Consider the following 54,977-nt stretch of genomic DNA (forward strand, 5'->3'; position numbering starts at 1 on the left):
GGATGCTCGTGCATATCGTGGGCGAGGCGCGGGACCGCGGGCTGGAGAGGCTCAGCCTCGAAACCGGGTCGAGCCCGGCGTTCGAACCCGCGCTGGCGCTTTACCGCAACCACGGCTTTGAAGACTGTGAACCCTTCGCCGATTATCGGCCCGACTCCTTCAGTCGCTTCATGACGCGACAGCTTTAGAAAATTTTCACGCGAAGACGCGAAGGGATCGCGTTCGCCGCGAAGCGGCTTTCTCCTGACATCTTGGCGGCTGACGCGATGATGGAGTGGAAATCGGGCCTGTCGGCCCGCGCCAATCCCTTCGCGCCTTCGCGTGAAATAAAATGAAGCGGGGCCCGAAAGTAGCTCCGGACCCCGCATTGTCGATCAAGCCAGGCGGGCGCTTACGCCGCCTTCTTGCTCTCGATCACCGGCTGGGTGCCGCCGCCGATCGCGATCTTGTGCGGCTTCATCGCCTCGGGCACTTCGCGCACAAGGTCGATGGTCAGCAGCCCGTCGGCGAGGTCGGCGCTGTCCACCCGCACGAAATCGGCGAGCTGGAAGCGGCGTTCGAACGCGCGCGTTGCGATGCCGCTGTACAGCAGCTTGCGTTCCTCGCCCTCGGCGGCGGGAGCCTTGCGGCCGCTGACGTTCAGCATGTTCTGCTGCGCGGTGATGTCGATTTCATCGGGCTTGAAACCGGCGACGGCGACGGTGATGCGGAAATGATCGTCGGCGATCTTCTCGATATCGAACGGCGGATAGTTTTCGGCGCCCGAACCGCCCGTTTCGAGGAAATCGAACAACCGGTCGAAACCGACGGTCGAACGGCGATAGGGGGTCCAGTCGAAGCTGTTACGCATGGTCTTTCTTCCTTTTCAAAGCGAAGTCAGAGGACCGCGGCAGACCGCCGCGATCGCCACCCGGCCCCGTGTCGGCGGCCGGATGAAGCGAATCTGGTAAGCGCTGAAACCATTTCAAGAGGGGCGTTGGCCTTATGGAAAAACCCGCGCTAAAGGGCGGCGACTCTCCTCGATCCGAAGGACATGAAATGCCGCAACTCATCCTCATCCGTCACGGCCAGTCGCAGTGGAACCTCGAAAACCGTTTCACCGGCTGGTGGGACGTCGACGTCACCGAAAAGGGTGCGGCCGAGGCATGGGCGGCGGGCGAGCTGATGAAGGAAAAGGGCATCGCCCCCGACCTCGCCTTCACCTCGGTCCAGACGCGGGCGATCAAGACGCTGAACCTCGCGCTCGAAGCGATGGGCCGTTTGTGGCTGCCGGTGACCAAGGACTGGCGGCTCAACGAGCGCCACTATGGTGGGCTGACCGGGCTCGACAAGGCCGAGACGGCGGCGAAGCATGGCGACGAGCAGGTGAAGATCTGGCGCCGCAGCTTCGACATTCCGCCGCCGCCGCTCGACGCGGGCTCGCCCTATGAACTCGCCAGCGATCCGCGCTACGCCGGCATCGCCATTCCCGCGACCGAAAGCCTGAAGGACACGATCGCGCGCGTGCTGCCCTATTATGAGGCGGCGATCGTGCCGCAGCTCGCCGCGGGCAAGACGGTGCTGATTTCGGCGCACGGCAACAGCCTGCGCGCGCTGGTCAAGCATTTGTCGGGCATTTCGGACGCCGATATCACCGGGCTGGAAATCCCGACCGGCCAGCCGATCATCTATGACCTCGCGGACGATCTGAGCGCGAAAGAACGTTATTACCTCAGCGAGCGTTGAGGCTTTTTTCCGCTAACGTGGAAGGCGGCACCAGCCCACGCCGCCACCCGACCTCCCATAGGTTACTATGTTTAGGGAGGCCGGGTGGCGGCGTGGGCTGGTGCCGCCTCGTTTCGGCTATACCGAAACGAAAGCTAAAGCGCCCCGCTCACCGTGAGCTGAAGCGCCTGGCCGAACTTGCGGCGGCGGCTTTCGACGAAGGCGACCGGGCCGTCGCGGCGGCCGGTGAACACGGTGCGGTCGACGGCGTCGATCTGGCCCGCGAGGTTGCGGAATGACGCGCGCACGGTGAAGCCCGCGACATTCTTGTGCTCGACATAGGCGGACACGAAATGGTTGCGCCGATATTCATTCTCGATCGAATCGAGCCGCAGGTTCGGGCTGTATTTTTCGTTGAAATAGCCGGCGCCCCACGCGAGGTCGGTGCCGGGAACGTCGTGGCGCAGGCTGAGGTCGATCACATGTTCCTGCCCCGAACTCTGCTCGCGCCACGCGCCGGTCAGCGGATCGCGCACGCGGTTGCGCCGCCAGGTGATGTCGCTGTTGATCCGCGCGCCCTGGAGCCCGAGCCGGTCGAGCAGCAAGGTCGCCTTCGAACTGATGCGATAGAGGTGCGCCGGCGGCAGGTTGCCGCGGCCCTCGGTGGTCGGCGACAGCGGGACCTGATCGACGATATCCTCGGCATAGGCGTAGGCGACGGCGAGTGAGGCATTGCCCCACGCCCCCATGTCCTGCACCACCTCCAATTCGGTGCGGTTGAGGATCGGCGGCACGAGGCGGCCGTTGCCGCCATTGCCCTGCCCGTTCGCGACATCGACCGAGCTCGCGAAATCGAAGAAGTCGAGCTGGTCGACGCGGCGCTGGGCATGCCAGTTGACCGTCGTTTTCGGCGCGACCTTCCATGCGAGCGCGACCTTGCCCTTGGGCCGGACGAACCGGCGGGTGAGTCCATCGGGGCCCGATGAGGTCAACTCGCTATATTCGGCGCCGAGATTGATCTGCGCGGTCAGATTGGGGGCGAGCGCGCGGCCCCAGGTCAGCGATGCCTCACCGCGCTTTTCCTCGACCCTGGTTTTCTCGCCGCCGAAGATCACGGGCTGGAACCTGCCGCCCTCCCGCAGCGTCGCATATTCGGCATCGACGTCGAGCGTGTTGTACGCGCCTTCGAGCGCGACTTGCCAGTCGGTGCCGCCCGCGGTGTGCCAGCCATATTCGCCGCGCAGGATCGATTCGCCTTCGTCGGCGGTCTGCTTGAAGCGTTCGCCGCTGCGTGCGCCGAGTTCGCGGTCGACGATGAAGGTGTCGACGAAAGGGCTATGCTCGAACCGGTAGAGGCCAATGAGTTTGAGCCGGCCCTTGCCGAGCCCCAGTTCATAATCGCCGCCGATGTCGAAATTATGCTCGTCTTCGCTGAACCGGAAATCCTCGCGCACCAAGCCGATGCCCGGCTGAACCGACGCGCCGCGTACCGCATCGTTCAGGATCAGCAGCTGGCCGCCAAGGTTGATATTCCACTTGTTGCCGTTGGCGGTGGTGCGGGCCAGCGCCGCCGACAGCCGCGGGCTGTCATAATAGCTGTGCATATGTTCGTCGCGCGTGAATAGCAGGACGCCGTCCCCGTCATAAACGCGCTCGGGCCCCCAGCCGCCGGTGCGGGTCGCTTCATTCTTCAAGCTGAGCGTCAGGTCGGTCCCGCCGAGCTTGCCGTTGGTCGAAATCTCTCCGTTCAGCCAATTGTCGTGAATGCGCGGGCGCAGTTCGGGCTGCCAGCGGACCGTCGTCTTGAAACCGCCGGCGCGCGCTCCCGCGACAAACACGACATTGGCGACCTGTCCGGTCAGCCCGGGGACGCTTAGGCTCGCGCCGTCGACGATATCGATATAAGCGATCTGGTCCGCGGCGATCCGCGACAGGGCGGTTCGCGCGCCGGTCGACTTATTGGCGATCCGCTCGCCCCCGATCAGGACATTTTCGGTCGCCGCGCCCAGCCCGCGGTCGCCGCCGTTGGTTCCGGTGACGATCAGGAAGCCCGGTATCTTTTCGACCATGTCGAGCGCGGTGCGCGGCGCGAAGCGGGCGAAGTCGGCTGGGGTGTAGCGTTCGGCGCCGTTGACCGGCACGGGAATCGCGGGCGGCGCGTCGCCCGTCACCTCTTGCGCGGCGGCGGTGGCGGCCGAGAGCAAGCCCCATATGGCAAAGGACGACCTGGTAAATGCGGCTGACATATTCCCCCCTCGCGGCCGCGATCGAAACAGATGGCCTCGCTAATCGCGAATAGTTCGCAATAAGCAGATTGGGTCAGATTGTCTACCAACGCCCGGCGCGGTTCGACGAGCGCTGGTGATGCGGCCAGTTTGGGACTGAACGGCGGGTTGCGGACGCTAGCCAAATAGCCGTCGCCCCCCGAAGGCGGGGGCCGCTATCAGCCTAGCGCAAGGTTGCCAGCGGCCCCTGCCTTCGCGGGGGCGACGGCTATGATTCACGCCGGAACGTCCGCTCCCACCCAAAATCAGCCACCCGCTCGCCGCTTGCAGGAACGGCGCCGGGCCGCCGGTTCAGTCGCGCAGCAGTTCGTTGATTCCGGTCTTGGCGCGCGTCTTGGCGTCGACGCGTTTCACGATCACCGCGCAGTAAAGCGACGGGCCGGGGCTGCCGTCGGGCAGCGGCTTGCCGGGCAGCGCGCCCGGAACGACGACCGAATAGGCCGGGACTTCGCCGATGAAGATTTCGCCCGTCGCGCGATCGACGATCTTGGTCGAGGCGCCAAGATAGACGCCCATCGACAGCACCGCGCCTTCGCGCACGATCACGCCTTCGGCCACTTCGGCGCGGGCGCCGATAAAGGCACCGTCCTCGATGACCACGGGCCCCGCCTGCAGCGGTTCGAGCACGCCGCCGATTCCGGCGCCGCCCGACAAATGGACGTTCGCGCCGATCTGCGCGCAACTGCCGACGGTGGCCCAGGCGTCGACCATCGACCCCTCACCCACATAAGCGCCGATATTGACGAAGCTCGGCATCAGCACCGCGCCCTTGCTGATATGCGCGCCGCGGCGGACGATCGAACCGGGGACGGCGCGGAAACCGGCAGCGCGGAAACGGTTCTCGCCCCAGCCGGCGAATTTCGACGGCACCTTGTCCCACCAGGGCGCGCTGCCCGGCCCGCCCTCGATCAGTTCCATGTCGTTGAGGCGGAACGACAGCAGCACCGCTTTCTTCAGCCACTGGTTGACCTGCCACGTCCCCGAAGCGTCGCGCTCCGCGACCCGCAAGCTGCCATCGTCGAGCCCGGCGAGCGTGGTTTCGACCGCGTCGCGCACCGCGCCGGTCGTCGTCAGGCCCAGCGTGTCGCGTGCATCCCACGCGGCTTCGATCGTCGATGTGAGGTCGGTGGTCATGAAATTCCCCAAGGTGAAGGCAGATTGTCAAGCCAGTCGGCGATGTCGGTCGCGTGGAAATCGACATGATCCGGCAGGTGGTCCCGATGGCCGCTTTCGCTGCCGTTGTCCAGCCACACAGTGGTCATTCCCAGCGCCTTTGCCGGGGTCAGGTTGCGGGCCATATCCTCGACGAACAGGCTGCGAGCCGGGTCGATGCCGAGATGGTCGATCATCAGCGAATAGGCGGCGGGATCGGGCTTGGGCGTGTAGCGAAGAATGCGGATGTCGCAGATGCCGTCGAACAGGTCGGCGATTCCCCGCGCATCGAGCACGCGCGCGGCATAATCGGCGTCGGCGTTGGTGAAGATCAGCTTGCGGCCCGGCAAGCGTTCGAGCCCGGCGCGAAGACGGGCATCGGGCGCGATCCGGTCGAGAGCGATGGCGTGGACGTCGACGAGAAACTCCTCGGGGTTGACGCCATGGTGGCGCATCAGCCCGGCCATCGTCGTGCCATGATCATGGAAATATTGTTTCTGGACCCGCCGCGCCTCGACCGCATCGACGCCCAGCAGGCGCATGATGAAGGCACCCATGCGTTCGTCGATCAGGTCGAACAGCTTCGCCGACGGCGGATACAGCGTGTTGTCGAGATCGAAGATCCAGCTGTCGATATGGTCGATGGGCGCGGACATGGCGCGCGCTTACCGGCTCGGTCCGATGGCGGCAAGCGCGTCGCGAAGGCACAGCCACCGCGCACGTTTCGCCGCGAAGCCGATCGTGTGCGCGGCGCTGCTCGATGGCAGGTCGACGACGGCGATCTTCTCCAGCGCCGGCAGTTGCTTACGGCCGATCGCCGCCGCCTTGCCGCCGTTGAAGGCGATCATGCGAAGGTCGGGGAGGCCCGCGACCAGTGCCCCCAGATCGTGCGCCTCGACTTCGCGAATAAGGGAATCGCTGCTCGTTTTCCGTTCGGCGCTGCGGATCACGTCCCAGAGGCCGACATGGGCCTTGCGGAGCTGGACCAGCCGCTCTTCATAGGGCATCGACGCGAGCGGCCGTTCGATGACGTCGCCGAGCAGCCGCCAGAACTGGTTCGTCGGATGCGCATAATATTGGCGCTCGGCGAGCGAGCGGGCACCGGGCAGACTGCCGAGGATCAGCAGCCGCGTGTCGGCGGCGACGTGCGGGGCGAAGCTGGCGTGGCGAACGGTCGGCATGGGCGAGCGATAGCGCGGCCGGCGCGGCGCAACAATATTGCCGGTTTTTCGCCCCTGCCCCCGCCCTTTGCCCCTGACCTTGGTCTTGACCCTGCCGGGAATCACCGCTAGGGGGCCGCTCGACCGGAAAGGGCGGTTTGCTGCCTCTTTCAGTTACAACAGCGCTTGAACATTGCTGGCGCGGATGGAGCCTCCGGAAGATCATGTCGATCCGCCGGGGTCTTTTGCTGTTATCAGGTCGGCCGTTTTTCGTCCTTTTTGGCGGATTATCGGCCGGAGCTTCATCCACCGCGGTACAGTAACCGTTCGCTTTGATGGGCGGACACATAAAGGTGAAGCATTCATGCCCACGATCAATCAGCTCGTCCGCAAGGGCCGGACTCCGCAGAAAGTGAAGTCCAAGGTTCCAGCGATGGACGCGAACCCGCAGAAGCGCGGCGTTTGCACCCGTGTCTATACGACGACACCGAAAAAGCCGAACTCGGCGCTCCGCAAGGTTGCGAAGGTCCGCCTGACCAACCAGCGCGAAGTCATCACCTACATCCCCGGCGAAGGCCACAACCTCCAGGAACACAGCGTCGTGCTGATCCGTGGCGGCCGTGTCCGCGATCTTCCCGGTGTGCGTTACCACGTCCTGCGCGGCGTGCTCGATACGCAGGGCGTGAAGGACCGCAAGCAGAGCCGTTCGAAATACGGTGCGAAGCGTCCGAAGTAAGGACCGCTTTTTCGGCTATTTGATCATCCCGCGAGCGCTTGGCGCCGGGATGCTGTTGTAAAGGAATACCCCATGGCTCGTCGTCGTCGTCCTGAACGCCGCGAAATCCTGCCCGATCCCCGTTTCGGTGATACGGTGCTGTCGAAATTCATGAACAGCGTCATGCTGGACGGGAAGAAGTCGGTCGCTGAAAGCATCGTTTACGGTGCGCTCGAATCGGTCGAAGCCCGCGCCAAGAAGGAACCGATCGGTGTCTTCCACGAAGCGCTGGCGAACATCCGCCCGAACATCGAAGTCCGCAGCCGCCGCGTCGGCGGTGCGACCTATCAGGTTCCGGTCGAAGTCCGCCCGGAACGTGCGCAGGCGCTCGCGATCCGCTGGCTGATCACCGCCGCGCGCAACCGCAGCGAAACCACGATGGCTGCGCGCTTGTCGGGCGAACTGCTCGATGCGTCGAACAACCGTGGCAATGCCGTGAAGAAGCGTGAAGACACGCATCGCATGGCCGAAGCCAACCGCGCCTTCAGCCACTACCGCTGGTAATTGCACGGACGCCCCTGCACCTCGCGGGGCGCGTCTCGCAATCGTAACAATCATTCCTATATCGGGGGTGGCCCCAAAGGCCTCCCCCCAAATCCAAGGAAAAGACCATGGCACGCAGCCATCCGCTCGAACATTATCGCAACTTTGGGATCATGGCGCACATCGACGCCGGCAAGACCACGACGACCGAGCGCATCCTTTACTACACCGGCAAGTCCTACAAGATCGGCGAAGTCCATGACGGCGCCGCGACGATGGACTGGATGGAGCAGGAGCAGGAACGCGGCATCACGATCACGTCGGCCGCCACCACCTGCCTGTGGAAAGCCGCCGAGGGCCAGGGTCCCGAGCATCGCCTGAACATCATCGACACCCCCGGCCACGTCGACTTCACGATCGAAGTCGAGCGCAGCTTGCGCGTGCTCGACGGTGCGATCACCGCGTTCGACGGCGTTGCCGGCGTCGAGCCGCAGTCGGAAACCGTGTGGCGCCAGGCCGACAAGTATAAAGTGCCGCGGATGTGCTTCGTCAACAAGCTCGACCGCACCGGCGCCGACTTCTATTATTGCGTCCAGACGATCATCGATCGTCTCGGTGCGACCCCGGCCGTGCTCTATCTGCCCATCGGCGCCGAAGGCGACTTCAAGGGCCTGGTCGATCTGGTCAACGAGCGCGCTATCATCTGGAAGGATGAAAGCCTCGGCGCCGAATTCTTCTATGAGGAAATTCCCGCCGACCTCGCCGACAAGGCCGCCGAATATCGCGAAAAGCTCGTCGAACTCGCCGTCGAACAGGACGACGATGCGATGGAGGCCTATCTCGAAGGCACGCTTCCCGACGTCGCGGCGTTGAAGGCGCTGATCCGCAAGGGTACGCTGGCGCAGGCATTCGTTCCGGTCCTTTGCGGCTCGGCGTTCAAGAACAAGGGTGTGCAGACGCTGCTCGACGCGGTCGTCGACTATCTGCCTTCGCCGCTCGACATTCCGGACGTCCAGGGCATCAACCCGGACAATGACCAGCCCGATTCGCGCGAGACGTCGGACGCCGCGCCGTTGTCGCTGCTCGCCTTCAAGATCATGAACGACCCGTTCGTCGGCTCGCTCACCTTCGCGCGCATCTATTCGGGAACCCTGAACAAGGGCACCTACCTGAACTCGGTGAAGGACAAGAAGGAAAAGGTCGGCCGCATGCTGCTGATGCATGCGAACAGCCGCGAAGACATCGACGAAGCCTATGCGGGCGACATCGTTGCGCTTGCCGGGCTCAAGGAAACCACCACCGGGGACACGCTCTGCGCCACCAACGCGCCGATCATCCTCGAGCGGATGGAATTCCCCGAGCCGGTCATCGAGCTGTCGGTGGAACCGAAGACCAAGGCCGACCAGGAACGCATGGGCATCGCGCTCAACCGCCTGGCCGCCGAGGATCCGTCGTTCCGTGTGTCGACCGACCATGAATCGGGACAGACGATCATCAAGGGCATGGGCGAGCTTCACCTCGATATCCTCGTCGATCGCATGAAGCGCGAGTTCAAGGTCGAAGCGAATGTCGGTGCGCCGCAGGTGGCGTACCGCGAATCGCTCGCGAAGGCCGTCGACGTCGACTATACCCACAAGAAGCAGTCGGGCGGCTCGGGCCAGTTCGGCCGCGTCAAGGTCACCGTCGCTCCCGGCGAACGCGGCGCGGGCATCACCTTCATCGACGAGATCAAGGGCGGCAACATTCCGCGCGAATATATCCCGTCGGTCGAAAAGGGCATGCGCGAATCGGCCGAAAACGGTCACATGATCGGCTTCCCGATCATCGACTTCGAAATCAAGCTCACGGACGGCGCGTACCACGACGTCGACTCGTCGGCGCTGGCGTTCGAAATCGCGGGCCGTGCGGCGATGCGCGAAGTGGCGGCGAAGGCCGGCATCAAGCTGCTCGAGCCGGTGATGAAGGTCGAGGTGGTTACCCCTGAGGAATTCATGGGCGACGTGATCGGCGATCTCAACAGCCGTCGCGGGCAGATCCAGGGCACCGACAGCCGGGGCATCGCCCAGGTCGTCGAGGCGATCGTGCCGCTGGCGAATATGTTCGGCTATGTGAATCAGCTGCGCAGCTTCAGCCAGGGTCGCGCCAGCTACTCGATGCAATTCTCGCATTATGAAGAAGTGCCGACGAACGTCGCCGAAGAAGTGAAGGCCAAGATGGCCTGACGGTAAGGCCGCGCGGACTTGCGCCGCGCGGCAAGACCCTCTAAGGGCGGCGCCTGATTCAGCGGGCTCGTCCAGGACTGATCAACGCAAACACATGAACAAGAAGGTTGTTAAACATGGCCAAGGCTAAATTTGAGCGGACGAAGCCGCACTGCAACATCGGCACCATCGGTCACGTCGACCATGGCAAGACCTCGCTGACCGCCGCGATCACCAAGGTGCTCGCCGAAAACGTCGCGGGCAACGCTGCCGTCGACTTCGCGAACATCGACAAGGCGCCCGAAGAGCGTGAGCGCGGCATCACCATTTCGACCGCGCACGTCGAATATGAAACCAACGGCCGCCACTATGCGCATGTCGATTGCCCGGGTCACGCCGACTATGTGAAGAACATGATCACCGGTGCCGCCCAGATGGACGGCGCGATTCTCGTCGTGTCGGCTGCTGACGGCCCGATGCCGCAGACCAAGGAGCACATCCTGCTTGCGAAGCAGGTCGGCGTTCCGACCATGGTCGTCTTCCTCAACAAGGTCGACCAGCTCGACGACCCCGAGCTGCTCGAGCTCGTCGAACTCGAAATCCGCGAAGAACTTTCGAAGCGCGACTTCGACGGCGACAATATTCCGATCATCGCCGGTTCGGCGCTCGCCGCGCTGGAAAGCCGCGACGACAACATCGGCAAGGACGCGATCCTGAAGCTGATGGAAGCCGTCGATGCGTGGATCCCGCAGCCGGAACGTCCGCTCGACAAGCCCTTTCTGATGCCGATCGAAGACGTGTTCTCGATCTCGGGCCGTGGTACCGTCGTCACCGGCCGCGTCGAAACCGGCATCGTCAAGGTGGGTGAAGAAGTCGAAATCGTCGGCATCAAGGACACCAAGAAGACCGTCGTCACCGGCGTCGAAATGTTCCGCAAGCTGCTCGACCAGGGCCAGGCCGGCGACAACATCGGTGCACTGATCCGCGGCGTCGGCCGTGAAGAAGTCGAGCGTGGCCAGGTTCTCTGTAAGCCTGGCACGATCAAGCCGCACACCGAGTTCACCTCGGAAGTCTACGTCCTGTCGAAGGACGAAGGCGGCCGTCACACGCCGTTCTTTGCGAACTATCGTCCGCAGTTCTATTTCCGCACCACCGACGTCACCGGCGAGGTCATCCTTCCCGAGGGCACCGAGATGGTCATGCCGGGCGACAACGTCCAGCTGTCGGTCAAGCTGATCGCCCCGATCGCCATGGACCCGGGTCTGCGCTTCGCGATTCGCGAAGGTGGCCGCACGGTCGGCGCAGGGGTTGTGGCGACGATCACAAAGTAATATAGGGCCGCGAGCCGCGCGATTCGGAAGCGATTCGCGCGGCTCGTAGCTTAAAGATTTTTGATGGCCGGGCCGGCTTCCGTCAGGGGGCCGGAACAGGCCATTTCGGCTCTTTCGCATCGTCAGACGGGATTCGACTGGAACAGTCATGGAAACGCAGAATATTCGCATTCGCCTGAAGGCCTTTGATCACCGCGTGCTCGATCAGGCCACCACCGACATTGCCGATACGGCACGTCGTACCGGAGCGCTTATTCGCGGCCCGATCCCGCTGCCGACGCGCATTGAGAAATTCACCGTGAACCGCGGTCCGCATGTCGACAAAAAGTCGCGCGAGCAGTTCGAGGTGCGTACCCACAAGCGGCTGCTCGACATCGTGCAGCCCACGCCGCAGACGGTCGATGCGCTGATGAAGCTCGACCTCGCCGCGGGCGTGAACGTAGAAATCAAGCTGGCTTAAGGCCAGCGAAGCCCCGGTGAAAACCGGGGTCTCTATCGGCGGCTTCCCCGGAAGCCGCATTGTCCGGAGCGATCCGGACCGACGATAGGGTGGATACCGCCGGACCGCTTCTTCGGAAGCATCATGGTCCGGGCTGCGTCCCCCGTCTCGCCGCCAACCCGAGGGAAGGCGGCACCTCAGCCCGGACGGGGCGATGCATCGAAATTCGGGCTGGGAGGGTTCTCGTCGAGGTTCGCCTTGGCGGGGTCCCGCAAGCCGTGCGGAATGGTCCGCCCGGCCTCTGTTGAGGAGTTTGATCATGCGGACTGGCGTGATCGCGAAGAAAATGGGGATGACCCGCCTGTTTCAGGACGACGGCCGCCACGTGCCCGTCACCGTCCTGAGCCTCGAAGGCTGTCAGGTTATCTCCGTGCGCGAACAAGAACGTGACGGCTATGTGGCTGTCCAGCTCGGTGCCGGCTCGGCGAAGGCGAAGAATGTTGCGAAGCCGCAGCGTGGCGCTTTCGGCAAGGCCGAAGTCGAGCCCAAGGCGAAGGTCGTCGAATTCCGCGTCGCTGACGACGCGACGCTCGACGTCGGCGCCGAACTGTCGGCCGACCATTTCGTCGCCGGCCAGATCGTCGACATCCAGGGCGTGACCCAGGGTAAGGGCTTTGCCGGTGCGATGAAGCGCTGGGGTTTCGGCGGTATGCGCGCGACCCACGGTGTTTCGATCAGCCACCGTGCGCATGGTTCGACCGGTAACCGCCAGGATCCGGGCCGCGTCTTCAAGAACAAGAAGATGGCCGGCCATATGGGCGCGCGCAACCGCACCCAGCAGAATCTCGAAATCGTCCGCACCGACGTCGAGCGCGGCCTTCTCTTCGTCAAGGGCTCGGTCCCTGGCTCGAAGGGCGGCTGGCTGATGGTCCGCGATGCGGTCAAGCTGCCGCGCCATCCCGAGGCCCCCTATCCTGCGGGCATCAAGAGCGCGGCGAACGCCAATCAAGAAGCCCCGGCTGATGCGCCCGTGGAAACCCCGGTTGAAGAAACCGTGGTCGACACTGCCACCACCGACGGCGCACAGGAGTCCTGATCATGAAGGTCAAGGTTCAAACCCTCGACGGCAAGGCCGGCACCGACATCGATCTCAATGACGATGTGTTCGGCGTCGACGCCCGCGCCGACATCTTGCATCGCGTCGTTGCATGGCAGCTTGAAAAGCGCCGCGGCCCGGCTCGTGCGGCCCGCGAACGCAGCGATGTTTCGCGCACCGGCAAGAAGTTCGGTCGCCAGAAGGGCGGCGGTACCGCACGTCACGGCGATCGCGCGGCCCCGATCTTCATCGGCGGCGGCAAGGCGCATGGCCCGCGTGCCCGCACCTTCGGCCACTCGCTGAACAAGAAGATCCGCACTCTCGGCCTGAAAATGGCGCTCAGCGACAAGGCGAAGGGCGGCAAGCTCGTCGTCATCGACACGCTCGAGCTCAAGGACGCCAAGACCAAGGCGCTCGCCGGCAAGCTCGGCAAGCTCGAACTTGGCAATCGCGCCCTCTTCATCGACGGTGATGCGGTGCACGAAAGCTTCGCAATGGCGTCGGCCAACCTCATCGGCATCAACGCGATGCCGGCCGCGGGCGCCAACGTCTATGACATTTTGCGCGCCGATACGCTGGTCCTGACCCGCGCCGGCCTCGAAAAGCTGGAGGCACGCTTCAATGGCTAAGGCAAAAACAGTCGACGCGCGTCACTATGACGTGATCCTCGCTCCGGTGATCACCGAAAAGTCGACGCTGCTCAGCGAAAATGACGCAGTGGTGTTCAAGGTTGCGGGCGACGCAACCAAGCCCGCGATCAAGGCCGCCGTCGAGGCGCTGTTCGATGTCAAGGTTCTCAGCGTCAACACGCTGATCACCAAGGGCAAGACCAAGCGCTGGAAGGGCAAGCCCTACACCCGCAGCGACGTGAAGAAGGCGATCGTTCGCCTGGCCGAAGGCCAGTCGATCGACGTCACCACCGGCGTCTGATTGTAGGAAGAGGCAGAGAAAATGGCACTTAAATCCTATAATCCGACCAGTCCCGCGCAGCGCGGCCTGATCCTCGTCGACAAATCGTCGCTGTGGAAGGGCAAGCCCGTCAAGGCGCTGACCGAAGGCAAGCGCAAGACCGGTGGCCGCAACAACAAGGGTCATGTGACCTCGCGCGGCATCGCCGGCGGCCACAAGCAGAAGTACCGCTTCATCGACTTCAAGCGTCGCAAGTGGGACATGCCGGCCACCGTCGAGCGTCTGGAATATGACCCGAATCGCACGGCCTTCATCGCGCTCATCAAATATGAGGACGGCGAGCAGACCTATATCCTGGCGCCGCAGCGTCTGGCGGTCGGCGATACGGTTATCGCGGGCAAGAAGACCGACGTGAAGCCGGGCAATGCGATGGAATTGTCGCAGATGCCGGTCGGCACGATCGTCCACAACATCGAGATGAAGCCGGCCAAGGGCGGCCAGATCGCCCGTTCGGCCGGCACCTATGCACAGGTCGTCGGTCGTGACCGCGGTCTGGTGATCGTGCGTCTCGGTTCGGGCGAGCAGCGTTACATCCGCGGCGAGTGCATGGGCACGGTCGGCGCGGTGTCGAACCCCGACAACCAGAACACCAACCTGGGCAAGGCCGGCCGTAACCGCTGGCTCGGCAAGCGTCCGCTGACCCGCGGCGTCGCCAAGAACCCGGTCGATCACCCGCACGGCGGTGGCGAAGGCCGCACCTCGGGTGGCCGTCATCCGGTTACCCCGTGGGGCAAGCCGACGAAGGGTGCTCGCACGCGCCACAACAAGTCGACCGACAATATGATCATCCGGTCGCGTCACGCGAAGAAGAAGAGGTAAGCCATGGCTCGCTCGGTCTGGAAAGGTCCTTTTGTCGACCTTCATCTCCTCAAGAAAGCCGAAACGGCCCAGGAAGGCAGCAGCAGTGCGCCTATCAAGACCTGGTCGCGCCGGTCCACCATCCTGCCGCAGTTCGTGGGGCTGACCTTCAACGTCTACAACGGCCGCAAGTTCGTGCCGGTGTCGGTCAATGAAGACATGGTCGGCATGAAGCTGGGTGAATTTGCGCCGACGCGCTTCTTCCCCGGCCACGCGGCGGACAAGAAGGGCAAACGCTAATGGGCAAGGAAAAGTCCCCCCGCCGCGTTGCGGATAACGAGGCGCTCTCGGTCGGCACGCAGATTCGCGGTTCGGCGCAGAAGCTGAACCTCGTTGCCGCGCTGATCCGCGGCCGCAAGGTCGAAGACGCGATGAACGTCCTCGCTTTCTCGAAGAAGGCGATGGCCGTCGATGTGCGCAAGGTTCTCGCCAGCGCCGTCGCCAACGCGGAAAACAACCACAACCTCGACGTTGATGCGCTCGTCATCAAGGAAGCCAGCGTCGGCAAGTCGATCTCGATGAAGCGCTGGCACGCTCGTGGCCGCGGCAAGTCGACCCGGATCGTCAAGCCGTTCAGCCGCATCCGCATTGTCGTGCGCGAACAGGAAGAAGAGGCGTAAGATGGGCCAGAAGAGCAATCCGATCGGCCTGCGCCTGCAGGTCAACCGCACCTGGGACAGCCGCTGGTTCGCCGAAGGCCAGGACTATGGCCGCATGCTGGTCGAGGATCTGAAGATCCGCCAATATGTGTTCAAGAACCTGCCGCAGGCCGCGATCTCGAAGGTCGTGATCGAACGTCCGGCGAAGCTGTGCCGCGTGTCGATCTATGCCGCCCGTCCGGGCGTCATCATCGGCAAGAAGGGCGCGGACATCGAAAAGCTGCGTAAGAAGCTGGGTGAACTGACGGGCAGCGACGTGTCGCTGAACATCGTCGAGATCCGCAAGCCCGAAGTCGACGCCAAGCTCGTCGGCCAGGGCATTGCCGACCAGCTCGAACGCCGCGTCGCGTTCCGCCGCGCCATGAAGCGTGCGGTTCAGTCGGCGATGCGTCTGGGCGCCGAGGGCATCCGCATCAACTGCGCCGGCCGTCTTGGCGGCGCGGAAATCGCGCGCACCGAATGGTACCGCGAAGGCCGGGTACCGTTGCACACGCTGCGCGCCAATGTCGACTATGCCGAATCGACTGCACACACCGCCTATGGCGTGTGCGGGATCAAGGTGTGGATCTTCAAGGGCGAGATTCTCGGCCACGACCCGATGGCAACCGACCGTCTGATGCTTGATGCACAGACGACCGGTGTCCGTCCGGCTCGTGAAGATCGCCGCTAAGGACTGCTGACATGCTGCAACCGAAAAAAACCAAGTTCCGCAAGGCCTTCAAGGGCCGCATCCATGGTAACGCCAAGGGTGGGACCAGCCTGAACTTCGGCTCCTACGGGCTGAAGGCGATGGAACCCGAGCGCATCACCGCGCGCCAGATCGAAGCGGCTCGCCGCGCGATCAGCCGTGCGATCAAGCGTCAGGGCCGTTTGTGGATCCGCATCTTCCCCGACGTTCCCGTATCGTCGAAGCCTGCCGAAGTCCGTATGGGTAAGGGCAAGGGTTCGCCGGAATTCTGGGCCGCGCGTGTGAAGCCGGGCCGCATCCTGTTCGAACTCGACGGCGTTCCGGGCCCCGTGGCCGCGCTGGCGTTCGAACGCGCTGCGATGAAGCTGCCGATCAAGACGAAGGTGATTGCCCGTCTCGGCGACACCTCGCATCTGGAGGGTTAAGGACATGGCCAAGACCGACGATTTCAAGGCCAAGACCGACGACCAGCTCGCCGAACAGCTTGGCGAACTGAAGCGCGAGGCGTTCAACCTTCGCTTCCAGGCGGCCACCGGCCAGCTTGAAAAAGCGTCACGCGTCAAGGAAGTGCGCCGCTCGATCGCGCGCATCAAGACGCAGCAGACCGAGCGCACGCGCTCGGCCGCGAAGTAAGGAGACTATCGATGCCGAAGCGCATATTGACCGGTACGGTGGTGTCCGACAAGGGCGACAAGACCGTCGTGGTGAAGGTTGAACGGAAGGTGAAGCACCCTCTGTACGGCAAGATCATCCGCCGCTCGAAGAAATATCACGCCCACGATGAAGACAACGCCATCAAGGCTGGCGAAACCGTCCGTATCGAGGAAACGAAACCGATTTCGAAGCTGAAGACCTGGAAGGTGCTCGACAAGGTCGACACCCACAGCAAGCCGAAGGGTTCGACCCCGGCTGCTCCCGCCGCGGCCGAAGGCTGAAGATTTTCACGGAACCGCCGGGGTATCCCGGTAGGCCAAAAAAGAAGGAAATGCATCGATGATCCAGATGCAGTCACAATTGGAAGTCGCTGACAACAGCGGTGCCAAGCGCGTCCAGTGCATCAAGGTGCTCGGCGGGTCGAAGCGTCGCACTGCCGGCGTGGGCGACGTGATCGTCGTGTCGATCAAGGAAGCCCAGCCGCGCGGCAAGGTGAAGAAGGGCGACGTCCATCGCGCCGTCATCGTCCGCACCGCGAAGGATGTGCGCCGCGCCGATGGCTCGGTCATCCGTTTCGACAGCAACGCCGCCGTGCTCGTCAACAAGAACGAGGAGCCGATCGGCACCCGCATCTTCGGCCCCGTCGTTCGCGAACTGCGCGGCCGTGGCTATATGAAGATCATCAGCCTGGCACCGGAGGTTCTCTGACCATGGGTATGGCGAAGATCAAGAAGGGCGACACGGTTGTCATCCTGTCCGGCAAGGACAAGGGCAAGACCGGCGAAGTGACGCAGAGCTTGCCGAAGGACGGCAAGGTTGTGGTCGCGGGCGTCAACATCATCACGCGGCACCGCAAGCCGAACCAGACCAACCCGCAGGGTGGTCTCGAGCGCAAGGAAGCGCCGCTGTTCGCAAGCAAGGTCGCGCTGGCCGATCCGAAGAGCGGCAAGCCGACGCGCGTGCGTTTCGAAACCAAGGACGGCAAGAAGGTGCGTGTCGCCGTGAAGTCCGGGGAGACCATCAGTGGCTGACAATTATACCCCGCGCATGCGCAAGCGCTATGACGATGTGATCGTCAAGGCGATGACCGAGAAGTTCGGTTACAAGAATGTGATGGAAGTGCCGAAGATCGACAAGATCGTGCTCAACATGGGTGTCGGCGAAGCCACGCAGGACAAGAAGAAGGTTGAATCGGCAGCTGCTGAAATGGAGCTGATCGCCGGCCAGAAGCCTGTCGTGACCAAGGCGAAGAAGTCGATCGCACAGTTCAAGCTGCGCGAAGGCATGCCGATCGGCTGCAAGGTTACCCTGCGCCGCGAACGCATGTACGAGTTCCTCGACCGGCTGATCACGATCGCCATGCCGCGCATCCGCGACTTCCGCGGCGTGTCGGCGACGAGCTTCGACGGCCGTGGCAACTATGCCATGGGCCTGAAGGAACAGATCATCTTCCCCGAGATCAACTATGACCGCATCGACACGGTGCGCGGCATGGACGTGATCGTCACCACCACCGCCCGTACGGACGACGAAGCCCGCGAACTGCTCAAGCTGTTCGGCTTCCCCTTCCCGATCGAAGCGCAGGAAAAGGAAGCCGCCTGATCCCGCAAGGGACCAGGCAGGCTCTTTCAAGAAGGAAAGAGAACTTAAGTCATGGCGAAACTGAGTTCGGTGAACAAGAACGAGCGTCGCAAGCAGCTGGTGAAGAAATATGCCGGCCGCTACGCGAAGCTGAAGGCGATTGCGGCGGACACGTCGCTCGACGATGGCGAGCGTCTGATCGCGCGCCTCAAGATGGCGGAAATCCCGCGCAACGGCAACCCGACCCGCATCCGCAACCGGTGCGAGCTGACGGGCCGTCCGCGCGCTTATTATCGCAAATTCCGGCTGTGCCGTATCCAGCTCCGCGATCTGGCCAACAAGGGCCTGATCCCCGGTGTTGTGAAGTCGAGCTGGTAAGGGACTTAACTGATGGCAATGACCGATCCCCTGGGTGATATGCTCACCCGCATCCGCAACGGCCAGACGGCGAAGAAGGACAGCGTCCTGACGCCGGCTTCGACGCTGCGTGTCCGCGTTCTCGATGTTCTCCAGCGCGAAGGCTATATCCGCGGCTACAGCGAAGAAGCGCTGGGTGCCAAGGGTCAGCACAAGGGCATCCGCATCGAGCTGAAATATTTCGAAGGCCAGCCGGCGATCCGCCACGTGGCCCGCGTTTCAAAGCCCGGCCGCCGCGTCTATTCGGGTTCGAAAGAACTTCCGATCGTGCGCAACGGCCTGGGCATCACCATCGTGTCGACCCCGCGCGGCGTCCTGTCGGACGCCGAAGCCCGCGAGCATAATGTCGGCGGCGAAGTGCTGGCGGAGGTGTTCTGATGTCGCGCATTGGTAAAAAGGCAGTTGCAATCCCGAGCGGCGTCACCGCCGCGATCGACGGCGGCCAGCTGTCGGTCAAGGGGCCCAAGGGCACGCTCGCGATGCCGCTTTCCGACAATATCAAATATGAAGTCGGCGAAGGCAGCATCTCGGTCCAGCCCGCGAATGACACCCGTGAAGCCCGCGCTTTCTGGGGCATGCAGCGCACGCTGGTGCAGAATCTGATCACCGGCGTGACCGACGGCTTTACGAAAGTCCTCGAAATCACCGGTGTCGGCTATCGCGCCAACTCGCAGGGCAAGAATCTGAAGCTGCAGCTCGGCTACAGCCATGATGTCGATTTCGCGGTGCCCGAGGGTATCGAGATCAAGACGCCGGACAATACGACGATCGAGATCAGCGGTATCGACAAGCAGCAGGTCGGCCAGGTTGCGGCGGAAATCCGCCGTTGGCGCAAGCCCGAACCCTATAAGGGCAAGGGCATCAAATATCGCGGCGAGTACATCTTCCGCAAAGAAGGCAAGAAGAAGTAAGCCATGGCACATCTCACCTCTTTCCAGAAGCGCCGTCAGCGCGTTCGTACCGCCCTTCGCCAGCGCGCCGGCGGGCGTCCGCGCCTGTCGGTGCACCGTTCGGGCCGCCACATCTATGCGCAGCTCATCGATGACGCCGCCGGCAAGACGCTGGCTGCTGCTTCGACGCTCGAAAAGGACGTGCGCGGCAAGACCGGCGCGACCACGGCAGCTGCCGCTGACGTTGGCAAGCGCCTTGCCGCTGCCGCCAAGAAGGCGGGCGTGACGCAGGTCGTGTTCGATCGCGGCGGCTTCCTGTTCCACGGGCGCATCAAAGCGCTGGCCGACGCGGCACGCGAAGGCGGATTGGAGTTCTGATTATGGCAGACGAAGTACAGAACGTCGAAGGTGCTCCCGAAGCAGCCCCCGCGCCCACCGAAGGCCAGGCTCCGCGCCGTGGTCGTGGCGGTGGTGGCGGCCGCGATGGTGGCCGTGGTGGTCGTGACGGTGGCCGTGGGCGCCGCGACGATCGTCGTCCGCGCGACGATGACGGCGGCGAAGAGCTGATTGAAAAGCTTGTCCACATCAACCGCGTCTCGAAGACGGTGAAGGGCGGCAAGCGCTTCGGTTTCGCCGCGCTCGTCGTCGTCGGCGACGGCAAGGGCCGCGCCGGCTTCGGACATGGCAAGGCACGCGAAGTGCCGGAAGCCATTTCGAAGGCGACCGCTGCCGCGAAAAAGTCGATGATCCGCGTTCCGCTGCGCGACGGCCGCACCCTGCACCATGATGGCCTCGGCCATTTCGGCGCGGGCATGGTAACCCTTCGCTCGGCGCCCGCCGGGACCGGCATCATCGCCGGCGGCCCGATGCGCGCCGTGTTCGAAAGCCTGGGCGTTGCCGACGTAGTGACCAAGTCCAATGGCACTTCGAACCCCTACAATATGATCCGCGCAACTTTCGAGGCGCTCGGCGAACAGACCAGCCCGAAGTCGGTCGCGCAGCGTCGCGGCAAGAAGGTTTCGGACCTGATCAAGCGTGGCGGTGCGTCCGACCGCGCAGCCGAGGCCGAAGCCGCGGCGGTGACGGAGTAAGACGATGGCCGACAAGAAGATCAAGATCCGCCAGATCGGCTCGCCGATCCGTCGTCCCAGCAGCCAGCGTGCGATCCTGACCGGCCTCGGCCTGGGCAAGATGCGCCGTGAGGTCGAGCTGGTCGACACCCCGGAAGTCCGCGGCATGATCCGCAAGCTTCCGCACATGGTGGAAGTTATCGAGGGTTAACCCTGCGATGAAGCTCTATCGCCTGTTGACCGGTCCCGACGACAGCGCCTTTTGTGCGCGGGTCGAGGGATTGCTCAACCGGGGGTGGCAGCTTCACGGCAACCCCTCGATCACCAGCGTCGATGGCCGCGGCTATGTCGCCCAGGCCATCGTAATGGAAAAAGCCGGAGAGTATCCCGGCTTTCAGCCGTCGAGTGAAATCGAACCGGACTAGGCCCAGCGGCTCGGTCCATAGCGCGACCAAAGCGAAAGCGAGTGCAAACACATGACTATCAAGCTTAACGAACTTCGTGACAATGATGGCGCCCGCAAGGGCCGCATGCGCGTCGGACGCGGTATTGGCTCGGGCAAGGGCAAGACCGCCGGCCGCGGCCAGAAGGGCCAGAAAGCCCGTAGCGGCGTCGCGATTAACGGCTTCGAAGGCGGTCAGATGCCGCTCCACATGCGGATCCCGAAGCGCGGCTTCAACAATATTTTCGGCAAGGACTTCGCGATCGTCAATCTGGGCATGATCCAGAAGCTGGTCGATGCGAAGAAGCTCGACGCCAAGGCTGTGATCGATCACGCGGCGCTCAAGGCCGTCGGCGTTGCTCGCGGCGGCAAGGACGGCGTCCGCCTCCTCGCCAAGGGTGAATTTACCGCGAAGCTGAATTTTGCCGTTGCCGGCGCGTCGAAGGGCGCGATCGAAGCGGTCGAAAAGGCCGGCGGCAAGGTGGAACTGCCCGAACCCAAGACCGATGCGCCCGAAGGCAAGAAAGCCAAGCGCCGGGCGGCCGCCAAGGCGGAATGATTTGACGAAGGGCGGTTCTTAAGGAGCCGCCCTTTGTCGTTAGGCGAGCATTATTCCCGTTCGTGTCGAGCGAAGTCGAGACACCTATCGGGGTGGCACAAGGTCGAGGGGCATCTGGACTTCGCTCGATGCGAACGGACAGTGAAAGCAGCACCCGAAATCAACCTGCCGCTTAAGTAAGGCCTTTCCCCTTGCGCTTCGACTGTTGCGAACGCACATAGGCGCCGGGTCGCGGGGGGCGCGGTCCGGAAAAATCCGAGGATAATACCCATGGCCTCACGCGCCGACCAGCTTGCTTCCAATCTGAATTTCTCGAAATTCGGCCAGGCGACCGAACTCAAGCGGCGTATCTGGTTCACGATCGGCGCGCTGATCGTTTTCCGCTTCCTGTCGTTCGTGCCGCTGCCCGGCGTCGATCCGGTTGCGCTGTCGCGGCTTTATGACCAGGCGGCCACGGGGGGCATCCTCGATATCTTCAACACCTTCTCGGGCGGTAGCCTCGAGCGCATGAGTATCATCGCGCTCGGTGTCATGCCCTATATCACGGCGTCGATCGTCGTACAGCTCGCCTCGGCGCTGTCTCCCAGCCTTGCCGCCCTCAAGAAAGAGGGCGAGAGCGGACGCAAGAAGCTCAACCAATATACGCGCTACGGCACCGTCGCGCTGACCGCGATCCAAGGCTATTTCATCGCCGTTGGCCTTGAAAACCTCGGCCAGAGCCAGGGCATCGCGGCGGTCGTCGACCCCGGTATGCTGTTCCGCATCGGCGCGGTCATCAGCATCGTCGGCGGCACCTTGTTCCTGATGTGGCTCGGCGAACAGATCACCAGCCGCGGCATCGGCAACGGCGTGTCGCTGATCATCATGGCGGGCATCCTCGCGCAGTTGCCGCGCAGCTTCGGGCAGATGTTCACGCAGGTCCGCGAAGGATCGATGGGCGGCGGTACGATCGTCGCCGTCATCGGCGGCGCGATCGCGATCATCGCCTTCATCAGCTTCATGGAACGCGCGCAGCGCCGCGTGCTCGTCCAATATCCGAAACGCGCCACCGCGCGCGGCGTGATGCAAGCGGACCGCAGCCACCTGCCCTTGAAGGTCAACACCGCGGGCGTGATCCCGCCGATCTTCGCTTCGTCGCTGCTCCTGATGCCGCTCACCGTCACGCAGATGATGGGCAATAATGTGAAGGGCGACACCGCGACCGGTGACTTCCTGATCACGCTCAACCAGTATCTCGCGCACGGCCAGCCGCTCTACATGGCGCTCTATGCCGCGGGCATCATCTTCTTCTGCTTCTTCTACGTCGCGGTCGTCTTCAACCCCGAGGAAACCGCCGACAATCTGAAGCGTCAGAATGGCTTCATCCCCGGCATCCGCCCGGGCAAGAACACCGCAGCCTATCTCGACCATGTGCTGACGCGCATCACCGTGCTCGGTGCGGCCTATCTCGCGGCGATCTGCCTTGTCCCCGAATATTTCATCGCCGGATCGGGGCTCCCGTTCCAGCTCGGCGGTACCAGCCTGCTGATCATCGTCAACGTGACGATCGATACGATCAGCCAGATCCAGAGCCACATGCTCGCGCATCAATATGGCGACCTGATCAAGAAGGCCAAATTGAAGGGCGGCGTTGCGCGGCGTTGATCGCCAAGCTACGGCATCCCGCGACAGGGCAACAACAGGGGCTTCCATGACGCTCAATATCATTTTGCTTGGTCCGCCGGGCGCGGGCAAGGGTACGCAGGCGTCGCGCCTCGAGGACGAGCATGGCATGGTCCAGCTGTCGACCGGCGACATGCTGCGCGCCGCGGTCAAGGCGGGCACGCCGATCGGCCTTCAGGCGAAAGCGGTGATGGATGCGGGTGAGCTCGTTTCGGACGCGATTGTTTCCGGCCTCATCGGCGAACGGCTCGACGAACTCGGCGGCGACACTTCGGTGATCTTCGACGGCTATCCGCGTACCGCAGCGCAGGCTGCATCGCTCGACGACATCTTGAGTGCACGTAGTCGCAAGCTTGACCATGTCATCGAACTGAGGGTCGAAGAGGATGCGCTGGTCGACCGCATCACCGGCCGCTTCTCGTGCGCTAAATGCGGTGAAGGCTATCACGACCGCTACAAGCTGCCGAAGGTCGCCGATACTTGCGACGCCTGCGGCAGCCATGAGTTCAAGCGCCGTCCCGACGACAATGAGGAAACCGTGCGCACCCGCATGGCCGAATATCGCGCCAAGACCGCGCCGATCCTGCCGATTTACGAAGCGCGCGGCATCGTGACCCATGTCGACGGCATGGCGCCGATCGACGAGGTCAACGACGCGATCGAAACGATCCTCGCCACCGCCGGCTGAATCGGCCCTCTGGCTACTGTCCCGGTCGCCCGCTATGCTGGGTGGCAAAGGGGGCAGGGGCATGCGTTTCAGAATCTATATGGTCGCCGCGCTTTCGCTCGCAGCGCTCGGTGCGGCGCCTGCTGGTGCCAAGGTGATCGACCAGAGCGAACTCGGTTTTACCGTCGCGCATACGGCGCAGGTCGCGGCGACCCCCGCCGATGTGTGGAAGATGCTTCGCACCCCCGACAAATGGTGGTCGAAAGAGCATAGCTGGTCGGGCGACGCCGCGAATTTCTGGCTCGATTCGCAGGCCGGGGGCTGTTTCTGCGAGAAATTACCCGATACGGGATCGGGCCTCGGTAGCGTCCAGCACGCGCGCATCATCTTCGCCAAGCCGAACCAGATGCTGCGCCTGTCGGGCGCTTTCGGCCCATTGCAGGGCGAGGCGCTGACCGGCGCGCTGACGATCCAGATCAAGGAAACCCCGACCGGATCGGCGATCCGTTTCGATTATGTTGTCGGCGGCTATATGCGCTTCAAGGTCGGCGACATCGCGCCCGCAGTCGACGGGGTGATCGGCGAACAACTTGCCGGCCTTGCCAAGGCGCTGGGCGGTGCGTTGCCGCCGTCGCGAGATGAAAAACGGGGGCCGGACGAAGGGACGAAAAAATCTGAGCATGGGGCCAAGCCGACGCTGGCGGACGAAGGACCAGGGCTCGACGATGTCGCCGCTGATCTTGCGAGAGACGATGAGGGGGTGGCACCGCGTTAGAATGCTGTCCTTTCTTTCAGAGGAAGGGATAGCCGGCTTTGGAGTGGGGAGCTGGCATTAATTACCCCTCCCGCCTGCGGGAGGGGTAATGAACGGCCGCTATCGGCCGTTAACAGACATTTCTGTCGCGGGTTTGCAATGTCCCGGGGAGGTTTCCAGCACAGCAGAACGGCGCCAGGCGCCGGTTACGATGCTGGTTTGACGCGCAGCTTGGCGAGTGCGGCGAAAGGCCCCGCCGCCTCTTCGCTCAGCACGCCCTTTTCAGCGAGGACACGGTCGGCGTCGGGATGGCGCGGAAAGGGATCGAGTCCGAGCGACAAGGTCTGGACCGCCGCTTCGCCAAGATCGATGCGATCGCCCTCAAGCAGCAATATGTCGCAATCCTCGCTGCTGATCTCGACCTCTTCTTCCTCTTCGGCGACGGCGTGAATGTCGCGCAGGAAGCGCAGGTCGAAGCTTTCGGCAAGCTTTGCCGGCACCGGCAGATCGGTCGCCGCGCAGCGTTGCACCAGTTCGGCGCGCACCTCGCCGCGCGCGGCAATCCCGCCCGCGATGGTCCGCACTTCGGCCGTGACGGCAAAGAGGTTGAGTTCAATCAGCTCGAGCCGCTTTGCGATACGCGCGCGCGCCGCAGCGTCGGCCTCGATTGCAATCGCCTTGCCGTGCGCGGCATCGGCGAGCGTGATGATATGCGAATATTCGGGGCCGGCGTTCAAGCGGGCGCTCCGGGGAGGCGGTCGGCGATAATCAACTGATCGACGGCTATCGTAGCAAGCGCCGCGCGCTGCGCGGCGACGGCGGACAGGATATGCGCCAGATGTTCTTTGCCCGGCGCTTGGCCGCGCCACAGGTTGCGAATGAGCGCGGCGCGAAGCGCATCCGAGCCGTCGGCCGCCTTATACGCGCCCAGCCGGCCGCCGAGCGCGCCGACCATCCGCCCAATCTGCTTGCCGACGACCATGTCGCCGAACCCGATCTGGCGCATCTGCCCGTCCATGTCCGATACGAACAATTCGGTGAGTTCGACGCCTGCGCGCACTGCGGCGGGATCCTCGTCGATACGATGAAGGACGAGTGCGAGGATCAGGCTGACCATGTCGAAACGCCCGTCAAGCGTGTCGGGGACCCCGCCCTCCTGATACCAGTGCGGCTGGCGTGCGGCGGTGACGACGGCATTCCAGAGCGGGCGACGTGCCTCGCGCGGATCGGGATCGGGCTTGAAGAGTTTGCGGATCGAAAACATGTGCCTCGCTTAGGCGCATTCGGCGTGCCGGAAAAGGGCCCCCGGTCAGCTTCCGGCAAGCTTTGCCGCGGCATAAGCTGCTTGTGCGCCGCCCGTGCTTGCGGTTAAGAGGCGCGAGAGCATGTGCGGCCGCTGCGAAAGGCAGGCGGGCTGGCGCAACGGAGATTGTTTGAATGCCGAATTTCATGCCCAAGCTTCCCGCCTCGCGTGCGCGCATGGTCGCCCTCGGACTGATCGTCGCGCTGACCGCGAGCGGATGCACGCAAATGAAGGGCCGGCAGGGCTATGTCGTCGATCCGGTGCTGACGCAGGCGATCACCCCCGGCGTCGACAACCGCGAATCGGTGGAAAAGACGCTCGGGCGTCCGACCTTCGTCGGGCAGTTCAGCAACAACGAATATTATTATGTCTCGCGCGAAACGCGGCAGCTGGCCTTTGCCAACCCGCGCCCGGTCTCGCAGCAGGTGCTGCGCGTCCGTTTCGACCCCGCGGGCAATGTTGCAGCGGTCGATCGCACCGGGCTCGAACTCGTCAGCAAGATCAATCCCAATGGCGACAAGACACCGACGCTGGGACGTCATCGTAGCTTCTTCGAGGATATCTTTGGCAATATCGGCGCCGTTGGCGCGCCGGGCGCCGGGGCGCCTCCGGGGCAGTGAATCCATCGTCGCCCCCGCGAAGGCGGGGCCGCTGGCAAATTTGCGCTACATCGATAGCGGCTAGTTAAGGGTTGGACATGCCTCCGGCATGTCCAAGGATTGTCCGGGAGATAATCCGACCCTTCACTCCTGCGCCGGGGCGACGACTTTCTTTTGTCTATTGCGCGATTCCGCCCGCCGCGAGCACCGCGAGCGTGACGAGGTCCGATGCGGTCGACGCCATCGTCGCGACCTGCACCGGCTTTTCCATGCCGACGAGCATCGGACCGATCACCGCGCCACCGCCGAGTTCGCGCAGCAGTTTTGCTGACAGATTGGCCGATTGCAGCCCGGGCATGACGAGGACGTTGGCGGGCCCCGACAGGCGGCAGAAGGGGTAATTTTTCATCACCTTCTCGTTGAGCGCGACGTCGGGGGCCATTTCGCCTTCATATTCGAAGCCCGGATTGCGCTCGTCGAGGATCGACACCGCCTCGCGGATATTGTCGAGCCACGATCCCGGCGGGTTGCCGAAGGTCGAGTAGGACAGGAAAGCGACGCGCGGTTCGTGCCCCATGCGCCGCGCGACCTGCGCGGTGCGTTCGGCGATGTCGGCGAGCATCTCGGCGGTCGGCCGTTCGTTCACCGTCGTGTCGGACATGAAGATGGTATGATGCTGGTCGACGAGGACATGGATGCCGAACGGCGTCTTGCCCTCCGCATGGTCGATCACCCGCCGGACTTCGCGCATGGATTGGGAGTAGGTGCGGGTTGTGCCTGTGATCATCGCATCGGCGAGGCCGAGTTTGAGGAGCAGCGAGCCGAAAATGTTGCGGTCGCGGTTGACCATGCGTTCGATGTCGCGGCGGAGGTAACCGCGGCGTTGCAGCCGTTCGTACAGCATTTCCACCATTTGCGGCACATGCGGCGAATTGACGCTGTTATGCACTTCGAAGCTCTCGGCATCGGCAACGCCCATCGCGCGCAATTTGTCGTGCAGCCCTTCGCGCCCGACGAGCACCGGAATGCCGTAACCGCCGTCGCGGAACTGGATCGCGGCGCGCAGCACGACTTCCTCTTCGCCCTCGGCAAAGACGACGCGCTTCGGGTTCGACCGCGCGGCTTCATAGGCGAGCGTCAGCACCGAGGTCGTCGGGTTGAGCCGCGCGCGCAGGCGGGTGCGATAGGCATCGAGATCCTCGATCGGCCGCTGTGCGACGCCGGTCTTCATCGCCGCCTCGGCCACCGCGGCGGGGACGATTTCCATGAGGCGCGGGTCGAAGGGGGAGGGGATGATATATTCGGGGCCAAAGCTCGACGCACGGCCGCCATAGGCCGCGGCGACTTCCTCGGGCACCTGCTGGCGCGCGAGGTCGGCGATGGCGTATGCTGCCGCGATCTTCATCTCTTCGTTGATCGCGGTGGCATGGACGTCGAGCGCGCCGCGGAAGATGAAGGGGAAGCAGAGGACGTTGTTGACCTGGTTGGGGTAGTCGGAGCGCCCGGTCGCGATGATCGCGTCGGGCCGCGCCGCGCGCGCATCGGGGGGCGAGATTTCGGGGTCGGGGTTCGCCATCGCGAAGATGATCGGCGCCGGCGCCATGTCCTTGACCATCTCGGGCTTCAGCGCGCCCGCCGCCGAGAGGCCAAGGAAGACGTCGGCGCCGACGAGCGCCTGCGTCAGGTCGCGCGCTTCGGTCGGCACCGCATGCGCCGACTTCCACTGGTCCATACCCTCGGTGCGGCCCTGGTAGATCGTGCCCTTGCGGTCGCACATGATGACATTTTCGTGCCGCACGCCCATCGCCTTGATCAGCGCGGTGCAGGCGATCGCCGCCGCGCCGGCACCGTTGACGACGACCTTGACCGTCGCGAGGTCGCGCCCGGTCAGGTGGCAGGCGTTGATCAGCCCGGCGGCGGTGATGATCGCGGTGCCATGCTGGTCGTCATGGAACACCGGGATGTTCATTTTCTCTTTCAACGCCTGTTCGATGATGAAGCAGTTCGGCGCTGCGATATCCTCGAGATTGATGCCGCCGAAGCTCGGTTCGAGCAGCGCGACGGCGTCGATGAACGCCTGCGGGTCTTCGGTGTCGACTTCGAGGTCGATCGAATCGACGTCGGCGAAGCGCTTGAACAGCACCGCCTTGCCCTCCATCACCGGCTTCGAGGCGAGCGCGCCGAGGTTGCCGAGGCCGAGGATCGCGGTGCCATTCGAGATCACCGCAACCAGATTGCCCTTGATCGTATAATCATAGGCCTTGGCGGGATCGGCGGCGATCGCGTTGACCGGAACGGCGACACCGGGCGAATAGGCAAGGCTGAGGTCGCGCTGCGTCGCCATCGGCTTCGATGCGACGATCTCGATTTTCCCGGGCCGGCCATATTCGTGGTAGAGCAGGGCCTCGCGGTCGGAAAACTGCACCTTGCTGCCACTATCCATCGTCTATCCTCTCATCTGATTCATAAGACGCGCGCCCGAAATCATTCCTAGCGGCAGTTCCGGCACCGCCGAAACCAAAATCCACACCGGTCCATGCGCTATGGCTTACCCCCAGGAACATTAATCCCCTAGCGTCACCCGGGCCGATTGTAACCGGCAATATGTGTCGATTTGGCGATTCTGTCCGTGGCCATGCCGTGACGGGAATGGCTGTTTTTGGGTGGTTACGGAGGCAATCTAAAACCGTCGCCCCCGCGAAGGCGGGGGCCGCTGGCAGCCTTGCACTAGGCCGATGACGGCCCCCGCCTTCGCGGGGGCGACGAATTAAAAAGGGCGGCTCGCCACCCCGATGCTGCACTCCTCTTTTGAACTTGCGAAAGTTATGATTGCCCGACGGTGAATCCCCAACCGCCTGCCGAATGACGAATAGTAAGGGCTGATCCCTTGTCATGCGGCCCCCGATCACTAAGCAGGGCGAATGCCCGTAACCGCCCCGAAACCTGCCAACAGCAACGCCGCTCCCGCCGCCCGTCTCGCCGCCCACCCCGCCGCGACGCCGATGATGGCGCAATATTGGTCGCTGAAGGAAAAAGCGGGCGATTGCCTGCTTTTCTATCGCATGGGCGATTTCTTCGAACTCTTCTTCGACGACGCCAAGGCTGCGGCGGCGACGCTCGACATCGCGCTGACCGCGCGCGGCGAACATGGCGGTGAGCCGGTGCCGATGTGCGGCGTCCCCGTCCATGCCGCCGAATCCTATCTCGCGCGGCTGATCCGCGCCGGCCACCGCGTCGCGATCGCCGAACAGATCGAAAGCCCCGCCGAGGCCAAGGCGCGCGGCGGGTCGAAGGCGCTGGTGGCGCGGGCGATCGTGCGTTTCGTGACCGCGGGCACGCTGACCGAGGAAAGCCTGCTCGAAGGGCGGAGCGCCAACCGGCTCGCGGCGCTTGCCGAAGTCGGCAGCGAAGGCGTGGTCGCGATCGCCGCCGCCGATATTTCGACCGGGCGGTTCGAAGTCGTCGCGGTGCGCCGCGAGGCGGTCGACGCCGAACTGGCGCGGCTCGCGCCGTCCGAACTGCTGGTCAGCGATGCAGCGGAGGATGCGCCGACATGGAGCGCGCGGCAGCTTGTCCGCCGTCCGGCGAGCGACTTTGCGAGCACCGCGGGGCAGAAGCGGCTCGAGGCGCTGTTCGGGGTCCAGACGCTCGACGGTTTCGGCAATTTCTCGCGCGGCGAAATCGCGGCGATGGGGGCGATTGCCGCCTATCTCGACCATGTCGGGACCGGTTCGGCGGTGTTCCTCCAGCCGCCGCTGCGCGTCGCGGCGCCGGACCGTATGGCGATCGACGCGGCGACGCGCGAGAGCCTGGAGCTTGTCCGTACGATGGCGGGCGCACGCGAGGGCAGCCTGCTTGGCACGATCGACCGCACGGTGACCGCCGCGGGGGCGCGGCTGCTCGCCGACGACCTTGCGAGCCCGCTGACCGACAAGGCGGCGATTCTCGACCGGCTCGACCTGGTCGACAGCCTGGCGCGCGATGCGCTGTGGCGCGGCGAGTTGCGCGCGACCTTGCGTGCGTTGCCCGATGCCGGGCGTGCGCTCGGCCGCCTTGTCGCCGGACGCGGCGGGCCGCGCGATCTGGCGCAATTGCGCGACGCGCTTGGCGGGGCGCGGCTGTTGCGCGAGCGGCTGGCGCGGCGCGCCGACCTGCCGCCCTTGCTCGCGCGGCTGCTGCCGGGGCTCGACGGCCATGGCGCGCTCGTCGACGAACTGACCCGCGCGCTGATCGAAACCCCGCCGGTCGATGCCGCGCAGGGCGGCTATGTCGCCGAAGGTTATGATGCCGCGCTCGACGCGCTGCGCGAGACCGCGCGCGACGGGCGGAAAGCGATCGCGGTGCTCGAGGCGGGCTATCGCGACCGCACCGGCATCGCCTCGCTGAAGATCCGTCACAATGGCGTGCTCGGCTATCATGTCGAGGTGCCCGCGAAGCATGCCGACGCGCTGATGGCGCCCGAATCGGGCTTTACCCATCGCCAGACGCTTGCCGGGGTCGTCCGCTTCAACTCGTCCGACCTCCACGAGGCGGCGAGCCGGGTGACGCAGGCGGGGGTGCATGCGCTCGCCGCCGAGATGGCGCATCTCGAAACGCTGACCGAGCAGGCGACCGAGCGGCGCGAGGCGATTGCCGCATCGTGCGACGTGCTGGCGCGGATCGACGTCGCCGCGGCGCTCGCCGATCATGCGATGAGCCACAATTGGTGCCGCCCCGACCTTGCCGACGAACCCTGTCTCGACGTGACCGGCGGGCGGCATCCGGTGGTCGAGGCGGCGCTGGCGAAATCGGCCGAACGCTTCGTTCCCAACGATGTGTCGCTGTCGCAGGCCGACCGGTTGTGGCTCGTCACCGGCCCCAATATGGGCGGTAAATCGACCTTTCTGCGCCAGAATGCGCTGATCGTCGTGCTGGCGCAGGCGGGTGGTTTCGTCCCCGCGGCGTCGGCGAAGCTCGGGCTTGTCGACCGGTTGTTCAGCCGCGTCGGGGCGAGCGACAATCTGGCGCGCGGGCGGTCGACCTTCATGGTCGAAATGGTCGAGACCGCGGCGATCCTGGCGCAGGCGACGCCGCAAAGCTTCGTCATCCTCGACGAGGTCGGGCGCGGCACATCGACCTACGACGGGCTGGCGCTCGCCTGGTCGGTGGTCGAGGCGGTGCATGAGGTCAACCAGTGCCGCTGCCTGTTCGCAACCCATTATCACGAGCTGACGCGGCTCGCCGAAACGCTGAATGCGCTGTCGCTTCATCATGTCCGGGCGCGCGAATGGCAGGGCGATCTGGTGCTGCTCCACGAAGTTGCCGAGGGCCCTGCTGATCGCAGCTATGGCCTGGCGGTGGCGCGGCTCGCGGGGGTGCCGGCGGGGGTGGTCAAGCGCGCCGAGGCGGTGCTCGCGAAGCTGGAGGCGGGGCGCGAGGCGACCGGCGGGCTCGCGGCCGGGCTCGACGACCTGCCGCTTTTCGCGGCGACGCTCGCCGCGGCGCCGGCGGCGGTGAAGGATGCGCTGCGCGAGGCGTTGGGGGCGATCGATCCCGACGCGCTGGCGCCGCGCGAGGCGCTCGATGCGCTCTATGGGCTCAAGCGGATTTTGGCGGACGAGGGGTAGATGATGATTTCGCTGTCCTTATTCCTCATGCGCCGTGCCCCTGCGAAGGCAGGGCCCCATCTCCCACCGTGGCGATACACCACGAGCGGCTATGGAAAACGACAGCGCAGGCGATGGGCCCCTGCCTTCGCAGGGGCACGGTGATGAGCGAGCTGTTCGACAATCTCGATCAGCGCCGCGCGATCATCGACCGGCGGGCGCTCGCAGGGCGGCTCGATGATATCGCCGAGGAGAGCAAGGATAATGGCACGCGCCGCCGCGCGATGGTGGCGCTGCTCAAGGAGGCACTCGACAAGGGGCGCGTGGAAATCGAGCGCCGATTGCTCGAACATCCCTCGTCGGGGCGGATCGCGGCGAGTGCGACGGCGTTCCTGATCGACCAGATCATCCGCCTCAGCCATGATTTCACCGTCGGCCATCTGTATCCGTCGGGCAATCGTTCGGCGGGCGAACGGATCACGCTGATCGCGGTCGGCGGCTATGGCCGCGGCGAAATGGCGCCGCACAGCGACATCGACATCGGCTTTCTCACCCCGTTCAAGCAGACGAGCTGGACCGAACAGGTGATCGAGGCGCAGCTCTACACCTTGTGGGACCTCGGGCTGAAGGTCGGCCATTCGAGCCGGTCGATCGACGAGATGGTACGCGCTGCGAAGGACGATCTGACAATTCGTACCGCGCTGCTCGAGGGGCGTTTCATCTGGGGCGACCGTGACCTCTATGATCAAGCGTCGGCGCGCTTCGATGCCGAAGTCGTCGCGGGCAATGCCCGCGCCTTCGTCGCCGACAAGCTCGCCGAGCGCGATGAGCGGCATAAGAGGATGGGCGATTCGCGCTATGTCGTCGAACCCAATGTGAAGGAAGGGAAGGGGGGGCTGCGCGACCTCCACACCCTGTTCTGGATCGGCAAATTCATCCACCGGGTACGCACGGTGCCCGAACTCGTCGATGCCGGGTTGCTATCGGGACGCGAACTGCGCCAGTTCGCGCGCGCCGAAAACTTCCTGCTCGCGGTACGATGTCATCTGCATGTTCTCGCCGGGCGCGCCGAGGACCGGCTGACCTTTGATTTCCAGCCCGAAATCGCGCGCCGGATGCAGTTCGCCGACCGGCCGGGGAAGAGCGCGGTCGAGCGCTTCATGCAGCTCTATTTCCTCCATGCGAAAAGCGTCGGCGACGTCACCGGTACCTTTCTGGCGCATCTCGACGACCAGCTTGCGGCGCGCGGACGGCGTTTCCTGCCGTCGATCCGGCGGCGGCCGGGCAAGCTCAACGGCTTTGTGCTCGACCGCGGCCGGCTGGCGTTGCCGAGCGACGATTTCTTCCAGACCGACCCGGTGCGGCTCATCGAGATTTTCGCGCTCGCCGACAAGCATGGCCTTGAAATCCATCCGCAGGCGATGCGGCAGGCGCGCCACGACGCGAAGCTGATCGACGCGCGCGGGGTGCGCCGCGTGGCGCGCGCGAACGAACTGTTTCTCGACGTGCTGACCAGCCCGCGCGATCCCGAAACGGTGCTGCGCTGGATGAACGAGGCGGGGGTGTTCGGCCGCTTTGTTCCCGATTTCGGCCGTGTCGTCGCGCAGATGCAGTTCGACATGTATCATCATTATACGGTCGACGAGCATACGATCCGCGCGATCGGCCTGCTCGCCGACATCGAGCAGGACCGGTTGAAGGATGATCACCCGCTGTCGAGCGTGATCATGAAGCAGGTCCAGTCGCGGCGCGTCATCTATTGCGCGGTGCTGCTGCACGACATCGCCAAGGGGCGCGGCGGCGACCATAGCGTGCTCGGCGCCGAACTGGCGCTCAGGGTCTGTCCGCGGCTGGGGCTGTCGCCGGCCGAGACCGAGACGGTGTCGTGGCTGGTGCGTTACCACCTGCTGATGTCGGCGACCGCGTTCAAGCGCGACCTTGCCGATTTCAAGACGATCCTCGATTTCGCCGGGCAGGTGCAGTCGCCCGAGCGGCTGCGGCTGCTGCTGGTGCTGACGGTGGTCGATATTCGCGCGGTCGGGCCCGGGGTCTGGAACAGCTGGAAGCGCCAGCTGCTGACCGAATTATTCGATGCGGCCGAAGAAGTGCTGCGCCTCGGCCACAAGCAGAAGGGCCGCGAATCGCGGATCGAGGGCAAGAAGGAAGCGGTCGCGGCGCTGCTCCGGCTCGACGAAAAATCCTTCGCGAAGCTCGCGCGGCGGCTGCCCGAAAGCTATTGGATCGCCGAGTCGGTCGAGGTGATCGCCGCCAATCTGATCCATATCCAGCAGGCCGGAAACACGCCGCTGCATATCGCCGCGGTGCCCGACGACGATCGCGGCGCGACGCTGGTGATGGTGCTCGCCGCCGACCATCCGGGGCTCTTCTATCGCATCGCGGGCGGCATCCATCTGGCCGGCGGCAATATCATCGACGCGCGCATCCACACGACGCGCGACGGGCTGGCGCTCGATAATTTCCTTGTCCAGGATCCGCTCGGGCGGCCGTTTGCGGAGGCCGAGCAGATCGTCCGGCTGACCCGCGCGATCGAGGATGCGCTCGCCAACCGCCACCGGCTGCTGCCGAAGCTTGAGGCGCGGGCGCTGCCGCGGACGCGCGCCGAGGCGTTTCGCGTCGTCCCCAATGTCTTCGTCGACAACAAGGCGTCGAACCGCTTCACGGTGATCGAGGTCAATGCGCAGGATCGGCCGGCGCTGCTCAACCAGCTTGCCTATGCATTGTTCCAGTCGAAGGTGACGGTGCATTCGGCGCATGTCGCGACCTATGGCGAGCGCGCGGTCGACACCTTTTACGTCACCGACCTGATCGGCGACAAGATCGACAGCGCGGCGCGGGTGAAGTCGCTCGAAAAACGCCTGCTCGAGGCCGCGACGAGCCAGAGCGAGGAGGCGGTGGCGGCGTGAAGCGATAGCTTTTCTGGCCATCCAGCCCAGTTTTTCTGCGCGTTGACCTTCTTCAGCGAGAGATTTAGCCACGCTGGCGATAAGTAAAATCGAGGAGGGTCGAATGTCGGATTTCTCACGTCGCCAGATCGTCGGCGGCGCCATCGCGGCCGCCGCCGCGGCGCCGTTCATCAGCCGGCCGGTGCGTGCGGAAAGCGCCGCCTATCCGCCGCGCACCTATCCGAAGCGGGTGGTCGACCTGGTGAACGAGGCGCTGGTCATCGACATGCTGCACCCGATTAAGATCGACGAGGGTCCAGCGCCGATGACCGACAAGCTCGCCGAGGAATATCGGACGAGCGGGCTCAACGCGATCCTCCAGGGCGTCGGCATCCGCGACCCCGAGGCGCGCGACCAGGTCTTGTCCTATTACGCGCTGTGGGGCCATTATGTGCAGGTCAACAGCCATGTCTTCACCGGCGTCGACAAGATGGCCGACATCGTCCGCGCCAAGCGTGACGGCAAGGTCGCGGTGATCATGGGGATGCAGAATGCGGACCATTTCCAGAAGGTCGAGGACGTCGAATTTTTCTACAAGCTCGGCCAGCGCGTGTCGCAGCTGACCTATAATTGGCAGAACCGCCTCGGTTCGGGTTCGACCGAGCGCGTCGATGGCGGCATCACCGATTATGGCGTGTCGATCATCGAGGCGATGAACAAGGTCGGCATGCTGATCGACGTGTCGCACAGCGGCGACAGGACGACGCTCGACGCCATCGAGCTGTCGCCGAAGCCGATCGCGGTCACCCACAGCAACTGCCGCGCGCTTAACAACCATCCGCGGCTCAAGACCGACGAGGCGATCAAGGCGCTCGCCGCGAAGGGCGGCGTGTTCGGCATCGCCGGGGTGCGCAATTTCGTGACCGCGCAGGAACCGACGACCTTGCCGAACATCGTCGATCATATCGACCATGCGGTAAAGCTGGTCGGGATCGAGCATGTCGGGATCGGCAGTGACCTCGACAATCATGGCTATGACGACATGCCGCCCGAATTGCAGAAGGCGATGAAGGGGATGCTGAAGGCGAGCTACGCCTGGCGCGACAAGATCGACACCGACGGCTTCGACCATCCGCGGCGGATTTACGACCTGACCGAGGAACTGATGCGGCGGGGCTATTCGAACGACAATATCAAGGCGATCCTCGGCGGCAACTTCCAGCGCCTGCTGACCGCGACCTGGGGCGGGTAGACCGAAAATTATAGAAATAATAACCGCGTGCTCCCGCGAAGGCGGGAGCCCATCACCGATCGGTGCGATTTTGAAACGGCGGGAGATGGGTCCCCGCCTGCGCGGGGGCACACGCAGTTAGGGTCGCGCATGGAAGAGGCCGCTTACCCCCGCAGCACCGCCCCCAGCTTCGCCGCCGCCGCGACCACCTTGTCGGCGATCGCCTTCAGATCGGCATCGGCAAAGCTTTTTTCCAGCGGCTGCAATTCGACCTCGATCGCCAGGCTGACCTGACCTTCGGGCACGCCCTGACCCGCGAAGCGGTCGAACAGCCGGGCGCCGGTGATGCTCGCCTTGTCGGCGCTGCGGATTGTGCGCACCAGATCGGCGGCGGCCAGCGTTTCGGGAGCGAGGAAGGCGAAGTCGCGGCGGACCGATTGCAGCGCGGGCGGGGTGAAGGCCGTGCGTGCCGGGCCGCTGGCGCGTTTCGCGGGGATGGCGTCGAGAAAGATCTGCACCGCCATAACGGGGCCGTCGACGTCGAAGATACGCGTCAGCGAGGGGTGGAGGGCGCCAAATTCGGCGAGCACCGCCTTGGGACCGAGGCGCAGCGTCGCCGACTGGCCGGGATGCCAGATGGGGCCGTCGGCAACAGCGTCCATCACCTGCAGCCGTTCGGCGGGGGCGCCCGCGGCTTCGAGCAGCGCGAGCGCCGCCGCCTTGGCGTCGAACGCATCGAAGGGCGCGGTCTTGCCCGCCTGCCAGTCGCGCGCGCGCTTGTCGCCCGCCATCAGCAGGGCGAGCGTCGGATGCTCGGCATCGGCGAGATAGCGGCGGCCGATTTCGAACAGACGGATGCTGCCCGCGCCGCGATGCTGGTTGCGCTGCGCCGCGGCGAGCAGGCCGGGAAGGAGCGAGGGCCGCATGACCTTCAGATCCTCGCTGATCGGATTGGCCAGCGTCCACACGCCGCCCCCGAAGGGTGCGGCTTCGCGCTCGCTGACGAACGACCAGGTCACCGCTTCGTGGAAGCCCGACGCGGCCGCGGCGCGGCGCAGGCGGCGTTCGAGGAGCTGGTCGGGCGTCGCGGTGGGTTTGGCGACCCCGTCAATACGCGGCAGCGGGGTCGAGGGGATGGCGTCGAAGCCGTGGATGCGGGTGACTTCCTCGACCACATCGGCGGGGCCGTCCATGTCGCGGCGCCAGCTCGGCACCGCGATCTGCCAATGCGCGCCCTGTTCGATCACGCCGAAGCCGAGCGCGGCGAGAATGTCGCGCTGGCGGCCGGGGGCGATCGCGATGCCGCCGAGCGTTTCGGCGCGCGCCGGATCATAGTCGATATGGTGCGTCGCGACGGGCGGGGTTCCGGCGCGCGTGATCGCCGAGGGAGTGCCGCCGCAGGTCGCGAGGACATGGCCGGTCACGATCGCGGTCGCATCGTCGAGGAAGGCGGGGTCGACGCCGCGTTCGAAGCGGCTGCGCGCGTCGCTGGTCAGGGCGAGCGCCTGACCCGTCAGCGCGATGCGTTCGGGGGTGAAATAGGCGATTTCGACCAGCACGTCGGTCGTCGTCTCGCTGCACCCGCTATGTTCGCCGCCCATGATGCCGGCGATGTCGTGGACGCCGCTGTCGTCGGCGATGACGGTCATCGTGTCGCTGAGCCTATATTCCTTGCCGTTGAGCGCGGTGACGGTCTCGCCGTCCGCCGCGCGCCGCGCGACGAGCGCGCCGGTCAGCCTGGCGCGGTCATAGATATGGCTCGGGCGGCCGAGGTCGAACATCACGTAATTGCTGATGTCGACGAGCGCCGAGATCGAGCGCTGGCCGACCGCTTCGAGGCGGCGGCGCATCCATTCGGGCGCGGTGCCGTTGGCGACGCCGCTGATCGTGCGGCCGTAGAAAGCGGGGCAACCCTCGCTGTCCTGTGTCGCGATGGCGGTCGCGGGGGCGCCTTCGCCAGCGATCGTCGGGACGTCGAGCGGTTTCAGCGTACCGAGCCCGGCGGCGGCAAGGTCGCGCGCGATCCCGCGCACACCCATGCAATCCTGCCGGTTCGGGGTGATGGAAATATCGACCACCGGGTCGTTCGCGCCGGCATAGTCGGCGAAAGGCGTGCCGACGGGGGCGTCGGCGGGCAGTTCGATGATCCCGTCATGGTCGTCGCCAAGCTCGAGCTCGCGCGTCGAACACATCATGCCGTTCGATTCGACGCCGCGTACCGCCGCGACCTTCAGTTCCATGCCGTTCGCCGGCACGACCGCGCCGGGCAGGCCGAGCACGCCGACCAAGCCGGCGCGCGCGTTGGGGGCGCCGCAGACGACGGTGAGCGGCGCGCCGGCGTTGATTTCTGGGCCGGCCTCGACGGTGAGCACCTGCAGCTTGTCGGCCTGCGGATGTTTCTCGGCGGTGAGCACGCGCGCGACGCGGAAACCGGCGAGTTTCTCGGCCGGATTCTCGACGCCTTCGACTTCATGGCCGATGCGATTGAGGGTGGCGACGACATCGGCGACGGTGAAGTCGCCAGCCAGATGTTCGCGGAGCCAGTCGAGGGTGATCTTCATGCCGAAATCCCACCGCTGAGCGTCGGGACCGACAGCGCGTTGAAACCATAATGGGCGAGCCACCTGAGGTCGCCGTCGAAGAAGGCGCGCAGGTCGTCCATGCCATATTTCAGCATCGCGAGCCGGTCGACGCCGACGCCGAAGGCGAAGCCTTGCCATTCGTTCGGATCGAGCCCGCAATTGGCGATCACGCGCGCGTTGACCATGCCGCTGCCGAGGAGTTCCATCCAGGCATGGCCTTCGGTGTCGCCATGGCCGCCGACGATGCGGCGGCCCTTTTCCTGTTTATAACCGACATCGACCTCGGCCGAGGGTTCGGTGAAGGGGAAATAGCTGGGGCGCAGCCGCAATACGATGTCGTCGCGTTCGAAATAGGCCTTGAGGAAGGTTTCGAGCGTCCACTTCAGATGACCCATATGGATGCCGCGGTCGATGACGAGGCCTTCGATCTGATGGAACATCGGGGTGTGCGTCGCGTCGCTGTCGCTGCGATAGACGCGCCCCGGCGCGATGATGCGGATCGGCGGTTCCTGCGCCATCATGGTGCGGATCTGCACCGGCGAGGTGTGGGTGCGCAGCAGCATCGCGCGGCCTTCTTCGTCCTGGTCGGGGAAATAGAAGGTGTCGTGCATCGCGCGCGCGGGGTGCGTTTCGGGGATGTTGAGCGCGGTGAAATTGCGCCAGTCGTCCTCGATCTCCGGGCCCGTCGCGACGGCAAAGCCCATGTCGGCGAAGATTTCGGCGAGTTCGTCCATGACCTGGCTGACCGGGTGGATGCTGCCCTGCGGCGCGGCGTCGGCGGGCAGCGTCATGTCGAGGCGCTCGCTGGCGAGCTTGGCTTCGAGCACCGCAGCGTCGAGCCTGTCCTTGCGCGCCGCGATCGCGGCGGTCACCGCTTCGCGCAAGCCGTGGATCTGCGGGCCCTGCGCCTGACGTTCCTCCGGCGTCATGCCGCCGAGTGTTTTCAAGAGCGCGGTGATGGTTCCGGCCTTGCCCAGCGCCGCGACGCGCAGCGCCTCGAGCGCGTCGGGATCGGCCGCTGCCGAAATCTCGCCCACCAGCCGGGCTTGCATGGCCTCAATATCGCTCATCGTCATTCGTCCTGTTCCGGCGCACATGTCGCCGCCGGCCTGTCTGTTCGGTTGCTTTACGGATCGGGCGGCTGCCCGCGCGTCGCCAAGCCTGCCGCTTGCACCGAACCCGCGGCGCGGGTCAAGCCTTCAGGCGGCGGGACCCCGCTTCATACCGGCTTGTGCAGCCCTTGAACGGCCGCTCCGGCGGCGGCGGCGCGGGCGAAGGCGGCGGCGCCGAGGATCGGTTTGGGCCGCGCCGCATAATCGCGCGGGCTCATCCCCATGAACCGGCGAAAATCGCGGGTGAATTGCGCCTGGTCGTAATATTGGTGATCGAGCGTATCGATCCACGCCATCGAAGGGTCGAGCATGAAGCGGCCGAGCGAGCGCAGGAAGCGCTGGCGGCGGAGCAGCAATTTGGGTGGAAAGCCGAAGGCGCGGCGGCTCAGCCGCTCGACCGAGCGTTCGGACAGCGCCAGTTTTGCGGCCAGATCGGCGACGCTGTTGAGGTCGTCGTCGACGAGCGCGCGGTGTGCCGCGAGAATCGCCGGATCGTCGCGCGGCGCCCCGGCGAGCAGGCCGATCAGATGGGCGTCGATCATCGCGGCGGCGGCGTCGATATCGTTCGCGCGGCGCAGTTTTTCCGCCAGGGGGGCAAAGCCGGCGAAGGCCGGATGGCTGCCGCCGTCGCAAAAGCGGTCGGCGAGCTCTTCGGCCGGAAGCGCGAAATATTTGGCCCAGCCGGCGGGCAGGATGCCGATACCCCAGGTGCGCATATTGCCCGCGGAAAAATAGCTGGCCTGGCTGGTCGGCCCGGTCGCGACGAACGACGGGACCGCGGTGATCGGGCCGCCGCCGATGCTCGCCAGCGGGGCGTCGCCGTCGATAAAGCGCATGTTCGCCCATTCGGGATGCAGATAATCCTCGACCCGCGTACCGGGCGGCACCGCGATCTCGGTCAGATAGATGGTGCTGACATAGGGCTGCAGCGCCGCCGACAGCGGAAAGAAACGCGTCATGATCTGCATGCCGGCCCCCTTCCGTCTGCAATGACGTCATGACCTTTGCGGTCGGCGGCGACAAAAAACAATAACCTAAGCCAGTTTTGTGTCGGGTTTGTACAATTTTTCCCTGATTTGGGGCGGCATATGTCGCGACAGGAAATCTTCCGCCGGCCGTAAGCTTTCTGCGACCCACGGCGAACCGGTTCGGAGGGAGGGGGGCGATGCTTGCATCGTCGGAACGGCGCGGGGCCCTGGCCTTCGCGCCGTTCCTGTTTTTGCGGAGTGGGCGGTATGGCGGCTTTGGGGTGGGGACGTTCTCAATGTTTGTCATTCCCGCGAAAGCGGAACCCAGAGCGTGCGTTAGCTGGCCCATCCCTGGATTCCCGCTTTCGCGGGAATGACAAAGATAGTGGCAACGTCAGACCTTGGCCGTTTGCTCGCTCCCTTCGTCATCCCGGGCTTGACCCGGGATCCCGCTTTCTTTGGGGCACCAGCAGTTTTCGAGGTCAAGCGGGACCCCGGATCAAGTCCGGGGTGACGGTAATGGGAACGACAGGAACCGGCCGTCAGCAGACCTTTCCTGCCCCAACGAAAAAGGGCGGCCCCGCCGGGACCGCCCTTGTTTCTTTTCGCTTGGCTGAAAAGCGTCAGGCTGCCTTGGGCAGCGCCGCCTTTGCCTGCGCGATGATCGTGGTGAACACGCCACCTTCGTTCATCGCAAGGTCGGCCATGACCTTGCGGTCGAGTTCGATCCCGGCCAGCTTCACGCCGTGCATGAACTGCGAATAGGTGAGGCCTTCGGCGCGAACCGCGGCGTTGATGCGCTGGATCCACAGGCCGCGGAAGCTGCGCTTCTTAACCTTGCGGTCGCGATAGGCGTATTGGCCGGCCTTTTCGACCGCCTGCTTGGCGACGCGGATGGTATTCTTGCGACGGCCATAATAGCCCTTCGCCTGTTCCAATACGCGTTTGTGCTTGGCGCGCGTGGTGACGCCGCGTTTGATGCGTGACATACTCTAGCGCTCCTTACTTCAGGCCATAGGGCGCCCAGAGGCGCACATGGGCCGCGTCCGAATCGCTGAGCACGCTGGTGCCGCGGTTGGTGCGGATATATTTCGAATTGTGGCTGATCAGGCGGTGACGCTTGCCGGCGACGCCGTGCTTCACCTTGCCCGAGGCGGTGAATTTGAAGCGTTTCTTCACACCGCTCTTGGTCTTCATCTTGGGCATTTTGGTCTCCTATCATGTTGAGATCCGGCACCGGCCCTCTCCCCCACCCGGCCACCCGGTGATGCTACCCTATTGGGTGGCCGGGTGGGGGAGAGGGCCGGTGCCGCTCCGAATCCAGAGTCCGTTTGGTGTCGGCCTGGCAGCCCTTTCAGCCAGCCGACACAATCGGAAGGCGCGCGCCTAGACGGATTCGCGCCGGAATGCAAGTGGCGGGGCTAACGACTCGCCCCGTCGACCTTCTGGATCGTCAGCGCATCGAGGTCGGCTTCGGGAACGCAGCGCAGGTTCACTGCGGCCATCTTCGACCCGTCGGGCGCGGTGCCGATCGAAAAGCTCTGGCAGCCGCAGCCGGTGCAGAATTGGTGGTCGATATTATGCTTGTTGAATGTGTACGACTTGAGCTGGTCGGCGCCGCTTTCCAGCCGGAACCGGTCGATCGGAACAAAGGTCAGGAGGAAGCCCTTGCGGCGGCAGTGCGAGCAGTTGCAGCTCATTGCCGTATCCGGGATGTCGCCTTCGACCGTGTAGCTTACCGCGCCGCAGTGACAGCTGCCTTCAAATGCCATGTTTCTTCTCCCTTGATCGGGCGGCCATGGGCTTGCGTCCATATTCGGCCAGCACCGCGATGACCGCTCCCGCCGCATAGCAGAAGAGATCCGCGATGCTGAAGGAGGTTCCGAATAGCACCCGGGCGAACCGGTTGCCCGACAGGCCGAGCAGGCCTAGCAGGTCGATCGCCTGGCCGATCTCGACCGCGACCCCGACTATCAAAGCGGCGAGCGCCGCGGGGACGTGGCGCAGCGTCGAGACGGCGCGCAACCCCAGATAGACGAGGATCACCGCGAGGATATCGCCGACATAGGGCCGGATGACAGCGTCCCGGACCCACAAGGCGATCGCGACCTCGATCAGGAAGACGAGGATTGCGGCGAGTGCATAGCCGGGGCGCCATGCGGGGCGGATGGGCACCGAAAGCCGCCTAATCGTGGTGGTGGCAGGCGAGGCCCTCGACGACATCCTCGAGCCGGGCGGGATCGCCGAGTGCGATGACATGGCCCGAGCTTTCGGCGTGGAGCGGTTCGCCGTTCCAGTCGCACATCGTCCCGCCCGCACCCTCGACGATCGGGGCGAGCGCGGCGAAATCGTGGAGCTTCAGCCCCGCCTCGACGACGAAGTCGATATGGCCGCTCGCCAGCAACCCGTAATTATAGCAGTCGCCGCCGAAGACCATGCGCTTGTGCGAGGTCTTGGCGGCGAGCGCCATGAAATGCTCGCCGTCATGGTCGCTGAAATATTGCGGGCCGGTCGTCGCGAGCACCGCGTCGGCGAGATTGCGGCAGGCGCGGGTGCGCGCGGGCTGGCCATTGAATAGCGTCGGTTGGCCGAGCGCGCCGACCCAGCGTTCGCCCGCGATCGGCTGGTCGATGATGCCGAGGATCGGCCAGCCATCCTGGAGCAGGGCGATCAGCGTGCCGAAGATCGGCCGGCCGGCCATGAAGCTGACGGTGCCGTCGATCGGGTCGAGCACCCATTGGCGCGCCGCGTCGGCGCGCTCGGTGCCATATTCCTCGCCGATGATGCCGTCGCGCGGCGCTTCGGCATCGAGCAGGCGGCGCATCGCGGCCTCGGCGGCGCGGTCGGCCTCTGTCACCGGCGAAGCGTCGGCCTTGGCTTCATGCGCGTAAGCGGCGCGGAACAGCGGACGGATGACGTCGCCCGCCGCATCGGCGAGGCGGTGGGCGAGGGCGATGTCGGATTCGAGCGACATCAGTCGAACAGGCTGGAGACGCTCGATTCGTCGGCGATGCGCTTGATCGCCTCGCCGAGCAGCGGCGCGACGGTGAGGGCGCGGACCTTGCCGCTGTCGTTCACCGCGTCGGTCGGCTGGATCGAATCGGTGATGACCAGTTCGGTGAGTTCGCTGGCGTCGACGCGCGCGACCGCACCGCCCGACAGCACGCCGTGGGTGCAATAAGCGACGACGCCCTCGGCGCCCGCGGCCTTCAGCGCGGCGGCGGCATTGCAGAGGGTGCCGGCCGAATCGACGATATCGTCGATCAGGATGCAGAAGCGGCCCTTCACGTCGCCGATGATGTTCATCACTTCGGATTCGCCGGCGCGTTCGCGGCGCTTGTCGACGATCGCCAGCGGCGCGTTGTCGAGGCGCTTCGCCAGCGCGCGGGCGCGGACGACGCCGCCGACGTCGGGCGACACGACCATCAGATTCTTGTCGGCAAAGCGCGCCTGGATATCGGCGCTCATCACCGGCGCGGCATAGAGATTGTCGGTCGGGATGTCGAAGAAGCCCTGGATCTGCCCGGCGTGGAGGTCGATCGCGAGGACGCGGTCGGCGCCCGAGGTGGTGATGAGGTTGGCGACGAGCTTGGCCGAGATCGGGGTGCGCGGGCCGGGTTTGCGGTCCTGGCGGGCATAGCCGAAATAGGGGATGACGGCGGTGATGCGCTTCGCCGAAGCGCGGCGCAGCGCGTCGGTGAGGATCAGCAATTCCATCAGATTGTCGTTCGCCGGGAAGTTCGTCGGCTGGACGATGAAGACGTCCTGGCCGCGGACATTTTCGTGGATTTCGACGAAGACTTCCTCGTCGGCGAAGCGGCGGACGCTGGTGTCGGTGAGCGGCAGCTCGAGATAGTCCGCGATCGCGCGGGCCAGCGGCAGGTTGCTGTTGCCGGAGATGAGTTTCATGGGGTGCGAAGCCCTTTCGCGCGGGGTGGGATTGCGGGTCCCCTTAGCCAGCGGGGGCGGATAGGGGAAGGCCAATCTTCAGCCAGCCTCGCCGCGATCCATGCTGGTCGTTGCAATCGCCGCCGACCGGCGTATGGCTCGCGCCATGACTGCTGCCGATACGCTCACCATCGTTCTGGCCCAAATGACGCAGGCGGTCGGCAATCTTGCCGCCAATGCCGACGCGATGCGCAGCGTTCGGGCGCGGCATTCCGATGCCGATCTGATCCTTTATCCCGAGCTGCAACTGATCGGCTATCCGCCCGAGGATCTGGTGCTGAAGCCCGCGCTCGCGACCCGCGCCGCAACGCTGCTCGCCGAGCTGGCGGCCGAAACCGCCGACGGCGGGCCGGCGATGCTGGTGGGATCGGTCGAATGGGAGGAGGGCAGCCTCTATAATATTGTCGCTTTGCTCGACGGCGGCAAAATCGTCGCGACGCGGCGCAAGCATGAACTGCCCAATTACGGCACGTTCGACGAAAAGCGCGTGTTCGCGCCCGGTCCGCTTCCCGACGTCGTCGAATGGCGCGGGGTGAAGCTGGGCCTGCCGATCTGCGAGGACGGCTGGTTGCCGGCGGTGTGCCGCCATCTCGCCGATCAGGGCGCCGAGCTGCTGATCTCGGTCAACGGCAGCCCCTATGAGATCGACAAGGACGACCGCCGCCTGACGCAGGTGTTCGCCAGCCGCGTTGCCGAAACCTCGCTGCCGCTGATCTTCCTCAACCGGATCGGCGGCCAGGACGAACTGGTGTTCGACGGCTGCTCGTTCATCCTCAACGCCGATGGTTCGACCGCGCACCGGCTGACCGACTGGGAGCCCGAAGAGCGCGTGACGCGCTGGACGAAAGGCGATCGGCGCTGGGTGTGCGAAGCGGGCGCGATCACCGAATGGGAGGCGCATCCCGCCGATATCTATAGCGCGATGATCCTGTCCTTGCGCGACTATGTCGAACGCAACGGCTTCCCGGGCGTCGTGCTCGGCCTGTCGGGCGGGATCGATTCGGCGATTTGCGCCGCGATCGCCGCCGACGCGCTGGGTCCCGACAAGGTCTGGTGCGTGATGCTGCCGAGCCGCTTCACCAGTCAGGAAAGCCTCGACGACGCGGCGGGCTGCGCCGGGATGATCGGGTGCCGGCTCGACACGATCCCGATCGTCCCGGCGGTCGAGGCGTTCGACGCGATGCTCGCCGGCAGCTTTGCCGACCGCGACGTCGATATCACCGAGGAAAATGTCCAGTCGCGCATCCGCGGCGTTACGCTGATGGCGCTGTCGAACAAGTTCGGCCCGATGCTGCTGACCACCGGTAACAAGAGCGAGATGAGTGTCGGTTATGCGACCATCTATGGCGACATGGCGGGCGGCTATAACCCGCTGAAGGACGCGTATAAGATGACGGTGTTCGCGGTCGCCAGGTGGCGCAACGAGAATGTGCCGCGACTGTCGCGCAATCCGGTGGCGCCGGTGATGCCCGACAGGATCATCACCAAGCCGCCGAGCGCCGAGCTGCGCCCCGACCAGAAGGACGAGGACAGCCTGCCGCCCTATGCGGACCTCGACAATATGCTCCACATGCTCGTCGAGGAGGAGGCGAGCGTCGACGATGTCGTGGCGCGTTACGGCTTCGATCGCGACGCGGTGGTGCGGATCGAGCGCTTGCTGATGCTTGCGGAGTATAAGCGGCGTCAGGCCCCGCCGGGGGTCAAGCTGTCGACGCGCAATTTCGGCCGCGACCGCCGCTATCCGATCACGCATGGGTTCCGGACGGGGTAGCGCGGAGAAGGCAGGGAAATCAAATCTGTCGCCACCGCGACCGCAAAGCGGCTATAGGCGCCGCCCATGACCATCACGACCCGTTTCGCCCCCTCGCCGACCGGCAGCCTGCACGTCGGCAATGTTCGCACCGCGCTGCACAACTGGCTGTGGGCGCGCAAGCATGGCGGGCGGTTCCTGCTGCGCATCGACGACACCGACCTCGAGCGGTCGAAAGAGGAATATGTCGATGCCATTCGCGCCGACCTGGCGTGGCTGGGGCTCGACGTCGATGGCGAGGAGCGGCAGTCGGCGCGCTTTGCACTTTACGAGGCTGAATTCGCGAAATTGCAGGCCGCGGGTCGCGTCTATGCCTGTTACGAGACGTCCGAAGAGCTCGACATCAGGCGCAAGGTGCTGCTGTCGCGCGGCTTGCCGCCGGTGTATGAGCGCAAGCCCGAGGGTGCGCCGGTGCCCGCGGGCGTGGCGCCGCACTGGCGTTTCCGGCTCGACCATGACGCGCCGATCCTATGGACCGACATGGTGCGCGGTCCCCAGCATTTCGAACCGAAGACCATGTCCGACCCGGTGGTCCGGCGCGCCGACGGCAGCTGGCTGTACCTGTTGCTGAGCGTGATCGACGATATCGCGATGGGGATCAGCCATGTCGTGCGCGGCGAGGACCATGTGTCGAACACCGCGGCGCAGATCCAGATGTTCGAGGCGCTGAGGGCAGAGCCGCCCATATTCGCGCACGAAGCGCTGCTCGTCGGGACCGAAGGCAAATTATCGAAGCGGCTGGGCTCGCTCGGCATGGCGAGCCTGCGCGAAGCGGGGATCGAGCCGATCGCGCTCGTTGCCTTGCTCGCGCGGTTGGGGACGAGCGATCCGGTCGAGCCGGTGACTGATACGGCACTATTGGTCGAGGGCATTGATTTCGGCCGCTTCGGCCGGGCGCCCGCGCGTTTCGACGAGGCCGAGCTGGCGCTGCTGAACCAGAAGATATTGCATCAGACCGATCATGCGGCGGTTGCGGACCGCCTGCCCGCCGCGATCACCCCGGCGCGCTGGAACGCGATTCGCCCGAATCTGGCGACGGTGGCCGAGGCGGCCGACTGGGTACAGGTGTTCGACGGCCCGCTCGCGCCGCCGGCCGCCGACGAAGCCGACCGCGCGGTAATCGCCGCCGCCGCCGCCGCGGCGCCCGCGATCGACTGGGGCAGCGACCCGTGGCACGCGCTGACGAACGCGGTCAAGGCGGGGACCGGGGCAAAGGGCCGCGCGCTGTTCCTGCCGCTGCGCCGCGCGCTGACCGGGCGCGACCATGGTCCCGACATGGCCGAACTGCTGCCGCTGATTGCCAAGGAGCAGGCAGTGGCGCGGCTGGCGGTCGATTAAGCCGGCCTCCTTCGCCGGGATGACGAATTGAAATGGGCGTGACTCGCAAGGCCATGACCTTTGCCGATCTCTCCGCTTGACAATATTGGTGACGTTATAATATCTCATAGCTATGACTTGGCCGATAGCGGCGGTCGATACGCAGCGGGGCCGGGTCATTTAAGGCAAGGAGAGATGCCATGACCCTGATACCTATGATTTCGGCACTTGCCGCGACGCCCCGTCGGGCTGCGGCGCCCGCCGGTACTCGCGCGCCGTTGCCCCGCGAAAGCTATGGCGCCGGCAATCGCCACCGGCCCGTCGCGGCGCTCTTCGCCGTCGGAGTGCCCGCCGCGCTCGTCGTCGCGGTCGCGCTGTCGCCGATGATCGTCGACAAGGCACCGACGACCAAAACGCCGCCCTGGACGTCGGTCTTCCTGCCGAAGACGACGCCCCCCGAGCCGCAAGATGCGAAGCCGCAGCCGAAGCAGCCGACCGAAAGCGTCGTCATCGCCACCAAATCGCCGCTTCCCCCGCTGGCGTCCGAGGCGCCTGCGGGGCATGTCGATCCGCCACCCTATGTTCCCCCGGCGGGGACCGGAGCGGGCACGACGATCATCGATCTGCCGGTGCCGCCCAAGCCCCCGCTGGTCCTGGCGCAGCTTGATTCGCGCTATGCCGGCGCGTTCCAGCCCGATTATCCCGCGCGCGAGCAGCGCGGCGAGATCGAGGGCATCGTCAGGGTACGCGTGCTGATCGGCACCGACGGGCGCGTCAGGTCGGTCGAGCTGGTCAGCGGCGACAACCCCGCCTTCTTCGAAGCGACGAAACGGCGCGCGCTGTCCAGATGGCGTTTCAAGCCCGCGACGCGCGGCGGCGTGGCGGAAGAAAGCTGGAAGGAAATGACGGTGCGCTTCGAGATCAGGAACGGCTGAGGCCCCATATGACCCCTCCCGGGCGGGCGGCCGCGCGCCGTCCGCCCGCTCCTTTTGCTTGACAGCAACGCCGAATCCGGTCAGAGGCGCGCGGATATCGAGGGCGGCGCCTGTGCGCGGCCCTTATATGTTTTTCACTAGAGCAGCCGGGGCCCGCGTCCCGCCGCATCGACCGCTTCGGCGGAAGAGGCGAAGATTTTTCGAGGAACAGGGCCATGGCCAAGCCGACGACCGTCAAGATCAAGCTGGTGAGCACCGCCGACACGGGCTTTTTCTACGTCACCAAGAAGAACCCCCGCACGATGACCGAAAAAATGTCGGTGCGGAAATATGACCCGCGTGCGCGCAAGCATGTCGAGTTCAAGGAAGCCAAGATCAAGTAAGCTCTGCCGCCGGGCGCGGAGGCGCGCGGCGGGACAGCTTCAGTCTCCGGAATACGGGGTTACGGAAGGGCGGCGGTTGCGTCGCCCTTTTTCGTGCGCGGGTGGTGGCTGGCGGTGTCGGCTTTGGGGTGGTGAGCGGACGCTGCTTAACGCACCTTCGTCATCCCGGACTTGATCCGGGATCCCGCTTTTTTTGAAGGTAACGCAGGTTTCGACGTCCAGCGGGACCCCGGATCAAGTCCGGGGTGACGATAAGGGTAACCGGTCGCTTCCCGCCCTTCGGCCGATCAGCGCTGGCATTTCGGGCAATAGAAGGTCGAACGGCCGCTCTGGACGATGCGGGCGACCGTGCCGCCGCATTCGCATGCCTCGCCCTCGCGCCCGTAGACGCGCCAGTCCTTCGCGAAATAGCCGAGTTCGCCGTCGGGCTGCTTATAATCGCGCAGCGTCGATCCCCCCGCCGCGATCGAGGCTTCGAGCACCGCCTTGATCGCCGGCACCAGCGCCGCAATCTTCGCGCGCGGCACATCGGCGGCGGCGCGTGTCGGGGCGATGCGCGCCATGTTGAGCGCTTCGCACACATAGATATTGCCGAGCCCGGCGACGATCGTCTGGTCGAGCAGCATCGCCTTGACCGGGGCGCGCCGGCCGGCGAGCGCGCGCGTCAGATAGGCGGCGTCGAAATCGTCCGACAGCGGTTCGGGACCCAGTGTGACGAAGGCGGGAAAGGCGACGAGCGGATCGCCCGCGACAAGGTCGACCGAGCCGAAGCGGCGCGGATCGTGGAGCATCAGCCGCTGCCCCGCCGCGGTGTCGATCAGCAGATGATCGTGCTTGCCGGGTTCGCCGGCGCCGATCCGCCAGCTGCCCGACATGCCGAGGTGGAAGATCATATGATCGTCGCGGTCGGTGGTGATGATGCCATATTTGGCGCGGCGCGACAGGCCGGTCACCGTCGCGCCGGTGAGCCGCTGCGCGAGGTCGACCGGAAACGGCCGCCGCAGGTCGGGGCGCATCGTCGAGACGCGGATGAGGCGCTGGCCGGTGAGGTGCGGCGTCAGGCCGCGGACGGTGGTTTCGACTTCGGGTAGCTCGGGCATATCGCGCTGGAGGTAACTGGCATTTGCCTGGCGAACAAGCCTTGGCTAAAGGCGGCATACACTTCCGTATCTCCCCCCGCAAAGGCGCGTTCCATGTCCACCCCCGATACCGTCAGCTTCGGTTATGAAGAGGTCCCGGCGACCGCCAAGACCGCGATGGTCGGTGAGGTGTTCAGCCGCGTCGCGCGCAAATATGACATCATGAACGACGCGATGTCGGGCGGCATGCACCGATTGTGGAAGGATCGCTTCGTGCGCCGGGTGAAGCCGCGTGCGGGCGAGACGATCCTCGACATGGCGGGCGGCACCGGCGACATCGCCTTTCGCATGGAGAAGAACGGCGCCAGCATCACCGTCGCCGACATCAACCCCGACATGCTGGGCGTCGGCATGGAGCGCGCGGCCGGGCGCGGCATCGATACGCTGGTGTGGTCGGAGCAGAATGCCGAGAAGCTGAGCTTTCCCGGCCAGTTTTTCGATGCCTATACGATCGCTTTCGGCATCCGCAACGTCACCGACATTCCCGCCGCGCTGGGGGAAGCGCACCGCGTGCTGCGCTATGGCGGGCGTTTCTTCTGCCTCGAATTCTCGACCAACGAATGGCCGGGTTTCGCGCAGGCCTATGATGCCTATTCGCACCATCTGGTGCCCAAGCTCGGCAAGCTGATTGCGCAGGACGAAGACAGCTATCGTTACCTGATCGAATCGATCCGCCGCTTTCCGCCGATGCCCGCCTTCGCGCAGATGATCCGCGACGCGGGGTTCAGCGCGGTGAAGGTCGAGCCGATCATGGGCGGTCTCGTCGCGATCCACAGCGGGTGGAAGGCTTGACCCGACCCGTCACCCATATCGCCCGCCTGCTGAAGTGGGGGCGCATCCTGGCGCGCCATGGCGCGCTGCGCGGGATCGAGAGTGCGCCGCAGACCCCGCCGGGCGTGAAGCGGCTGTGCCGGATCGCGCGGCTGGGCACGATCCAGCCGAAGATTCCCGACTATGCCGCGGCTTTCCAGGCGATCGGCCCCGCCGCGGTCAAGCTCGGCCAGACGCTCGCGACGCGCCCCGACCTGGTCGGCGAGGAGGCGGCGCGCAATCTGCTCAGCCTGCAGGACGCGCTCGCGCCGGTGGCGTTCGAGCGGATCCGGCAGGAGATCGAGGCGACCTTCGAAGCGCCGCTGGAGAGCCTGTACAGCGAATTCGACCCCGAACCGGTCGGATCGGCGTCGATCGCGCAGGTCCACCGCGCGGTGACGACCGACGGCCGCCAGGTCGCGGTAAAGGTGCGCCGTCCGGGGATCGACAAGCAGTTCGCGCGCGACATCGAAACCTATGAATGGGCGGCCGCGCATCTCGAAGCCTTCGGCGGCGAAGCGTCGCGGCTGCGCCCGCGGCAGGTGATTGCCAATTTCCGCCGCTGGACCCTGCGCGAGCTCGACCTCCGCCGCGAGGCGGCCTCGGCATCCGAACTCGCCGATGCGATGGTCGGGGTGCCGACATTCGAGGTTCCCGCGATCGACTGGGACCGCACCGCCAGCCGGGTAATGACGCTGGACTGGATCGACGGCATCAAGATTTCGCACCGCGACGCGCTGATCGCCGCGGGGCATGACATGGAGGCGCTATCGGCGAACCTCGTCAACGCCTTTCTGCGGCAGGCGATCGCGGAAGGCTTCTTCCACGCCGACATGCACCAGGGCAATTTGTTCGTGAAGGCCGACGGGACGATCGCTGCGGTCGATTTCGGCATCATGGGGCGGATCAACCGGCAGGCGCGCTACTGGCTCGCCGAAATCCTCTATGGGCTGACGACGGGCAATTACCGCCGCGTCGCGGAGATCCATTTCGAGGCGCAATATGTCCCCGATTATCACAGCGTCGAGGAGTTCGCGACGGCGCTGCGCGCGGTCGGCGAGCCGATGCGTGGCAAGCCGGTGAGCGAGCTCAGCGTCGGGCAGATGCTCGACGGGCTGTTCGCGATCACCCGCGATTTCGACATGCAGACGCAGCCGCACCTTCTCCTTCTCCAGAAGACGATGGTGATGGTCGAGGGCGTCGCGACGATGCTCGATCCCAGGATCAACATGTGGGACGTGTCGGGACCCTTCGTCAGCGAATGGATTCGCGACGAACTCGGCCCCGAAGCGGCGCTCGCCGACGGGATCCGCGAACAGGGAAAGACGCTGGCGCTGATCCCCGACATCATCCGCCGCCTCGACGCCCAACTGCCGAAGCAGGGCGGGGCGCCGCCCGCGCCGCCGCTGTCCGAGATTCCGCTGATGTGGGACAAAGGCGAACGCCGTCGCTGGTGGCGCTATGCGCTGACCGCGCTGGCTGGCGCGGCGGCGGGCGCGGGGCTGCTGAACTGGCTGGGGTGACGAGGACGGCGGTTCAACCACCGGCCGGTTCCAAACCGCCAAACCGGTGCCGGCCACATCATAACGATAAGGATCGCGCATGAACGACGAAATCGGGGCAGCCGTACGCGACGTGCTGGCGAGACTGACGGCGGACCGCGCACGCGGCGAACCGATCGTATCGATCGCGTCCGCCGATGAGGCGATCGCGCTGCGCGCGCTCGCGGTGCCCAAGGCCGGCAGGCCGATCGCGGCAGTCATCGACGATGCCGAGCGGGTGTTCGCACACCGCGTTCGCATGGATCATCCGCGCTTCTACGGCTTCATTCCGTCGCCCGCTTCGCCGCTGTCGCTGGTGGGCGAAATGCTGGCCAGCGGCTATAATGCGCATGCCGGAAGCTGGATGCAGAGCTCGGGACCCGCGGCGATCGAACAGGGGCTGATCGCCTGGCTGGCCGAGCGCGCGGGACTTCCGGACAGCGCGGGCGGACTCTTCGTTTCGGGCGGATCGATGGCGAACCTTACCGGACTGATGCTGGCGCGCGACCGCATGCTGCCGCCGGGTGAACGTCATCGCGGCGTCGCCTATGTCTCGACCCAGACGCATTCGTCGGTCGCGAAGGGGCTCGGTGTCCTCGGCCTGCTGCCCGGCCAGATTCGCAAGGTCGCGGTCGACGCCGACCGGCGGCTCGACGTCGCGGCGCTCGCCGGGGCGGTTGCGGCGGACCGCGCGGCGGGCAAGCTGCCGTTCGTGGTGATCGCGAGCTGCGGCACGACGAACACCGGCAGCATCGACGACCTGCATGCGATCGCCGACCTGGCCGGGCGCGAGCGATTGTGGCTGCATGTCGACGGCGCCTATGGCGCGTCGGTCGCGCTGTCGGGCAGCCACCGCGCGCTGGTCAACGGGCTGGGCCGCGCCGACAGCCTGTCGTGGGACGCGCACAAATGGCTGTTCCAGACCTATGGCTGCGGCATGGTGCTGGTCCGCGACCGGATGCACCTGCTCGAAAGCTTTGCGACCAGCGCCGAATATCTGCAGGATGCGGCGGCGGGCGACGATACGCCGAATTTCTGGGATTATGGCGTCGAACTGACCCGGCCCGCACGCGCGATGAAGCTGTGGTTCACGCTACAGGTCATGGGCGCGCGCGCCGTCGGCGAGGCGATCGACCATGGTTTTGAACTGGCCGCGGCGCTGGAGGAAGCTTTGCGCGAGCGGCCGCACTGGCGGATCGTCTCTCCGGCGCAGCTCGGGATCGTGACCTTCCGCTACGCACCGCCGGGGCGCGATGCGAACGCGCTCGATGCGCTGAACACGGCGATCGCGCGGCGCATGATCGACGACAATGCCGGGGCGCCGCTGACGACGCGGCTCGACGATGCGGTCGTGCTGCGCGCCTGCACGATCAGCCCCGAGGCGACGGTTGGAGACATCCGGGCGATGGTCGCGGATTTGGACGCGCGCGCGGTGGAGATGGCGGGGGCGGGGCGGCAATAGGGGTGAGGCAGGTCGTGCGTTGCACGATGGCAACGTCCGTTATCGGCCGGAAGCTGCCGTCCCGTCCATCGTCACCCCGGACTTGATCCGGGGCCCCGCTTGACCTCGAAAACCGCCGGCGCCCTCAAAAAAGCGGGATCCCGGGTCAAGGCGGAAGAGCCACGGGTCTCCTCCGCGGATGACGAAGCTGTAGAAAGCGATGCCCGCTCCCCACCCCAAGGCCGCCATTCTTCCCGCTTCGCGCCCCCAGTGACGTGCGTCACATCGCTGTTCGCCTGTCCGCCCTAGAGCGATCCCAGGTGACAATATCCCAATCTATTCTGTATGTTGGGTTCGAACAGGGGAAATGCCGCTATGCCGAGCCGTCGATACCATTTTCTGGCGCTGATCCTTGCCGCGCCGCTGTGGACCGTGATGCCCATGGCGTTAGCGCAGGAGGCGCCCGCGCCCGAGGCGGCGCCGGCCGAACTCAATGACGACCAGCAGAAGATGCTCGACCTGCTCGACCAGGGCATGGAGCTCGACCGCGCCGGCCAGCATGGCGATGCCGAGAAGGTCTACCGGCGCTGGATCGGCGAGGCGACGAAACGCTATGGCGCCGACGGGCTGATCACCAGTTTGGGATATCGCGTGCTCGCGGGCAATCTCGAGGATCAGAACCGGGTCAAGGAGGCCGAGGGTTACTGGCAGCGGCTGCTCGACATCGATCGCGCGGTGATGGGCGAGAAGGACGACGAGACGCTGACCGCATACGGCTTCCTCTCGTCCAACTATATCAAGCAGGGGCGGCCCGCCGACGCGCTGCCGCTGCGCCGCGCGGTGCTCGCGGCGCGGATCGCGAGCAAGGGCGAAC

The 54,977-nt window shown here is 65.2% G+C and carries 61 protein-coding genes (2 of these 61 running past the window's edge); 43 read left to right on the top strand and 18 right to left on the bottom strand.

Annotation, left to right across the window (positions count from 1 at the left end):
• On the top strand, positions 1–188 hold the end of the coding sequence (locus FHR22_RS17645; protein WP_166944998.1) for a GNAT family N-acetyltransferase. Its footprint begins 280 nt before the window's first position; 188 of the gene's 468 nt are visible here — the last part of the coding sequence; its start codon lies beyond the left edge, outside the window; it ends in the stop codon at positions 186–188.
• A 203-nt stretch (positions 189–391) separates the two neighbouring features.
• On the opposite strand, the gene FHR22_RS17650 is transcribed toward FHR22_RS17645, so the two are convergent.
• On the bottom strand, positions 392–850 hold the full coding sequence (locus tag FHR22_RS17650; RefSeq protein ID WP_166944999.1) for an Hsp20 family protein: 459 nt from the start codon (positions 848–850) through the stop codon (positions 392–394).
• 188 nt (positions 851–1,038) lie between these two features.
• Here FHR22_RS17650 and gpmA point away from each other — a divergent pair, with 188 nt between their 5' ends.
• Positions 1,039–1,725 carry a 2,3-diphosphoglycerate-dependent phosphoglycerate mutase gene (gene gpmA / locus FHR22_RS17655; protein WP_166945000.1) on the top strand — a complete coding sequence of 229 codons (687 nt, stop codon included), beginning with the start codon at positions 1,039–1,041 and terminating at the stop codon, positions 1,723–1,725.
• A gap of 134 nt (positions 1,726–1,859) precedes the next feature.
• Here gpmA and FHR22_RS17660 read toward each other — a convergent pair whose 3' ends face one another.
• The 4 genes from FHR22_RS17660 to FHR22_RS17675 form a co-directional block, all read right to left on the bottom strand.
• Positions 1,860–3,950, bottom strand: coding sequence for a TonB-dependent receptor (locus FHR22_RS17660; protein WP_166945001.1), 2,091 nt, complete (start codon positions 3,948–3,950; stop codon positions 1,860–1,862).
• Between the two features lie 330 nt (positions 3,951–4,280).
• Entirely contained in the window at positions 4,281–5,123 is an 843-nt protein-coding gene (dapD, locus tag FHR22_RS17665; protein ID WP_166945002.1) for a 2,3,4,5-tetrahydropyridine-2,6-dicarboxylate N-succinyltransferase, read from the bottom strand.
• On the bottom strand, positions 5,120–5,797 hold the full coding sequence (locus FHR22_RS17670; protein ID WP_166945003.1) for a pyrimidine 5'-nucleotidase: 678 nt from the start codon (positions 5,795–5,797) through the stop codon (positions 5,120–5,122). Before FHR22_RS17670 ends, dapD begins: the two co-directional genes overlap by 4 nt.
• A 9-nt stretch (positions 5,798–5,806) precedes the next feature.
• Positions 5,807–6,322 (bottom strand): DNA-deoxyinosine glycosylase, encoded by a 516-nt coding sequence (locus tag FHR22_RS17675; RefSeq protein WP_166945004.1) that lies wholly within the window; start codon positions 6,320–6,322, stop codon positions 5,807–5,809.
• A gap of 343 nt (positions 6,323–6,665) precedes the next feature.
• On the opposite strand from FHR22_RS17675, the gene rpsL reads away from it, so the two are divergent.
• The 29 genes from rpsL (at position 6,666) to FHR22_RS17820 (ending at position 24,517) form a co-directional block, all read left to right on the top strand.
• Positions 6,666–7,037, top strand: a complete 372-nt coding sequence (gene rpsL, locus FHR22_RS17680; RefSeq protein WP_037515637.1) for a 30S ribosomal protein S12 — start codon at positions 6,666–6,668, stop codon at positions 7,035–7,037.
• Positions 7,038–7,109: 72 nt separating this feature from the next.
• Positions 7,110–7,580 carry a 30S ribosomal protein S7 gene (gene rpsG, locus FHR22_RS17685; RefSeq protein ID WP_039578261.1) on the top strand — a complete coding sequence of 157 codons (471 nt, stop codon included), beginning with the start codon at positions 7,110–7,112 and terminating at the stop codon, positions 7,578–7,580.
• Between the two features lie 107 nt (positions 7,581–7,687).
• Positions 7,688–9,781: an elongation factor G gene (gene fusA / locus FHR22_RS17690; RefSeq protein ID WP_166945005.1), complete on the top strand. Its 2,094-nt coding sequence runs from the start codon at positions 7,688–7,690 to the stop codon at positions 9,779–9,781.
• A gap of 116 nt (positions 9,782–9,897) precedes the next feature.
• A complete protein-coding gene (gene tuf / locus FHR22_RS17695; RefSeq protein WP_166945006.1) occupies positions 9,898–11,091 on the top strand; it encodes an elongation factor Tu in 1,194 nt (397 codons plus the stop codon).
• A 148-nt stretch (positions 11,092–11,239) separates the two neighbouring features.
• Positions 11,240–11,551 (top strand): 30S ribosomal protein S10, encoded by a 312-nt coding sequence (rpsJ, locus tag FHR22_RS17700; protein ID WP_003042199.1) that lies wholly within the window; start codon positions 11,240–11,242, stop codon positions 11,549–11,551.
• Positions 11,552–11,849: 298 nt separating this feature from the next.
• Positions 11,850–12,626, top strand: coding sequence for a 50S ribosomal protein L3 (gene rplC / locus FHR22_RS17705; RefSeq protein ID WP_037515835.1), 777 nt, complete (start codon positions 11,850–11,852; stop codon positions 12,624–12,626).
• A 2-nt stretch (positions 12,627–12,628) separates the two neighbouring features.
• Entirely contained in the window at positions 12,629–13,255 is a 627-nt protein-coding gene (rplD, locus tag FHR22_RS17710) for a 50S ribosomal protein L4 (protein ID WP_166945007.1), read from the top strand.
• Positions 13,248–13,556 carry a 50S ribosomal protein L23 gene (locus FHR22_RS17715; RefSeq protein WP_166945008.1) on the top strand — a complete coding sequence of 103 codons (309 nt, stop codon included), beginning with the start codon at positions 13,248–13,250 and terminating at the stop codon, positions 13,554–13,556. Before rplD ends, FHR22_RS17715 begins: the two co-directional genes overlap by 8 nt.
• Before the next feature lie 21 nt (positions 13,557–13,577).
• Positions 13,578–14,414 (top strand): 50S ribosomal protein L2, encoded by an 837-nt coding sequence (gene rplB / locus FHR22_RS17720; protein ID WP_166945009.1) that lies wholly within the window; start codon positions 13,578–13,580, stop codon positions 14,412–14,414.
• A 3-nt stretch (positions 14,415–14,417) separates the two neighbouring features.
• Complete coding sequence (rpsS, locus tag FHR22_RS17725) at positions 14,418–14,693, top strand: 30S ribosomal protein S19 (RefSeq protein WP_166945010.1); 276 nt, start codon at positions 14,418–14,420, stop codon at positions 14,691–14,693.
• Positions 14,693–15,073 carry a 50S ribosomal protein L22 gene (gene rplV, locus FHR22_RS17730; protein ID WP_166945011.1) on the top strand — a complete coding sequence of 127 codons (381 nt, stop codon included), beginning with the start codon at positions 14,693–14,695 and terminating at the stop codon, positions 15,071–15,073. The genes rpsS and rplV overlap by 1 nt, the downstream gene beginning before the upstream one ends.
• A gap of 1 nt (position 15,074) precedes the next feature.
• Positions 15,075–15,782 (top strand): 30S ribosomal protein S3, encoded by a 708-nt coding sequence (gene rpsC / locus FHR22_RS17735; RefSeq protein ID WP_037515652.1) that lies wholly within the window; start codon positions 15,075–15,077, stop codon positions 15,780–15,782.
• An 11-nt stretch (positions 15,783–15,793) separates the two neighbouring features.
• Complete coding sequence (rplP, locus tag FHR22_RS17740; protein ID WP_037515653.1) at positions 15,794–16,225, top strand: 50S ribosomal protein L16; 432 nt, start codon at positions 15,794–15,796, stop codon at positions 16,223–16,225.
• 4 nt (positions 16,226–16,229) lie between these two features.
• Entirely contained in the window at positions 16,230–16,433 is a 204-nt protein-coding gene (rpmC, locus tag FHR22_RS17745; protein ID WP_166945012.1) for a 50S ribosomal protein L29, read from the top strand.
• 11 nt (positions 16,434–16,444) lie between these two features.
• The gene (rpsQ, locus tag FHR22_RS17750; protein WP_137866191.1) at positions 16,445–16,735 is read left to right on the top strand and encodes a 30S ribosomal protein S17; all 291 of its coding nucleotides are present in this window, start codon (positions 16,445–16,447) and stop codon (positions 16,733–16,735) included.
• 58 nt (positions 16,736–16,793) lie between these two features.
• Complete coding sequence (gene rplN / locus FHR22_RS17755) at positions 16,794–17,162, top strand: 50S ribosomal protein L14 (RefSeq protein WP_011543078.1); 369 nt, start codon at positions 16,794–16,796, stop codon at positions 17,160–17,162.
• 2 nt (positions 17,163–17,164) lie between these two features.
• On the top strand, positions 17,165–17,485 hold the full coding sequence (rplX, locus tag FHR22_RS17760) for a 50S ribosomal protein L24 (RefSeq protein ID WP_166945013.1): 321 nt from the start codon (positions 17,165–17,167) through the stop codon (positions 17,483–17,485).
• Positions 17,478–18,056: a 50S ribosomal protein L5 gene (rplE, locus tag FHR22_RS17765; protein WP_166945014.1), complete on the top strand. Its 579-nt coding sequence runs from the start codon at positions 17,478–17,480 to the stop codon at positions 18,054–18,056. Before rplX ends, rplE begins: the two co-directional genes overlap by 8 nt.
• Positions 18,057–18,107: 51 nt before the next feature.
• Positions 18,108–18,413, top strand: a complete 306-nt coding sequence (rpsN, locus tag FHR22_RS17770) for a 30S ribosomal protein S14 (RefSeq protein ID WP_037556379.1) — start codon at positions 18,108–18,110, stop codon at positions 18,411–18,413.
• Between the two features lie 12 nt (positions 18,414–18,425).
• Positions 18,426–18,830 carry a 30S ribosomal protein S8 gene (rpsH, locus tag FHR22_RS17775; protein ID WP_039578294.1) on the top strand — a complete coding sequence of 135 codons (405 nt, stop codon included), beginning with the start codon at positions 18,426–18,428 and terminating at the stop codon, positions 18,828–18,830.
• Complete coding sequence (gene rplF, locus FHR22_RS17780) at positions 18,830–19,363, top strand: 50S ribosomal protein L6 (RefSeq protein ID WP_166945015.1); 534 nt, start codon at positions 18,830–18,832, stop codon at positions 19,361–19,363. Before rpsH ends, rplF begins: the two co-directional genes overlap by 1 nt.
• A gap of 3 nt (positions 19,364–19,366) precedes the next feature.
• Positions 19,367–19,720: a 50S ribosomal protein L18 gene (gene rplR, locus FHR22_RS17785; RefSeq protein WP_166945016.1), complete on the top strand. Its 354-nt coding sequence runs from the start codon at positions 19,367–19,369 to the stop codon at positions 19,718–19,720.
• Positions 19,721–19,722: 2 nt separating this feature from the next.
• On the top strand, positions 19,723–20,433 hold the full coding sequence (rpsE, locus tag FHR22_RS17790; protein ID WP_166945017.1) for a 30S ribosomal protein S5: 711 nt from the start codon (positions 19,723–19,725) through the stop codon (positions 20,431–20,433).
• A 4-nt stretch (positions 20,434–20,437) separates the two neighbouring features.
• Entirely contained in the window at positions 20,438–20,623 is a 186-nt protein-coding gene (rpmD, locus tag FHR22_RS17795) for a 50S ribosomal protein L30 (RefSeq protein WP_166945018.1), read from the top strand.
• 7 nt (positions 20,624–20,630) lie between these two features.
• Complete coding sequence (locus FHR22_RS17800; protein WP_166945019.1) at positions 20,631–20,837, top strand: DUF1737 domain-containing protein; 207 nt, start codon at positions 20,631–20,633, stop codon at positions 20,835–20,837.
• Between the two features lie 51 nt (positions 20,838–20,888).
• Positions 20,889–21,413 (top strand): 50S ribosomal protein L15, encoded by a 525-nt coding sequence (gene rplO, locus FHR22_RS17805; RefSeq protein ID WP_166945020.1) that lies wholly within the window; start codon positions 20,889–20,891, stop codon positions 21,411–21,413.
• Positions 21,414–21,683: 270 nt separating this feature from the next.
• The gene (gene secY / locus FHR22_RS17810) at positions 21,684–23,057 is read left to right on the top strand and encodes a preprotein translocase subunit SecY (RefSeq protein ID WP_166945021.1); all 1,374 of its coding nucleotides are present in this window, start codon (positions 21,684–21,686) and stop codon (positions 23,055–23,057) included.
• A 46-nt stretch (positions 23,058–23,103) separates the two neighbouring features.
• Positions 23,104–23,763 (top strand): adenylate kinase, encoded by a 660-nt coding sequence (locus FHR22_RS17815; RefSeq protein ID WP_166945022.1) that lies wholly within the window; start codon positions 23,104–23,106, stop codon positions 23,761–23,763.
• A gap of 61 nt (positions 23,764–23,824) precedes the next feature.
• The gene (locus FHR22_RS17820) at positions 23,825–24,517 is read left to right on the top strand and encodes an SRPBCC family protein (RefSeq protein ID WP_166945023.1); all 693 of its coding nucleotides are present in this window, start codon (positions 23,825–23,827) and stop codon (positions 24,515–24,517) included.
• 185 nt (positions 24,518–24,702) lie between these two features.
• Here FHR22_RS17820 and FHR22_RS17825 read toward each other — a convergent pair whose 3' ends face one another.
• Positions 24,703–25,233, bottom strand: a complete 531-nt coding sequence (locus FHR22_RS17825) for a YceD family protein (RefSeq protein WP_166945024.1) — start codon at positions 25,231–25,233, stop codon at positions 24,703–24,705.
• Entirely contained in the window at positions 25,230–25,760 is a 531-nt protein-coding gene (locus tag FHR22_RS17830) for a ubiquinol-cytochrome C chaperone family protein (RefSeq protein WP_166945025.1), read from the bottom strand. Before FHR22_RS17830 ends, FHR22_RS17825 begins: the two co-directional genes overlap by 4 nt.
• Before the next feature lie 173 nt (positions 25,761–25,933).
• Between FHR22_RS17830 and FHR22_RS17835 the strand changes: the two genes are divergently transcribed.
• Positions 25,934–26,419, top strand: coding sequence for an outer membrane protein assembly factor BamE (locus tag FHR22_RS17835; protein WP_166945026.1), 486 nt, complete (start codon positions 25,934–25,936; stop codon positions 26,417–26,419).
• 157 nt (positions 26,420–26,576) lie between these two features.
• Here the strand turns inward: FHR22_RS17835 and FHR22_RS17840 are convergent, their stop codons facing one another.
• Positions 26,577–28,841 carry an NADP-dependent malic enzyme gene (locus tag FHR22_RS17840; protein WP_166945027.1) on the bottom strand — a complete coding sequence of 755 codons (2,265 nt, stop codon included), beginning with the start codon at positions 28,839–28,841 and terminating at the stop codon, positions 26,577–26,579.
• A gap of 559 nt (positions 28,842–29,400) precedes the next feature.
• Between FHR22_RS17840 and mutS the strand changes: the two genes are divergently transcribed.
• The 3 genes from mutS to FHR22_RS17855 all read left to right on the top strand — a co-directional run bounded on the left by mutS (position 29,401) and on the right by FHR22_RS17855 (position 36,138).
• Positions 29,401–32,004, top strand: coding sequence for a DNA mismatch repair protein MutS (gene mutS / locus FHR22_RS17845; protein WP_166945093.1), 2,604 nt, complete (start codon positions 29,401–29,403; stop codon positions 32,002–32,004).
• A 143-nt stretch (positions 32,005–32,147) separates the two neighbouring features.
• Positions 32,148–34,907 carry a [protein-PII] uridylyltransferase gene (locus tag FHR22_RS17850; protein WP_166945028.1) on the top strand — a complete coding sequence of 920 codons (2,760 nt, stop codon included), beginning with the start codon at positions 32,148–32,150 and terminating at the stop codon, positions 34,905–34,907.
• A gap of 103 nt (positions 34,908–35,010) precedes the next feature.
• Entirely contained in the window at positions 35,011–36,138 is a 1,128-nt protein-coding gene (locus tag FHR22_RS17855) for a dipeptidase (RefSeq protein ID WP_166945029.1), read from the top strand.
• 143 nt (positions 36,139–36,281) lie between these two features.
• Here the strand turns inward: FHR22_RS17855 and pheT are convergent, their stop codons facing one another.
• From pheT to FHR22_RS17900, 9 genes are all read right to left on the bottom strand, one after another.
• Complete coding sequence (gene pheT / locus FHR22_RS17860; RefSeq protein WP_166945030.1) at positions 36,282–38,678, bottom strand: phenylalanine--tRNA ligase subunit beta; 2,397 nt, start codon at positions 38,676–38,678, stop codon at positions 36,282–36,284.
• A complete protein-coding gene (gene pheS, locus FHR22_RS17865) occupies positions 38,675–39,769 on the bottom strand; it encodes a phenylalanine--tRNA ligase subunit alpha (protein ID WP_166945031.1) in 1,095 nt (364 codons plus the stop codon). The genes pheT and pheS overlap by 4 nt, the downstream gene beginning before the upstream one ends.
• Before the next feature lie 149 nt (positions 39,770–39,918).
• A complete protein-coding gene (locus tag FHR22_RS17870; RefSeq protein WP_243853803.1) occupies positions 39,919–40,779 on the bottom strand; it encodes a helix-turn-helix domain-containing protein in 861 nt (286 codons plus the stop codon).
• Positions 40,780–41,402: 623 nt separating this feature from the next.
• Positions 41,403–41,768: a 50S ribosomal protein L20 gene (rplT, locus tag FHR22_RS17875; RefSeq protein ID WP_166945032.1), complete on the bottom strand. Its 366-nt coding sequence runs from the start codon at positions 41,766–41,768 to the stop codon at positions 41,403–41,405.
• 13 nt (positions 41,769–41,781) lie between these two features.
• On the bottom strand, positions 41,782–41,985 hold the full coding sequence (gene rpmI, locus FHR22_RS17880) for a 50S ribosomal protein L35 (RefSeq protein WP_037555449.1): 204 nt from the start codon (positions 41,983–41,985) through the stop codon (positions 41,782–41,784).
• A gap of 215 nt (positions 41,986–42,200) precedes the next feature.
• The gene (locus FHR22_RS17885) at positions 42,201–42,551 is read right to left on the bottom strand and encodes a GFA family protein (protein ID WP_166945033.1); all 351 of its coding nucleotides are present in this window, start codon (positions 42,549–42,551) and stop codon (positions 42,201–42,203) included.
• Complete coding sequence (locus FHR22_RS17890; protein ID WP_208417779.1) at positions 42,541–42,954, bottom strand: DUF2809 domain-containing protein; 414 nt, start codon at positions 42,952–42,954, stop codon at positions 42,541–42,543. The genes FHR22_RS17885 and FHR22_RS17890 overlap by 11 nt, the downstream gene beginning before the upstream one ends.
• 10 nt (positions 42,955–42,964) lie before the next feature.
• The gene (gene hisN / locus FHR22_RS17895; RefSeq protein WP_166945035.1) at positions 42,965–43,753 is read right to left on the bottom strand and encodes a histidinol-phosphatase; all 789 of its coding nucleotides are present in this window, start codon (positions 43,751–43,753) and stop codon (positions 42,965–42,967) included.
• On the bottom strand, positions 43,753–44,688 hold the full coding sequence (locus FHR22_RS17900; protein WP_166945036.1) for a ribose-phosphate pyrophosphokinase: 936 nt from the start codon (positions 44,686–44,688) through the stop codon (positions 43,753–43,755). The genes hisN and FHR22_RS17900 overlap by 1 nt, the downstream gene beginning before the upstream one ends.
• Before the next feature lie 145 nt (positions 44,689–44,833).
• On the opposite strand from FHR22_RS17900, the gene FHR22_RS17905 reads away from it, so the two are divergent.
• The 4 genes from FHR22_RS17905 to rpmG all read left to right on the top strand — a co-directional run bounded on the left by FHR22_RS17905 (position 44,834) and on the right by rpmG (position 49,172).
• The gene (locus tag FHR22_RS17905) at positions 44,834–46,498 is read left to right on the top strand and encodes an NAD+ synthase (protein ID WP_166945037.1); all 1,665 of its coding nucleotides are present in this window, start codon (positions 44,834–44,836) and stop codon (positions 46,496–46,498) included.
• A gap of 66 nt (positions 46,499–46,564) precedes the next feature.
• Positions 46,565–47,875: a glutamate--tRNA ligase gene (locus tag FHR22_RS17910; RefSeq protein ID WP_166945038.1), complete on the top strand. Its 1,311-nt coding sequence runs from the start codon at positions 46,565–46,567 to the stop codon at positions 47,873–47,875.
• Between the two features lie 179 nt (positions 47,876–48,054).
• Entirely contained in the window at positions 48,055–48,789 is a 735-nt protein-coding gene (locus FHR22_RS17915) for an energy transducer TonB (RefSeq protein WP_166945039.1), read from the top strand.
• Between the two features lie 215 nt (positions 48,790–49,004).
• The gene (gene rpmG, locus FHR22_RS17920) at positions 49,005–49,172 is read left to right on the top strand and encodes a 50S ribosomal protein L33 (RefSeq protein WP_003042331.1); all 168 of its coding nucleotides are present in this window, start codon (positions 49,005–49,007) and stop codon (positions 49,170–49,172) included.
• A gap of 287 nt (positions 49,173–49,459) precedes the next feature.
• On the opposite strand, the gene mutM is transcribed toward rpmG, so the two are convergent.
• Positions 49,460–50,272: a bifunctional DNA-formamidopyrimidine glycosylase/DNA-(apurinic or apyrimidinic site) lyase gene (gene mutM / locus FHR22_RS17925; RefSeq protein WP_166945040.1), complete on the bottom strand. Its 813-nt coding sequence runs from the start codon at positions 50,270–50,272 to the stop codon at positions 49,460–49,462.
• A 93-nt stretch (positions 50,273–50,365) separates the two neighbouring features.
• Here mutM and FHR22_RS17930 point away from each other — a divergent pair, with 93 nt between their 5' ends.
• The 4 genes from FHR22_RS17930 to FHR22_RS17945 form a co-directional block, all read left to right on the top strand.
• Positions 50,366–51,103, top strand: coding sequence for a class I SAM-dependent methyltransferase (locus tag FHR22_RS17930; protein ID WP_166945041.1), 738 nt, complete (start codon positions 50,366–50,368; stop codon positions 51,101–51,103).
• Positions 51,100–52,644 carry a 2-polyprenylphenol 6-hydroxylase gene (gene ubiB / locus FHR22_RS17935; RefSeq protein ID WP_166945042.1) on the top strand — a complete coding sequence of 515 codons (1,545 nt, stop codon included), beginning with the start codon at positions 51,100–51,102 and terminating at the stop codon, positions 52,642–52,644. The genes FHR22_RS17930 and ubiB overlap by 4 nt, the downstream gene beginning before the upstream one ends.
• Positions 52,645–52,723: 79 nt before the next feature.
• Positions 52,724–54,124: a pyridoxal phosphate-dependent decarboxylase family protein gene (locus FHR22_RS17940; RefSeq protein ID WP_166945043.1), complete on the top strand. Its 1,401-nt coding sequence runs from the start codon at positions 52,724–52,726 to the stop codon at positions 54,122–54,124.
• Between the two features lie 354 nt (positions 54,125–54,478).
• On the top strand, positions 54,479–54,977 hold the start of the coding sequence (locus tag FHR22_RS17945; protein ID WP_166945044.1) for a tetratricopeptide repeat protein. Its footprint extends 3,038 nt past the window's final position; the window shows 499 of its 3,537 coding nt (coding positions 1–499); it begins with the start codon at positions 54,479–54,481; its stop codon lies off the right edge, out of view.

It is taken from the genome of Sphingopyxis panaciterrae (assembly GCF_011762125.1).
Lineage (GTDB): Bacteria > Pseudomonadota > Alphaproteobacteria > Sphingomonadales > Sphingomonadaceae > Sphingopyxis > Sphingopyxis panaciterrae.

Excerpts from the sequence above, each read along its gene's own strand:
- rpmC (WP_166945012.1), top strand. The coding sequence starts at position 16,230 with ATGGCCAAGACCGACGATTTCAAGGCCAAGACCGACGACCAGCTCGCC.
- FHR22_RS17670 (WP_166945003.1), bottom strand. The coding sequence starts at position 5,797 with ATGTCCGCGCCCATCGACCATATCGACAGCTGGATCTTCGATCTCGAC.
- rplV (WP_166945011.1), top strand. The coding sequence starts at position 14,693 with ATGGGCAAGGAAAAGTCCCCCCGCCGCGTTGCGGATAACGAGGCGCTC.
- FHR22_RS17910 (WP_166945038.1), top strand. The coding sequence starts at position 46,565 with ATGACCATCACGACCCGTTTCGCCCCCTCGCCGACCGGCAGCCTGCAC.
- rpmI (WP_037555449.1), bottom strand. The coding sequence starts at position 41,985 with ATGCCCAAGATGAAGACCAAGAGCGGTGTGAAGAAACGCTTCAAATTC.
- rpmG (WP_003042331.1), top strand. The coding sequence starts at position 49,005 with ATGGCCAAGCCGACGACCGTCAAGATCAAGCTGGTGAGCACCGCCGAC.
- FHR22_RS17940 (WP_166945043.1), top strand. The coding sequence starts at position 52,724 with ATGAACGACGAAATCGGGGCAGCCGTACGCGACGTGCTGGCGAGACTG.
- FHR22_RS17900 (WP_166945036.1), bottom strand. The coding sequence starts at position 44,688 with ATGAAACTCATCTCCGGCAACAGCAACCTGCCGCTGGCCCGCGCGATC.
- FHR22_RS17835 (WP_166945026.1), top strand. The coding sequence starts at position 25,934 with ATGCCGAATTTCATGCCCAAGCTTCCCGCCTCGCGTGCGCGCATGGTC.
- FHR22_RS17915 (WP_166945039.1), top strand. The coding sequence starts at position 48,055 with ATGACCCTGATACCTATGATTTCGGCACTTGCCGCGACGCCCCGTCGG.
- FHR22_RS17905 (WP_166945037.1), top strand. The coding sequence starts at position 44,834 with ATGACTGCTGCCGATACGCTCACCATCGTTCTGGCCCAAATGACGCAG.
- FHR22_RS17870 (WP_243853803.1), bottom strand. The coding sequence starts at position 40,779 with ATGCAGATCATGACGCGTTTCTTTCCGCTGTCGGCGGCGCTGCAGCCC.
- FHR22_RS17830 (WP_166945025.1), bottom strand. The coding sequence starts at position 25,760 with ATGTTTTCGATCCGCAAACTCTTCAAGCCCGATCCCGATCCGCGCGAG.
- FHR22_RS17660 (WP_166945001.1), bottom strand. The coding sequence starts at position 3,950 with ATGTCAGCCGCATTTACCAGGTCGTCCTTTGCCATATGGGGCTTGCTC.
- tuf (WP_166945006.1), top strand. The coding sequence starts at position 9,898 with ATGGCCAAGGCTAAATTTGAGCGGACGAAGCCGCACTGCAACATCGGC.
- dapD (WP_166945002.1), bottom strand. The coding sequence starts at position 5,123 with ATGACCACCGACCTCACATCGACGATCGAAGCCGCGTGGGATGCACGC.
- rplD (WP_166945007.1), top strand. The coding sequence starts at position 12,629 with ATGAAGGTCAAGGTTCAAACCCTCGACGGCAAGGCCGGCACCGACATC.
- rpsQ (WP_137866191.1), top strand. The coding sequence starts at position 16,445 with ATGCCGAAGCGCATATTGACCGGTACGGTGGTGTCCGACAAGGGCGAC.
- rplR (WP_166945016.1), top strand. The coding sequence starts at position 19,367 with ATGGCACATCTCACCTCTTTCCAGAAGCGCCGTCAGCGCGTTCGTACC.
- FHR22_RS17800 (WP_166945019.1), top strand. The coding sequence starts at position 20,631 with ATGAAGCTCTATCGCCTGTTGACCGGTCCCGACGACAGCGCCTTTTGT.
- rplC (WP_037515835.1), top strand. The coding sequence starts at position 11,850 with ATGCGGACTGGCGTGATCGCGAAGAAAATGGGGATGACCCGCCTGTTT.
- rpsL (WP_037515637.1), top strand. The coding sequence starts at position 6,666 with ATGCCCACGATCAATCAGCTCGTCCGCAAGGGCCGGACTCCGCAGAAA.
- rpsJ (WP_003042199.1), top strand. The coding sequence starts at position 11,240 with ATGGAAACGCAGAATATTCGCATTCGCCTGAAGGCCTTTGATCACCGC.
- rpsN (WP_037556379.1), top strand. The coding sequence starts at position 18,108 with ATGGCGAAACTGAGTTCGGTGAACAAGAACGAGCGTCGCAAGCAGCTG.
- gpmA (WP_166945000.1), top strand. The coding sequence starts at position 1,039 with ATGCCGCAACTCATCCTCATCCGTCACGGCCAGTCGCAGTGGAACCTC.
- rplN (WP_011543078.1), top strand. The coding sequence starts at position 16,794 with ATGATCCAGATGCAGTCACAATTGGAAGTCGCTGACAACAGCGGTGCC.
- rpsS (WP_166945010.1), top strand. The coding sequence starts at position 14,418 with ATGGCTCGCTCGGTCTGGAAAGGTCCTTTTGTCGACCTTCATCTCCTC.
- FHR22_RS17850 (WP_166945028.1), top strand. The coding sequence starts at position 32,148 with ATGAGCGAGCTGTTCGACAATCTCGATCAGCGCCGCGCGATCATCGAC.
- mutM (WP_166945040.1), bottom strand. The coding sequence starts at position 50,272 with ATGCCCGAGCTACCCGAAGTCGAAACCACCGTCCGCGGCCTGACGCCG.
- mutS (WP_166945093.1), top strand. The coding sequence starts at position 29,401 with ATGATGGCGCAATATTGGTCGCTGAAGGAAAAAGCGGGCGATTGCCTG.
- rpsH (WP_039578294.1), top strand. The coding sequence starts at position 18,426 with ATGGCAATGACCGATCCCCTGGGTGATATGCTCACCCGCATCCGCAAC.
- FHR22_RS17650 (WP_166944999.1), bottom strand. The coding sequence starts at position 850 with ATGCGTAACAGCTTCGACTGGACCCCCTATCGCCGTTCGACCGTCGGT.
- hisN (WP_166945035.1), bottom strand. The coding sequence starts at position 43,753 with ATGTCGCTCGAATCCGACATCGCCCTCGCCCACCGCCTCGCCGATGCG.
- secY (WP_166945021.1), top strand. The coding sequence starts at position 21,684 with ATGGCCTCACGCGCCGACCAGCTTGCTTCCAATCTGAATTTCTCGAAA.
- FHR22_RS17885 (WP_166945033.1), bottom strand. The coding sequence starts at position 42,551 with ATGGCATTTGAAGGCAGCTGTCACTGCGGCGCGGTAAGCTACACGGTC.
- rplT (WP_166945032.1), bottom strand. The coding sequence starts at position 41,768 with ATGTCACGCATCAAACGCGGCGTCACCACGCGCGCCAAGCACAAACGC.
- rplP (WP_037515653.1), top strand. The coding sequence starts at position 15,794 with ATGCTGCAACCGAAAAAAACCAAGTTCCGCAAGGCCTTCAAGGGCCGC.
- fusA (WP_166945005.1), top strand. The coding sequence starts at position 7,688 with ATGGCACGCAGCCATCCGCTCGAACATTATCGCAACTTTGGGATCATG.
- FHR22_RS17855 (WP_166945029.1), top strand. The coding sequence starts at position 35,011 with ATGTCGGATTTCTCACGTCGCCAGATCGTCGGCGGCGCCATCGCGGCC.
- FHR22_RS17815 (WP_166945022.1), top strand. The coding sequence starts at position 23,104 with ATGACGCTCAATATCATTTTGCTTGGTCCGCCGGGCGCGGGCAAGGGT.
- rplO (WP_166945020.1), top strand. The coding sequence starts at position 20,889 with ATGACTATCAAGCTTAACGAACTTCGTGACAATGATGGCGCCCGCAAG.
- rpsE (WP_166945017.1), top strand. The coding sequence starts at position 19,723 with ATGGCAGACGAAGTACAGAACGTCGAAGGTGCTCCCGAAGCAGCCCCC.
- pheT (WP_166945030.1), bottom strand. The coding sequence starts at position 38,678 with ATGAAGATCACCCTCGACTGGCTCCGCGAACATCTGGCTGGCGACTTC.
- FHR22_RS17675 (WP_166945004.1), bottom strand. The coding sequence starts at position 6,322 with ATGCCGACCGTTCGCCACGCCAGCTTCGCCCCGCACGTCGCCGCCGAC.
- rplF (WP_166945015.1), top strand. The coding sequence starts at position 18,830 with ATGTCGCGCATTGGTAAAAAGGCAGTTGCAATCCCGAGCGGCGTCACC.
- FHR22_RS17840 (WP_166945027.1), bottom strand. The coding sequence starts at position 28,841 with ATGGATAGTGGCAGCAAGGTGCAGTTTTCCGACCGCGAGGCCCTGCTC.
- rplB (WP_166945009.1), top strand. The coding sequence starts at position 13,578 with ATGGCACTTAAATCCTATAATCCGACCAGTCCCGCGCAGCGCGGCCTG.
- rpmD (WP_166945018.1), top strand. The coding sequence starts at position 20,438 with ATGGCCGACAAGAAGATCAAGATCCGCCAGATCGGCTCGCCGATCCGT.
- rplX (WP_166945013.1), top strand. The coding sequence starts at position 17,165 with ATGGGTATGGCGAAGATCAAGAAGGGCGACACGGTTGTCATCCTGTCC.
- FHR22_RS17820 (WP_166945023.1), top strand. The coding sequence starts at position 23,825 with ATGCGTTTCAGAATCTATATGGTCGCCGCGCTTTCGCTCGCAGCGCTC.
- FHR22_RS17930 (WP_166945041.1), top strand. The coding sequence starts at position 50,366 with ATGTCCACCCCCGATACCGTCAGCTTCGGTTATGAAGAGGTCCCGGCG.
- FHR22_RS17715 (WP_166945008.1), top strand. The coding sequence starts at position 13,248 with ATGGCTAAGGCAAAAACAGTCGACGCGCGTCACTATGACGTGATCCTC.
- rpsC (WP_037515652.1), top strand. The coding sequence starts at position 15,075 with ATGGGCCAGAAGAGCAATCCGATCGGCCTGCGCCTGCAGGTCAACCGC.
- pheS (WP_166945031.1), bottom strand. The coding sequence starts at position 39,769 with ATGAGCGATATTGAGGCCATGCAAGCCCGGCTGGTGGGCGAGATTTCG.
- rpsG (WP_039578261.1), top strand. The coding sequence starts at position 7,110 with ATGGCTCGTCGTCGTCGTCCTGAACGCCGCGAAATCCTGCCCGATCCC.